Genomic DNA, 57,016 nt, shown 5'->3' on the forward strand with positions numbered 1-57,016 from the left:
CCGAAGCGACGGGCAGCAATCCCACCGACCGAGGCAAAGCAGGCTGTAAACGCACGCTGCTGACGGATGCCAAAGGGATTCCACTCGCCGTGGTGCTGTCTGGAGCGAACCGGCATGACAGCAAGATGCTGATGGACGTTCTGGATGCTGTCGTAGTCGCTGTTCCTCATCCGGAGGATGAGGAACAGCGTCATCTGCTTCTGGACCGTGGGTACGACACGCGGGCGTGTCGTGCATTGGCTGAGATGGAAGGGCTAGTCGCGCATATTCCGAAGAGAGCGACGAAACAGGAGCCCCTCCCTGCACCGAGCGATCCAGACCGTCATCCCCCTCGGCGGTGGGTCGTAGAGGTCGGGCATAGTTGGTTCAATCGGTTCCGTCGCATTCTGACGCGCTGGGACAAGCGGCAGGAGCTTTATCTGGGGTTCGTCGAACTGGCGTCCTGCCTCATCATCTGGCGCAAGTTAGCTCCTGTCGCTCCAATCCGCACATTTTCCGGATAGGCTCTGAATGGTCTTTGCAGCCCATTCAATCGGAGTCCGTATCAGTCAACCCTGAACGAGGCGGTCGGCAAGCTCGAGGCGCTGGCCGGGCAGCCGCTGCTCCGCCGGGGGCGGGGCGGCACGGTGCCCACCCCGGCGGGCGAGCGGATGCTCGTGCACGCGCGCGCGGCGGTGCAGGCGGCGGGCGACGCGCTGCTGGCCGCGCAGGAGGCCACGCAACTGCGCGGCACGCTGCGCGTGGCGTCGTTTCGTTCGACGGCCACGCACCTGCTGCCGCCGGCCCTGGCGGCGTTCCGGGCGCGGCATCCGGGCGTGACGGTGCATCTGCTTGACGGGGAGGCCGTGGGTGGTGGCGAGGTGCTCGTGCGGCGCGGGCAGGCGGACGTCGCGATCGTCATTGAGGAGGGCTGCCTGGACCTGCGCCTGACGCCGTTGCTGCTGGACGAGTATCTGTTCGTCGCGCCCGCACGGCGCGGCGCTCACCCCGTCACGCTGGAGGACCTGATGGGGCCGCTGCTGCTGACACTGGGCACCTGCACCCCGCGCGTGAGGAGCTACCTGCGGCGCTGCGGGGTGCAGCCGGAGAGCGTAACGGAGATCGCGGATGACAGCGTGATTCTGGGCATGGTGGCGCACGGGCTGGGTGTCAGCGTGATGCCCCGGCTGGCGCTGACTCCACTCCCTTCCGGGCTGGTGGCCCTCCCGATGCCCGAGCCGCTACTGCGGCCGCTGGCGCTGGCCACGCTGCCGCACCGCGCGAACCTGCCGGTCCTGCGCGCGTTTACGGACGCGCTGCTGGAAGCGCTGCGCGGGCCGGGGGCACCGGAGCGAGTGTCGGCCCTGCCGGGCAGACCTTCTCTGCTACATTGAAGCGCATGACGACCCTGTGTTGCCTTCCCTAGCGGCCCACGCAGCCCAGCGTCCGTGACCGCGCCCCTCTCCCGAGTGTGGCGTGGTCTTTTTTTGCTTTCCGCCCCTGCCCCGCAGTTTCACAGGAGACCTGATGACCAAGCGCCGCCTTCCCGATCCGAACATCGTGCTGTATGACACCCTGACCCGCCAGAAGGTGACGTTCGAGCCGACCACGCCTGGCCGGGTGGGCATGTACCTGTGCGGCCCGACCGTGTACAGCGACGCGCACCTGGGCCACGCGAAGAAGGAAGTGGCGTTCGACGTGATCCGCCGGGCGTTCACGCACTTCGGGTATCAGGTGCGGTACGTGGCGAACATCACGGACGTGGGGCACCTTCAGAACGACTCTGATGACGGCGAGGACAAGATGCTGGCCCGCGCCCGCCTGGAGCAACTGGAGCCCATGGAGGTCGCCGATAAGTACTTCTGGTCGTTCATGCGTGACATGGAGGCCCTGAACGTCCTGAAGCCCAGCATCAACCCGCGCGCGACCGGGCACATCACCGAGCAGATCGCGCTGATCGCGGAACTGATCGAGCGGGGCCACGCGTACGCCTCGGCGGGCAGCGTGTACTTCGACGTGCGGTCCTGGCCCCAGTACGGCAAGCTGTCGGGGCGGCGACTCGACGATCAGGAGGAAGGCACGCGCGAGGCGGTGCGCGACGAGAAACGCGACCCGCGTGACTTCGCACTGTGGAAACGGGCGGAAGCGGGGCACATCATGCGCTGGGAGTCGCCGTGGGGCGTGGGCTTTCCGGGGTGGCACATTGAATGCTCGGCCATGAGCCTCAAGTACCTGGGCGAAGGCTTCGACATTCACGGGGGCGGCCTGGACCTGCAATTCCCGCATCACGAGGCCGAGATCGCGCAGGCCGAGGCCGCCGGGCACGCCTTTGCGCGGTACTGGATGCACAACAACATGCTGACCATCGGCGGCGAGAAGATGAGCAAGAGCAAAGGCAACTTCCTGACCATTCAGGACGTGCTCGCCCAGCATGACCCGATGGTGGTGCGCTTCCTGCTCGTTGGCAGTCACTACCGCAGCGTCACGGAGTTCGGTGACGCGGCCTTCGAATCCGCCCGCAGCGGGTACCGCCGCCTGGAAGCGGCCCTGCACGAGACCGAGCGCCGCCTGCCCGGCGCCCCCGAAGGGCAGCACGCCGAGCTGGACGCGAAGATCGCCGCGCACGTGCAGACCTTCGAGGACGCCCTGCGCGACGATTTCAACACGCCCAGGGCGGTCGCGGCGCTGTTCGGCCTGACCACCGACCTGAACGCCGCGCTGGCCGCCGGCCCTGTCCCGCAGGGCACGCTGGAACGCGCCCGCGCCGCTTACCGCGACCTGGGCGGCGACGTGCTGGGCCTGTTCGCGGGCGGCGCGGCCCCCGCCCAGAGCGACGATTCGCAGGTGGTCGGCGCGCTGATGGACCTGGTCCTGAAGGCCCGTCAGAGCTACCGCCTGAACAAGCAGTACGCCGAGGCCGACGAACTGCGCGACACCCTGACCCGCGTGGGCGTGACCGTCGAGGACACCAAGGACGGCGTGCGCTGGAAACGCTGAGAGAAATCTGCGGCCCCGCCGCCCGCACCACTGGTACACCACTTGACGGAATGGTTGGGCCACACACGCGACCTCCCCCTACGCTTGCCCTTTTCCCTACCGTCACCCCGTCTGTGCGGGCGCAGGCTGAGCACGGCGGGGGCGTGCAGGGAAGGTGAAGGCAGGCTTCACGCGCTCACAGGTGCCGGCGTTACACTCGGGGCTATGCTGCCGCCGCTCGTGAAACAGGTGCTGGATAATTTTAATTTCGATGTGGACCCGGCCCTGAGCCGTGGGGAGAACGTCGAGGAAGTCATCAAGAGTGCCGCGCTGCTGTCTGGCGCGATTGCCGTGGAACCCATTCCCTTCGCGGACATGCTGCTGATCTCGCCGGTGCAGGCCAAGATGGTCCTGCACATCGGCAAGATCTACGGCTTCGATGTCAGTAGCGAACGTGCCCGCGAGATCGCGCAGGAACTCGGCGTGACCTTCGCGTACGGGTTCGCGGCGCGGCAGGTGATGCGCGGACTGGCGAAACTGGCGCTCCCTGTGATCGGCGGCCTGATCACCGCGCCCGCCGTGTATGGCTGGACGTTCGCGCTGGGCCGACTGGCACAGAATTACTTCGAGCGGCGCTCGCTGGGCCTACCATCCTCGCGCGAGCAGCAGGTGAGGGTCGTGCAGGAAGCCAAGCAGGATTCCCGCCGGATCCTCCCAGGCGCGCAGGATTTCACGGACCTGGCCGCCGAACTGCGCCGCCGCGCCGAGCAGAAGGCAGCGGATCAGAACGGCCCAGACCGGAATAAGCCGCAGTAAGCGGAAGGAGAGTCACCCCGCCCTGAGCGCCGGGCCACTGCGGCGGTTCCTACCAGTTTCGTTCACATCCCGGGACTGCGCCGGGATGTGAACGAAACTTTGTGGGTGAAGGCCTCCTTACTTTGGCGGATGTGCGCGTCAGACTCCCTGCGTATGCTGAGGGCATGAATGTTCCCCGTCATTTCAGCGATACGCGGCTGGACGCTGGCCGCGTGAGAATCCTCACCGCAGCCGGCCGCGTTCGTCTGGAAGCCGAGGGGCCGGGCTGGCAGCACCGCAGCCTGCACGAGACACTCAAGGATGCGGCGCTGGAACTGGCGCTGCTGCCCCGCGTGACCGGCGACCTGTACGACGCGACCCTGAACGACATAGAGCGGCAGGTGCGCGTGGACGCCGAGTGCCGTTACCCTGGCGCCGCCTGACCGGAGCGGCGCGCTCGGCATGCCCCGGGCCGTGTGAAGACGGCAGACAGGACCCAGCGACACCGCACAAAATGAGAAACGAGAGAGGCACGCACCCCGCTCCGGCAGGTGCGTGCCTCTGTTCGGAGGTCAGCGGGCGGCGGAGGCACCGACGGCCCGGCTGGCTTCCGGGTTGGTGTCGCCGCGCGCCAGGATGGCAGTTACGTCGGGGCGCTCGATGATCTCGAAGCGGCTGTTGCGGATGGCGGGATCGAATCCGGCGTCCACGGCAATACGGATCAGTTCGCGCACGGTCGCGTTGTGCCGCCCGTGCCCACCGGCCGCCGAGACGACGTTCTCCTCGAGCATGGTGCTGCCCAGGTCGTTCGCGCCGTAGTACAGCGCGGACTGGGCGACCTTGAAGCCCTGCGCGGGCCACGAGGCCTGAATGTTCGGCACGTTGTCGAGCGCGATGCGGGCAATGGCGAGTTGTTGCAGGTACTCGTGAGCGGTCGCGCCCGGCGCCTTGCCGTGCAGGCGGGTGTGTTCGGTCTGAAGGGTCCACATCGCAAAGCCTGAAAAGCCGTTTCCGCCGTACTCGCGCTTCGCCTTGTCCTGCTGGTCACGGATTTTCAGAAGGTGACTGGCGCGCTGCGCGTACGTCTCCCCGAAACCGATGACCATGGTGGCGATGGTGTACAGCCCCTTGCGCTGCGCGGCGTCTATGATCCGGAACCAGTCCTCGCTGCGGATGCGGGCGGGCGCGGCCCTGGCGCGCACCTCGTCTTCCAGAATCTCGCCGCCCGCGCCGGGCAGGCCGTCCAGTCCGGCCCCGATCAGGATGTCCAGCAGGGCCTCCAGGGTGTGCCCGAAGGTCCTTTCCATGAACAGCACCTCCTCGGGCGAGAAGGCGTCGATCCGGATGGTGGGGTGGTTGGCTTTCACGTGGCGTAGCAGACCCGTGTAGTAGTCCAGGCCCAGCGCAGGGTTCACGCCGCCCTGCAACAGGATGCGCGTGCCGCCCACCGCCTCGAGTTCCCGGATCTTGTGGCTGATCTGCTCGTAATCCAGGGTGTAACTGTCTTTCTGGCGGGGCGTGCGGTAGAAGGCGCAGAAGTTGCACCCGACGTTGCAGATGTTGGTGTAATTGATGTTCCGGTCAATCAGGAACGACACGGTGCGCGGGTCGCGGCGCGCCAGGCGCAGGTGGTGCGCGGCGGCGGCCACGTCGGGTAGCGGCAGGGCGTACAGCGCCTCGATTTCGGCATGGTGCAGGCGCTCACCCTGCGCGGCCCGGTCGAGCAGGGCTGTTCCGGTGGGGACGGTGGCGGTCATGAGGGTACGGTAGCACCGGGGGCGGCGGGCATTGGTCTCTCTTGGCACAGGGTCCGGGGGGCCGCCCGGATCAGTCGTAGGAGCACCCGGTGAAGTGCAGGTGCGCCGGCTGCCCCGATCCCACTGCCGTCCGCCCGGATTGAGGGGGGGGCACTCCGTTTCACCAGAGTCCCTTCCATGTGCCCAGTGCCTTTACCCGGTTCCAGATGGGTTCCTGGGTGACGGCCACCGGAATCCACGGCCTGATCGCCGTACCCGCGACCGGGTGGCGCGCGACCGGAAGACGGGCGGGGGGGTGCGGGCCCGGGTCGTATAGTGGCGTGCGGTGAAGCCGAACTGGAATCGGTTCCGGACGGCGGGAGGTCACGCAATGAAGATCGGCATGATTGGACTCGGCAAGATGGGCGGCAACATGGTCCTGCGACTCACGCGCGGCGGCATCGAGGTCACGGGATTTGACCGCAGCGAGGACAGCGTCGCGCACATCGAGGCGCAGGGCGCCCGGGGCGCTCGCAGCATGGACGAACTGATCGCGTCGCTGGGCGAGAGCGGGTCGCGCGCCGTGTGGCTGATGGTCCCTGCCGGGAAGATCACCCAGAGCGTCATCGACGACCTCGCGGGGCGCCTGGCACCGGGTGACATCATCATTGACGGCGGCAACAGCAACTACAAAGACAGCGTCAGCCGCGCCGAGACGCTCGCTGCGCTCGGCATTCACTTTGTAGATGTCGGCACTTCGGGTGGCGTGTGGGGCCTTCAGGAAGGGTACGCCATGATGATCGGCGGGACCGAGGAAGCCGTGGAGCGCCTGCGGCCCGTGTTCGAGGTGCTCGCGCCCGGCGCGGACCGAGGCTGGGGCCGCATGGGACCTGCTGGCAGCGGCCACTACGTGAAAATGGTGCACAACGGCATCGAGTACGGCATGATGCAGGCCTACGCCGAGGGCTTCGAGCTGATGAAAGCCCACCAGGGCTTTAACCTGGACATGGCGCAGATCGCTGAGTTGTGGCGTCACGGCAGCGTCGTGCGTTCGTGGCTGCTGGACCTGACGGCCGAGGCGTTGCAGAACAAGGCCGAGTTCGAGGCCCTGTCGGATTACGTGGCCGATAGCGGCGAGGGCCGCTGGACGATCATCGACTCGATCGAACTGGGCGTGCCCACGCCGGTCATCACGCTGGCCACGCAGATGCGTTTTCGCAGCCAGCAGGACGTCAGTTACGCCGGGCAGATGCTCTCGGCCATGCGCCGCGCTTTCGGCGGTCACGCGGTCAAGACCATCGAAACGCCCCGTCAGGAGGGGCTGGTGCCGGAAGTGCAGGCCGGTCAGGACCCCAGCGCCGCCGCGCCCGCCAACATCGGCCAGGGCGGCGGCAGCGGCAGCGTCGCCGAGCAGCTCGGTGAGACCGGTCAGCAGCGCGTGAAAGGCGACGAATGAGCGCCCCCAACAAACCTGCGGGCAACAAGGCCGCCAGCAAGAGCGGGGCCAAAAAAGCGGCGGGCAAGGCGGCGAAGACAGCGGGCAAGGCCAGTACCGTGAAGGCTGACGCGAAGACCAAGGAGAAGGGCAACGTTCAGGCGAACGTGGAGACCGACCTCGCGGCGCGCACGGTGGGCGTGGCGCAGGCCGCTCCCGCCAAGCGCCGGGCCAGCGTGAAGACCGCGCAGACCTCCACGCCCCGCAAGGGCAAGCGGAGCGCGGCGCCCGGTCACGACGGTCAGAATCCCTTCCGGGCGCTGATGCGCCGCAACCGCGCGCCGGAACCCGCCACGCTGGTGATTTTCGGCGCGACGGGCGACCTGTCGCGCCGCAAGCTGCTGCCCGCCGTGTTCGGCCTGTGGCAAGACGGCCTGCTGGGAAGTGCTTTCAATATCGTGGGCGTGGGCCGTCAGGAGATGACGGACGAGGCTTTCAAGGACTACGCGGTCGCGGCGCTCAGGGAAAGCAAGGAGACCGACACCATTCAGCCCGGCAGCCTGGAGAAATTCCGGGATCTGCTGTACTACGAGTACGGCGATTTCGGCGGGGATGAGGTGTACGATCTGGTCGGCAAGGAACTCGACCGGGCCGAGGAAGCGCACGGCGGCCGCAAGAACGCGCTGTTCTACCTGAGCACCCCTCCCAGCCTGTTCGAGCCGATCAGTAACGGCCTGGGCCGCCTGGGACTGGCGGATCAGAGCGAGGGCTGGCGGCGGCTGGTGATCGAGAAACCCTTCGGACGGGACCTGACGAGCGCCCGCGCGCTGAACGACGCCATCCACAGGGTCTGGGACGAGTCGCAGGTGTACCGCATCGACCATTACCTGGGCAAGGAAACCGTGCAGAACCTGATGGCGATCCGCTTCGGGAACGCCATCTTCGAGCCGCTCTGGAACCGTGGCTACGTGGATCACGTGCAGATCACCGCCAGCGAGGACCTGGGCCTGGAAGGGCGCGCCGGGTACTACGAGGAGGCGGGCGTGGTGCGCGACATGCTTCAGAATCACCTGATGCAGCTGTTCGCGCTGACGGCCATGGAACCCCCGGCCGCTTTCGACGCGGACGCCATCCGCGACGAGAAGGTTAAGGTGCTGCGCGCCGTCAAGGAGATCCCCTCGGGCCGCGTGAAGTCGGTCGCGGTGCGCGGGCAGTACGGGCCGGGCACCATGTACGGCGAGAAGGTGCCGGGTTACCGTGAGGAACCGAACGTGAAAGCACGCAGCGTCACGCCCACCTACGTGGCCGTGAAACTGGAAGTGGATAACTGGCGCTGGCAGGGCGTGCCGTTCTTCCTGCGGACCGGGAAGCGGCTGCCGAAGAAGGTCACGGAGATCGCCGTGGTGTTCAAGCGCCCGCCGCTGGGAATCTTCCCCGGCGGTCTGGAACGCAACGTGCTGGCCTTCCGCATCCAGCCGGACGAGGGCGTGAGCCTCAAGTTCAGCTCCAAGACGCCGGGGCAGGAGATGGTGCTGCGCGAGGTGGTCATGGACTTCCGCTACGACGCGTTCGGCGCGCAACTCGAAAGCCCGTACTCGCGCCTGCTGCTCGACGCCATGCTGGGCGACGCGACCCTGTTCCCCCGCGAGGACGAGGTGGACCTGGCGTGGCAGATCGTGAGCGGTATCCTGAACGTGTGGGAGGCCGAACCGGGTCGCCGCGAGAAGGGGCCGGACTTCCCGAACTACCCGTCCGGCACCTGGGGTCCCGACGAGGCCGACGAACTGATGGGCGCAGACCGCCGCTGGCGGCGCCTGTGAACAGCCCATACCCCGCACAGCAGGTGACGGCCTTCCAGAGCTCCAACTACCCGACGACCGGCCGCCCGGCCGGAGACCAGCCATGACGGACGGCACGGACCTGAAACCGCTGGGCCCGGTGGACACCACCGTCCGCAAGGCCCAGGTCACGCTGGACGAATTGTGGGTGCAGACGAGCGTCGAGACCCGCGCGTACACCGGCAACATCATCGCCCTGACCGTCAAAAAGCATCTGCGGCGTGTGCAGGAAGCCCTGGCGGGCCTCGAGGGCCGGTACGCGGGGCGGCAGATCATCGGCGTGATGGACGGCACGGACGACCTGACCGTGCACGCCAGCCTCGTTCCTCAGCGCGGCGGGCTGTACGTGGAGCGCCTGACGCTGGAAGCCAGCGCCGAGCAGCTTCAGGGCGCGATCCTGCCGCTGATCCGCCCGGCCACCGTGAACCACGTGTGGTGGGGCGCGGACAGCCGTCCCGGCGGGACACTGCTGGCCGAACTGACGGACCTGGCCGATCAGGTGATCGTGGACAGCCTGACGCTGGACATGCCGCCCTCCCGGCACTACGCGCTGGCGGACCTGGGCTGGAGCCGCTCGGCCCCGTGGCGTGAGGCGCTGGCGCAGGTGTTCGACAGCCCCGACGCCGCGCGGCAACTGCCGAACATCGACCGGCTGGTCGTGCGGCACGCCGGGAAGAAGGACCTGCCAGCGCGGCTGTACGCGGGGTTCGTTGCCAGCACACTGGGCTGGACGAACCTGAAGAACGTGGAGTTCCGTTCGGGCCGTTGCGGGCGCGAGAACGGCGACCTGTGCGGCGTGGAACTGCTGGGCGACGGCGTGCGCTTCGCCCTGAGTGCCAGCGGCAGCGCCCACAGCGACGTGGTCAGTCTGGAGTGCCGCTGGGACGGCGTGAACCGCGAGTCGGAAGTCCCGGTTCCCGCCATGACGCTGGCCGACGGACTGGCGCGCGTGATGGCCCGGCCGGAACGCGGCGAGGTCTTCGAGCACGCCTGGGCACTCGCCAAGGAAACCCTGTGAGTGGGCCGCTGACGGACCGCCGCGTCTCCCCCACCCCGCAGGCGACGGCCCAGGAGGCCGCGCACGCGCTGATGCACGCGGCGCGCGAGGCGGTCGCGGCGCGGGGCGCCTTTCACGTGGCGCTGTCGGGCGGCAGCACCCCGAAGCTGATGTACGCCGAACTGCGTGGCCTGCCCGGCGTGCCCTGGGAAGCCACGCACGTGTACTTCAGCGACGAGCGCGCGGTCGGGCCGGACAGCCCGGACAGCAACTACCGGCTGGCGCACGAGGAACTGCTGCGGCACGTGCCGGTGCCCCGCGAGCAGGTGCACCGCCTGCAGGGCGAGGTCCGGCCGCTTGAGCAGGCCGCCCGGGCCTACGCGCAGGCGCTGCCCGCCCAACTGGACGTGGTTCTGCTGGGCATGGGCGACGACGGGCATACCGCCAGTCTGTTCCCCGGCACGGACGCCCTGAACGCCGCGGGCCGCGTCGCCGCGAACCGCGTGCCGAAACTCGGCACCGAGCGCCTGACCTTCACGTTTCCCGAGATCAACGCGGCGCGTCAGCGCTGGCTGCTCGTTACGGGCGCGGGCAAGGCCGGCGTGATGGCCGAGGTGCAGCGCGGCCAGGGCAACCACCCGGTCGGCCGCGTGACCAGCCCAGTCTGGTTTCTGGACGAGGCGGCCGCCGCTCAGCTCAGCTAATCTGCTCCAGTCACCTGCCACGATTGGCCGGGCTGCTTTCGGGGCATACTGCGCCCCGTGATACGGATTCCGCCTGTTCCGGTCGTGGCCCGGAATCCAGCTGCGCGCCTGCTCATATTCGTCCGTGTTCATACAATCGCCCAGGTTCATACAGCCGCCCGGATTGAACGGTTCTTGCGCAGCGTTCAATCGGAGTCCACGTGAGCCGCGCGGCCGACCAGCTGTCCGAACTGGCCCTGTCACTGGGTGCCGACGCGGTCGGCTGGGCGGCCGCCACAGTGCCCGCCGCCGCCGTCGGGGAATACCAGTCGTGGCTGGATGCCGGACGGCACGCGGGCATGACCTACCTGGAACGCCAGTTGCCGGTGCGGGCCGACCCTGCCCAGCGGCTGCCGGGCGTGGGCAGCGTGCTGGTGCTGGGTGTGTCGCACGCTTTCGGGCCGCCGCTCGTGCCGCCCGGGGGCGTGCGGGCCGGGCGCGTGGCACGCTACGCCTGGACGCCGGACTACCATGATCAGTTGCAGCCGGTCCTGTCCCGGCTGGAGCAGGAGGCGGCCGCGCTGGGTGTGCGGGCGCGCGGGTACGTGGATCACGGGCCGGTCATGGAGCGGCTGTTCGCCGCCGGTGCGGGGCTGGGCTGGCGTGGCCGGTCCGGCATGACCATCAACACGGGCCTGGGGGCGTTCGTGACCCTGGCGGTCGTCCTGACCGACCTGCCTGCCGCAGAGAGCGGCGCGGCGCACCCGGACCGCTGTGGCCGCTGCCTGCGCTGCGTGAGCGCCTGCCCGACCGGCGCCATTGGCCCGGACCGGGCCATCGACGCGCGCCGCTGCGTGTCGTACCTGACCATCGAACACCGTGGGCCCGTGCCCCGCGACCTGCGGCGGGGGGTGGGCGACTGGCTGTTCGGCTGCGACGTGTGCAGCGAGGTCTGCCCGTGGACCGTGAAGGCCGGGCCGCTGGCGAGGCTGCTGCGCCCCGACCCACAACTGGCACACCCGGACCTGAGCCGGTTTTTCGGAGTCAGCGAGCGTGAATTCGAGCGGCAGTGGGCGGGCACAGCGTTCCTGCGCCCCCGCCGCAAGGGCATGGCCCGCAACGCCCTGACCGTCCTGGGCAACACCCGCGCGCCGCAGGGCTGGCCGCTGCTGCTGGACGGCGCGCAGGACCCCGCCTGGGAGGTGCGCGAGGCGGCCGCCTGGGCGCTGGGCCAGTGGGGCGAGGTGGCCCGCGTGCGCCCACTGCTGAACGACCCCCACCAGACCGTGCGTGAGGGCGCGGCGGCCGTCCTGGGAGAAACCTGAACCGAGCCCGCAGAGCGGCGCCGCCCAGCGAGTACGACCAACGCGGGTGCCGGGCGTGGAGTGGGCAGTCCAGCGCAGGGGCGGGATGCGAACAAGCCAGACAACCATCGGTACCAAGCGACGAGGACACGCTCCCGACCGATGACAGTCCAGAGGCGCCTGCTCGCGGCAGCGTCCCGGAGGGCGCCCAGCGACGCCCGGCGGGTCCTGTGCAGAAAGCATGAAGTTCTGCGGGCCGCCACGGTCTACCATGAGTGCGTGCGCGCCCGTCCCCTTCTCCTGTGTTCCTGCTTGCTGCTGGCTGCGGGGGGCCCGGCCGTAGCCCAGAGCGCGCTGACCCCGGCGACCCAGACGGTCACGCCGGTCACCGTACCAGTCATCGCGCCGGTCGTCACGGCCCGCTACCCGCACGACCGCGCGGCCTTCACCGAGGGGTTGCAGTACCTGGGCGGCGGACGGTACATGGAAAGCACCGGAGAGACCGGGCGTTCCGGCGTGCGGCGCACCGACCTGAAAACCGGGAAGCCGGAGCTCCAGGTCGCCACTCCGCTCGCCACGGCGTTCGGTGAGGGCGTGACCGTGCTGGGCTCGACCGCGTACCACCTGACCTGGCAGGCAGGCCTGGCCTTCGCGTTCGACGCGGCCACCCTGAAGGAAACGGGCCGCTTCCGGTACGGCGGGGAGGGCTGGGGCCTCACGCACGACGGAAAGAACCTGATCATGAGTAACGGCACGTCCGCGCTGGTCTGGCGCGACCCGAAAACCTTCCGGAGCGTCCGGACCGTGCGCGTCACGGATCAGGCGCAGGCCGTGAAGAACCTGAACGAACTGGAGTACGTGCAGGGCAGCGTGTACGCGAACGTGTGGCTGACCGACCGGATCGCGCGGATCGACGCGCAGACCGGGAAGGTCACCGCCTGGATCGACGTGTCCGCCCTCACCCGCGAGGTCAGCCGGGAAGCGGCGCAGGCCGGGCGTCCCCTCACCTTCGACGACGTGCCAAACGGGATCGCGTTCGTCCCGGAGCGCGGCACGCTGCTGCTGACCGGCAAACGCTGGGGCACCCTGTTCGAGGTGAAGGTGCCGGGCGTGAAAGTCGACCCCGGCGTGGGTGGCCGCGCCGCCCCCCGCCCCTGAACGCGACGGACCCACACACCTCTGCCGCTGACCATCCCACCTGAGGGGCGCCGCCACCGCACTGCAAGCCGGTGGTGGCGCGTGAGTTTAGGCGGGGTGGTGTCATCCGGACCCAGATGGGACGGTTCCGGTCACCTGTCAGACGGACTACGGCTCCATACCGCGAAGGGGCGCCTGGTGTTCCTCCTCGCGTCCGCTCGGATTAATTCGGGACTGCAGCGAATCAATCGGAATCCGTATCAACCCACACTCCGGGTCAGGGGAGGCGGGCCTGGGCGGCCTGCCAGATCAGGTCTGCCAGGGTGTCCTCGTCCTGCGTGGCGTCCAGGATCAGGAAGCGGGCCGGTTCGCTGGCTGCCAGGGTCAGGAACGCCTGCCGGACCCGGCGGTGAAAGTTCAGGTCAGCCTGTTCCAGCCGGTCGGGTTGACCCCGGCGGGCGGCGCGTTCCAGGCCCACGGCCGGGTCCAGGTCAAGCAGGACCGTCAGGTGCGGCGTGAGGCCGCCGGTCGCCTCGCGCGTGATCTGCCCCAGCAGATCGGTATTCAGGCCGCGCCCGCCGCCCTGGTACGCGAGGCTGGAGTCGGCATAGCGGTCGCAGATGACGACCTCGCCGCGCTCCAGGGCCGGACGGACCGTGCTGCGGACCAGCTGGGCGCGGCTGGCCGAGTACAGCAGGAATTCCGGCAGGGGATCGATGGTCAGGGACGGGTCGAGCAGCACCTCGCGCACCCGCTGACCCAGTGGGGTGCCGCCGGGTTCGCGGGTCACCGTGTGCGCCCGTCCGTGGGCTTGCAGCTGCGCAGCCAGGCGGGCCAGTTGTGTACTTTTCCCGGCCCCTTCCGGCCCTTCCAGCGAGATGAACAGTCCGGGGGTGGGCGCGGCGCTCCGGGGGTGGTGGGTCACAGGCCGGTGGGGTGGTGCAGGAACTGCCACGCCAGCCCGAACTCGTCTTCCAGTCGCGCGGCCAGGGCGCGCACGCCGAACACCTCTGTCTCGTAGTGTCCGGCGTACACGACGTTCACGCCGTACTCGAAGGCGTCATGGAAGTGCTTGTGTTCGGGTTCACCGGTCAGTAGGGTGTCCAGGCCCATCTCGGCCGCCTCGGCGACACTGCCGGCGCCGCCACCACTCAGCACGCCCAGACGATGGACGGTGGGAGACAGGCCGCCGCCGTGCACGAGGCAGATCTCGCCGGTAAGTTTCTGCACGCGGTCCGCGAAGTCCTGCAAGGTCTGCTCGATGGGCAGTTCGCCGGCCAGCCCGATCTTGTGCCCCTGCCAGTCCCCGAAAGGGCGCAGGTGTTGCAGGGTCAGGGCCCGGGCGATCATGGCGTTATTCCCGACTTCCGGGTGGGCGTCGAGCGGAATGTGGGACACGTACAGGTTCAGGTCGGCCATGATCGCCGTGCGCAGGCGGTCGCGGTGCGGGCCGGTCACGGGGAGCGGCTGCCCCCAGAACAGGCCATGATGGGCGATCAGCAGGTCCGCGCCGCTATCAGCTGCGTGCTGCAGTGTTTTCAGGCTGGTGTCCACGCTGACGGCCACGCGGCGGATCACGTCGGTCCCGCTGATCTGCAGGCCATTCAGGCTGGGGTCCGGGTACACGCCCACGTTCAGGTACCGGTCAAGCCACGCCACGAGCACGTCACGCGGAACCTCGCCGCGCGTCAGAGGGGTGGGGGGGATGCTGGGGGAAACGTCCGTCATGAGCGTCATTCTAGGCGTGAAGGCCGTGCCTGGATGCCAGCCAGAGTTGCTGTTGCCGCCAGGCGGATGGGGTAAACCATTCCATTGGAGCTCGTCTGATACGGATTCCGCTCCACCGCGGCACAGTCGGAAAAGTGCTGCCTGCGGCTCCATACCGCCCAATCCGTATCTTGTTCCCACTCGCATCCGCTCGGATTGATTCAGAACAGCACCGAATCACTCGGAATCCGTCTGACTGGTAACACCCGCCCGACGCACCCGACCACTGTTCATTGAACCGCGTAAAAACGACGAATCCCCGTCCAGGACGAGGATTCTTGTGTTTGGTGGCGATGCCCGGACTTGAACCGGGGACCTAACGATTATGAGTCGTTCGCTCTAACCAGCTGAGCTACATCGCCTTGAAAAAACCCCGCCCTGGGGCGGGGACGTTCTCTGGTGGAGCTGAGGGGATTCGAACCCCTGACCTTCTGAATGCCATTCAGACGCGCTCCCAACTGCGCCACAGCCCCGCTTTTTCCCACTGGCCCCTTTTGAGGCTCAGATAGATTAACAGTGGCCTTCTGGCCTGTCAACAGGCGCGGGGGGTCAGGGGGTGCCCGCGCCGCCCGGGTTGGCGGGCTGGCCGGGGTGATGCGCGGCGAGCTGCACGTACCCTTCGATCAGGTGAATGATGACGGGGTTGTGCGTGTGCACGCCGTGCGCCTCGCCCACGCCGTCGTCTTCTATAAAGTGGGCGATCAGGGCGGCCTCGCCGTCGCGGGCGAGCAGGAACGCCCGCTGGCCGTGCGCGGCGATGCCGGGCACGTGGTCGAGGGCAGTGCGGTGCAGTTCGACGCCGCGTGGGGTGAGGCGTTCGAGTCGCTCGGCGAAGCCCGTCTCGCCGGCCATGTGCAGGCTACGGCGGGCGTTGAGGGTCAGGTCCTCGCACAGACTGCGGATGGCGGCCTCGCCGTGCAGGTGGTACACGGCTTCCGGGGCGGGGTCCGGCGCGAGGCGGGACAGGTCACGGTCGAGCGCGCCGAGGCGGTCGTCGAAGGAGCGGCGGGCGCGGGCCAGGTACTCGCGGGCACTGAGCGGCGCGTACTCCAGTGGATTCTGCCCGACCTTGGCGGCCAGGCCGCGCCCTTCGAGGCGTTCGAGCGTCTCGTAGATCTTGGGCCGGGGAATGCCGGCCTGCCGGGCCACGCGTGCGGGCACGGCGCGCCCGAGGGCCAGGAGGGCGGTGTAGGCCCGGGCTTCGTACTCCGTCAGCCCGAGCGCTTGCAGGTGGATCACGGCGCTCATCGCTGCTCAGCATACGGGATGCGGGGAGCGGGGCAGGCGCGCCTGAGAGCAGTCAGCTGAGCGGGCCAGATGAAGGTCACGCAGAGACCCGTTTCACCTGGGGGGTGGCGGCGCGGCGCTACGGTAGGGTCATGATCATCAGCCACTCAATGAGTCTGGAACCGATTCTGGAACGCCTGGGCCGTCAGGGCGCCAGCCTGCTGGAGGCCGAGGCCATGCGCGGCGTGCTGGCCGAGCGTTTTGATGGGCAGCCGCTGGACAGCGTGAACGAGGCCGACTGGCTGGAGGCGCTGGGCCGCATGGAGGCCGTCAAGCAGACTTGGAATGCCGGGATGAAATGAGATCAGTGGTGCGCCCCTTCTCCGCTGCCCCGGTAGAAACAGAGGGTGCGCTTAACATGAAAAAGCCCCGCCTGAGCGGGGTGTTTTTCTGTTCTGGTGGGCGGTATAGGATTTGAACCTACGACCCTTCGCGTGTGAAGCGAATGCTCTACCACTGAGCTAACCGCCCGGAGTGCTGGTGGGCCCTGCCGGATTTGAACCGGCAACCAATCGGTTATGAGCCGACTGCTCTGACCGTTGAGCTAAGAGCCCTCAGGCACCTGCGCCGTGCCCGTCGTTCAGGCGAGGGGAAGTGTAGCAACGGGGGTGTGCATTGTCAAACTGTGGGGATCGGGTGGGTCTGGCAGGTACAGTGCGGGGTATGCAAGTCGTGCACGTGGCGTCCGAGGTGTTCCCGTTCTCGCGGTCCGGTGGGCTGGGTGATGTGCTGGGGGCGCTGCCCGTGGTGCAGGCCCGCCTGGGGGCGGAGGTGACGGTCGTGTCGCCCTGGTACGCGGACGTGCCGGATGAGGTGACCGAGGTGTGGAGTGGCACGCTACCGGACATGTCGGGGCCGGACACGTCGGGGCCGGACACGTCGGGGCCGGACTTGTCTGGGCCGGGCGTGCCCGTGCTGCCACCGGTGCGGGTGGGTCAGGTTCGGCGCGGCGGGGTGCGCTTCGTGTTTGTGGGCCTGCCGTGCTTTGACCGGCCGGGCCTGTATCACCCGGACGACGTGTGGCGCTTCAGTCAGTTCGGGCGGGCGGTCCTCCCAGTCCTGGCGAAGCTGGGGGTCGTGCCGGACGTCCTGCACGGGCATGACTGGCAGGCGGGGCTGGTCGTGGCGCGCGCACGGTTGGCGGGCGTGAGGGGGGTGTTCAGCGTGCATAACCTTCAGTACCAGGGCCGCTGGAACCTGGCGGACGGCGCGCCCTGGACGGGCCTGCCCGACTGGGCCCTGACCTCCGAGGGACTGGAATTTCACGGGGACGTGAACCTGATGAAAGCGGGGCTGGTGTTCGCGTCGCAGGTGACGACCGTCAGTCCCACGTACGCCCGCGAGATCACCACGCAGGCCTTCGGGGAGGGACTGGAGGGCCTGATGTCCCGCCTGAAGACCCAGGGTCGCCTGAGCGGGATTCTGAACGGACTGGATCAGGAGCGCTGGGACCCGCGCACCGATCAGGACGTGCCGTCGTTCTCGGAGGCGGCCGGGAAGGGGGCGGCAGTGGCGGCGCTGCGCGCGGAGTTCGGGCTGGACGGCGCGCCGATCCTGGCGAGTGTCAGCCGACTGGCCGAGCAAAAGGGTATGGACCTGCTGATCGGGGCGCTGCCGCAACTCGTGCAGGACTGGAACGTGGTTGTGCTGGGCGGCGGTGACCCGGCGCTGGAGGCGGCCCTGCAGGAGTGGGCGGCGCACCCGCGGGTGGTGTTCGCGCAGGGCATGAACGAGCCTCTGGCGCACCGCATCTACGCCGGGGCCGATGCCTTTGCCATGCCCAGCCGCTTTGAACCGTGCGGCCTGTCGCAGATGATCGCCATGCGCTACGGCACGCTGCCGGTCGTACGCCTGACCGGGGGGCTGGTGGATACCGTGCCGGGCGACGTGGGCTTCACGTTCGAGCAGGCGACGGCGGCGGACCTGAGCACCGCGTGCCGGGAGGCGTTCGTGGCCTTCGGGGAACGGGCGGACTGGGCGGCGCGCGTGGAGCGGGCCATGGCCCTGAGCTTCAGCTGGGACGCCCCGGCCCGCTCGTACCTGGGCCTGTACGCCCGGGTCATGAGCACCCCCCTGGCCCGCCTGACTGGTCTGAACGTCCCGCCCGAGCAGACCGGAGCCCCGGCGTGAGCGGCGAAGTCCTGGACTTTCCCGGCAGTCCCGTGCAGGTGGAACCCATGGCCAGTGAGCAACTGGAGCTGATCCTGGCGGCGCTGTACGGGGTTCCCCGCGAGGCGGTCGCGTGGATGGCGCAGGCCTGCACGCAAGCCTGGGTGGCGTTCGAGGAGCAGGTCACGCCCGACGACACCCTGTCGGCCGGGCTGGTCCCCCAACCGGACTCGGAGCCCGCAGAGGCCGGGAAACGGGAGGTGGTGCTGGGCGCGGTCGGTACCCGCCCCAGCCCGGCGCACGGGTCCGAACTGGTCGGCGGCGTGTTCGCCGGGCCGCGCCGCGCGGAGGTGGCGGCCGCCCTGGCCCGCGCCGCGTGGCAGGAGGTGGGCCGCGTGTACGCCTTCGCCGAGGGGCACCTGTTCCCGCCGGAGGCGCTCGTGCAGGCGGGGTTCCGTGAGGTGGGCGCGTACCGCCGCCTGGAAGGCCGGGTACCGTACCGGCACGTGGACCCCCCAGACGGCGTGACCCTGCGCCCCCTGGCCGAGATCAGCGAGGCCGCGCGGCTGGAAGCCCTGCACACCGTCGAGGACCGCGTGGGGCACCACGCGGCCCTGCCGGAAGCGGCGCAGGACGGCGCTGGGGGCTTCGACTCGCACCTGAGTCACGTGGCCCTGGACGACCAGGGGCGCGCAATCGGCATCTGCCGGGCCGCCATCGAGGAGGGTCTGGGCCGCCTGGACTCGCCGGGCGTGGCGGTCGCGTGGCGGCACACCAACCTGCGCGCCGCGCTCCTGAACAGCGTGAACGCGCGCCTGCGGGCCGCCGGAATCACGCGCCTGAGCGTGGACTCGTGGGGAGACACGGCCGAGGAACTCGCGCACGATCTGCGCCTGGGCCTGCACGTGGCCGACGAGACACCCATTCTCGCCTCGCCGTAGGAGCCGCCTCGCCGTAGGAGCCGCCGGGCCGTGAGAGGAGCGGTAAGAGGCGTTGTCGGCGGGCACAGTGACGCTCCGGCTGATGCGCTAACATCCCCGCTGTGAATCTGGCCGTTGTTCTCGTCTCCCCCAAAACTCCTGGCAATATCGGTTCGGCGGCGCGCGCCATGCTGAACATGGGGGCGCAGGACCTTCGGCTGGTCGCGCCGCGCTGCGATCACCTGGATTCGCAGGCGGTCGCGATGGCCGTACATGCCGCCGACCTGCTGCGCGGCGCGCGCGTCTACCCCACGCTGCGCGAGGCGCTGGCCGACCGGGACCTGAGCGTGGGCACGAGCGCCCGCATCCGCGCGGACCTGCCGGCCCCGCAGCACCCGGCGCAGGCGCGGCCCCTGGTGCGCGCCGCCGCCGCGCCCGCCCTGGTCTTCGGACCGGAGGAAACCGGGCTGATCAACAGCGACCTAGAGCAGTGTCAGGTAACGGTGCGCGTTCCCACCGGGGATTACGCCAGCCTGAATCTCGCGCAGGCGGTCTTGCTGGTCTGCTACGAGTTTCTTCAGGGGGTCGAGGAGCAGCCGGAACGCACCCGCAAGACCGCCACGCGCGAGGAGATGGAATCCATGTACGGGCACCTGCATGAGACCATGTACCTGATCGGGTACACGGACGCCGTGCGCGCGCGGCACACCCTGCGTCTGTGGCGCGCCATGCTGGACCGCGCGCTCATGAGCAGCGCCGAGAGCCGACTGTTCCGGGGCCTGCTGCGGCAGGTGCAGTGGAAGGTCGAGGACGCCGCCACACGCGGCACGGCCGCACCCCACCGCGCCGATCAGACCGCGCCGCAGGTCGGCGGGCCGGAAGCGGCCGAGCTGGCGCAGGTTGCCGCAGACCAGCATCAGGCCGGGTGGGATCAGGCCGGGTGGGATCAGGCTGACCAGGATCAGGTGGGTCAGGGCGGCGCGGCGGGTTCTCTCCCCTGACCGCGTAGGTCCGCAGCTTTCGTTGCGGTCAGGGGCGGCGCGCGTGATCTAGACTGCCGGGTATGTCGGACGCTTCCCACCCGTCCGGACCGGACGCTGCCCAGAACCCTCCCCCGCCCTCCGGGGCTTCAGCGGCGTCGGCGTCCACGTCTGCTGGGGCGCGTCCGCTGTTTCCCGGTGATCCGCCCGTGAACGGGTGGCCGGAAGACCCGGAAGCCCAACTACAGGAACCCGACGCGGGAGTGGACGGCCCCCTGCCGCGCACATTCCAGCTGTCCGACCGCGTGAAACTGGTGCGGAACGTGCTGCCGCCCCTGATCGTGCTGGTGGTGGGCACGGTGGAGTTCCTGATCTCGCTGCTGCCGACCTCTCAGGAGTTGTGGGCGCACCTGCTGTTCTACGGGCTGGTGGGGCCGGCGGTCACGTACTTCAGTGTCGAGTGGATCGCGGAAGGCACGCGCGCCCGCGAACGGGCCGAGCGGGAACTGCGCGGCCTGTACGGTCAGCTGCGGGCCTCTCACGCGCAGATGGGCGCGGTGCAGGCGCTCATGCGGGACCTGACAGACGCCGCCGACATGGGCGCGGTGCTGGACGTCGCGGCGCGCGGCGCGGTCCGCGTGACCGGCGCGACCCACGCGACCCTGACCGTGCCCGGCGGCCTGAGCGGCTCGGCGCGGGGCAGCACGCTGTTCTCACCGAGCAGCGCGGCGCTGTACCCGCTGCGGGTCTCCATTCCCGGTGGGGGGGCGCTGGCGCTGCACTTCGACGCGCCCCCCACCCCGGAATCCGAGTCGCTGGCGCAGGCGCTGGCGGCCGAGGTCGCGCGCGGCGTGGAGGCCGTGCGGCAACGGACGCTGGACCTGATGACGCTGTACTCGGTGGATCAGAGCATCCGCGCCGAGCGCAACATGCGCCGCCTGCTGTCGCGCGTGACCCGCACCATGGCAGACCGCGTGGGGGCCGAGGCGCGCGCGGTGTTCCTGACCGATCAGGACAGCGTGCTGCGCCTGGAGTACGCGCAGGACCGGCAGGGCGAGAGGCGCGGCGGCGGGGTCGCGCCGCCCTTCGCGCTGCGGGTCGCACGGGCAGACGGGCCGCTGATCACGACTGCCGCCGACGCCGGAGAGGTCTTCCCGGACGCTCGCAGCGTGCTGGGCATCCCCATGCGCGACGACGAGGGACTGGTGGGCGTGCTGATGCTGGGGGACGCCCGCCCGAACGCCTTCGACGACGCGCGGGTGTCCCTGCTGGCTCTCATGGCCGGGCAGGCGACGCTGGCCGTCCGGAACGCGCGCGCCTACCTGTACTCGGAGGAACTGGCGATCAGTGACGAGCGCGCCCGCATTGCCCGCGAGATTCATGACGGGGTGGCGCAGTCCCTGGCGTTCGCGGCCCTGAAACTGGACGTGGTGGCCCGGCAGGTGCACAGCGACCCCGCCCGCGCCGAGAGCGAGGTGCGCGCGGCGACCACGCTGCTGCGCGAGCAGATCCGCGAGGTGCGCCGCTCGATCTTCGCGCTGCGGCCCATCGACCTGGAACGCTACGGGCTGCTGGAAACCGTGCGGCGCTACGTGCTGGATTTCGGCGAGCAGAACGGGGTGCGCGCCACGCTGGACATCAACGGCGACGTGCACCTCTCGCCCGGCGATGAGGCCGTGGTGTTCCGCATCCTGCAAGAAAGCCTGAACAACGTCGCCAAGCACGCCCGCGCGCAGGAGGTCCGCGTGACCCTGCACGGCGGCGAGCGCGTCACGCTGCGCGTGCAGGATGACGGCGCGGGCTTCGACCCGGAGCAGATGACGGGCCGGGTCAGCAGCGCCGGGGGGCTGGGCCTGCTCCAGATGCGCGAGCGGGTCGAGGCGCGCGGCGGTCTGTACCGCGTGCTGTCCAGCCCCGGCCACGGCACGCTCGTCGAGGCTGAGATGCCGCAGGCCTGAACCGGACCTGCCGTCCCTTGCGGTGACTCGCCAGCGCGGCGGGTGGCCCACTCCACGCCCGGCACCCGCTTCGGCTCCCACCCGCTTCGCTCGGATGGAAGGGTGTTTGCAGCCCATTCAGCCAGAGTCCGCATAATACGGATTCCGCTCCACTGCGCCACAGTCGGAAAAGCGCCGCCTGCGGCTCCATACCGCGAAACCCGTAGGCTATTCCTACTCGCGTCCGCTCGGATTGATTCAGAACTACACCGAATCAATCGGAATCCGTATATCCCCCCGGACGTCGTGAATCTCACACTGACCGCCTGTCCTATGACGCCCCGGACAGACACCCGCTGAGAACATGCGGTTATGAGCGATCACAGGCACGCGGAAACGCGGTTCGAGGCGGACACCTGGGCCGTCATGGGTCTGGTCTCCCGCGAGGACCGCACGCCCGTGACCCTGGCGGATGACGAGGTGCTGTGGGAGGGATTGATGCAGAGCTGCGAGGCCCACGGGCTGCGCTTTTCCGGGCGGGCCGTGCCGGTGGACTTCAACGCCCTGACGCCGGACGCTGTGGCGCAACTGCTCGATCCGCGCCACAACGGAGTTGAAGACCTGCTGCGCTAGCGGCGCTCACGTCCGGATCAGTTCAGGGTGCGCCCCGGCAGGATCAGTGCGAAGGTCGGGATGGGCACGTGCACCTGGAGGCCCCAGGCGTCCTGCATCAGGTAGTGGCCGCCCATGTGGCCGGGCGCGGCTTCCAGCGTCACGAACGAGTCGTACAGGAACGTGCCGCCGGGTGCCAGGACGGGCTGCTCGCCGACGACGCCCTCGCCGTCCACGTGGGTCACGCGGCCCGTGGCGGCCATGATGTCCCAGTGGCGGGCCAGCAGTTGCCAGGTCAGGTCGCTGCGGTTCTCGATGTGAATCACGTACATGAACAGGTGCCGTTCCGGGGTGCTGTGGTCCGCCACGTACTGCACGTTCACCTGAACGCGGATGTCCGGGCCGGTGCCGTCCGGCCCGTCCGAGCGGATGGGGGCATTCATGCGGCCCAGCATAGCGGGCGCGGCGTACACTCGCAGGCGTGAGTGTCATCAACCGTGAATTCCTGTTCCGTCTCCTTGAAGTCGCCGCGCCCAGCGGCCTGGAACGCCGCGCGGCCGACGTGTGGCTGCAAGAGGCCGCCACCTTCGCCCGCACCAGCGAGGACCACTACGGCAACGCCTACGCCGAGATCGGCCCGGAAGGTGCGCCCGTCATCGCGCTGATGGGTCACCTCGACGAGATCGGCCTGATCGTGTCGCACGTGGACAGCGAGGGCTTCCTGGCCGTGCTGTCGGTCGGCGGCTGGGACCCGCAGGTGCTGGTCGGGCAGCGCATCCGCCTGCTCGCTCCTGGTGGGGACGTGATCGGCGTGATCGGCAAGAAAGCCATTCACGTCATGGACGCCGACGAGCGCAGCAAGGCCAGCAAACTCGAAGACCTCTGGATCGACGTGGGCCTTCCCAAGGAAGAGGTGCAGGCCCTGATTCCGGTCGGGACGTACGGCGTGATCGAGCAGGGCCCCATCATGGTCGGCACGCGTGTCGTGAGCCGCGCGCTGGACAACCGCGTGGGCGCGTTCATCGTCCTGGAGGCCCTGCGCGCCCTGAAGGGCCACGACCTGCGGTACCGCGTGGTCGCCATCGGCACCAGCCAGGAAGAGATCGGCTGTTTCGGCGCGCAACTTGGCGGGTACCGGCTCGACCCCATCGCCGGGGTGGCCGTGGACGTCACGCACGAGACCAAGCAGCCGGGCGTGAGTGAAAAGAAATATGGCGTGGCGCCGTTCGGGTCCGGCGCGAACCTGACGGTCGGGCCGATGGTCAGCCCCGTCATCACGCGCCAGATGACCGACGCGGCGCGCGAGGCCGGGATTCCCTTCACGCTGGGCGCGACCGGCCGTTACTCCGGCACGGACGCCGACGCGCTGACCCTGGTGCGCGCCGGAGTGCCCAGCGCCGTCGTCAGCATCCCCAACCGCTACATGCACTCGCCCAGCGAGATGGTCGACGAGCACGACGTGAAAGCCTGCACGGACATCATCGCCGCGTGGATCAGGGCGCTGCCCGAAACGCCGGATTTCACGCGCCGGGGGTAAGGGGGAGGAAACAGCGGGGTGTGGGCAGCAGGAACGGCCCGGCAGCCCACTGAACAGGGCACCACCGGACCTCCCCGCGTGCCGCCCCGCTGTCAGGCGGTTGCGGTCATACGGAGTCCGTGTCATACGGACTGCCGTTTGTTTCGTTGACAACCCGGGAGGGCGCCGGGTTGTCAACTCCACGTCCGGAACCCGCTTTTCTCCTACTCGCATACGCTCGGATTGAATGGTCTTTGCAGCCCATTCAATCGCAGTCCGTATCAGGTGGGCTGGGGTTCCACGGCGCCTGGGCGGGCGTCGAGAACCTCGGCCGGGACGCCTTCCAGGGCCGCTTGCACGACTTCCAGTCCGGCGCCGGGTTTGTACCCCTGCTCGCTCAGGGTGCGTTTCCAGTGGCGGGCGCCGGGCTGACCGGCGAACAGGCCCAGGGTGTGTTTCATCATGCGCGGCAGCGGCTGGCCCGCCTCCAGTTGCGCGGCCACGTACGGCATGAAGGCCTCGATGGCCTCGCGGCGCGTGACGGGCGGCGCGCTCTCGCCGAACACGTCCTGGTCAGCGCGGGCCAGGATGAACGGGTCGTGGTACGCGGCGCGGCCGATCATCACGCCGTCTGCCCAGGTCAGGGCGTCCTGCGCGGCGTCCAGGGTCAGCACACCACCGTTCAGCACGACCGTCAGGTGCGGGAAGTCCGCCTTCAACTGCCGCACCACGTCGTAGCGCAGCGGCGGAATCTCGCGGTTCTCCCTGGGCGACAGGCCCGAGAGCCACGCCTTGCGGGCGTGCACGATGAACGTGTCGCACCCGGCGGCCTCCACCGTCCGCACGAAGTTCGTCAGGTGCTCGTACCTGTCGAGGTCGTCGATACCGATGCGGTGCTTGACCGTGACCGGCAGGCGGGTCGCGGCGCGCATGGCTTCCACGGCGCGGGCCACAGTGTCCGGCGTACCCATCAGGGACGCGCCAAACGAACCGCTGCTCACGCGGTCGCTGGGGCAGCCGCAGTTCAGGTTGATCTCGTCGTACCCGTAGTCCTCGCCCAGGCGGGCGCATTCGGCCAGCGCCAGCGCGTCACTGCCGCCCAGTTGCAGCGCCACCGGATGCTCGGCCGCGTCGAAAGCCAGGTGCCGGTCACGGTCCCCGTGAATGATCGCGCCGGTCGTGACCATCTCGGTGTACAGCAGCGTCCGGCGGGTCAGGGCGCGGTGAAAGACCCGGCAGTGCCGGTCCGTCCAGTCCATCATGGGCGCGACAGACAGCGTCAGGGGCGGGCGGGCAGGAGCGCTCATCAGCCGATCAGTGTACGGGAAAGGCCCCCGCTCCAAAGGTGGCGGAGGCCCGCAAGGAAGGATGGGAGCCGGGTCATACGGACTGCATTTGGTAACTGCTCAGCACGATAAACACGGCAAAAAACGCTTGTTCCCGTTTTGTATGAGCATAATATTTACTGCAAATCTGCCTTGGACGAACCAATTCGCCCATATCGGCAATTTCAGTCATTTGAAAGCAGCTTCTTAGCAATTTATAGGGCTGAATTCAGATTCTGAGCAATTTACCCTGCTGAGCAGTTACTGCATTTGTTTCACTGACAGGTCCGGAATCCATTCTCCTCGCACTCACCTCGCTCGGACCGAACGGTCTGTGCAGCCCATTCAACCGGAGTCCGGATCAGAGGCGCTGGTCGTCGTTCGGGTCTACGCCGAAGGTCGTGCCGGTCCCGGACGCCTGATCTTCCGGCACCGCGCTGGGCACGGCGGGCGCTCCCCCGCCCAGGGCCGTATCCTGTGCGCCCGTGCCCGACTCGTCGTAGAAACCGCTGCGTTCGCTCATGCCGTTTCCGGTGTCGTCTGGCAGGCCACCCTGGCCGCCGGGAGTGGTCTTCTGATGGTCGCTCATGACTTCACTTTGCCCTGCCTGACGGGGAGCAGGATGAGGGGCGGGCGGCAGAAATCTTGAGCTTCTGCCCTCCCCCATCGCCGCCCCAATCCGGAATCCCACTCATACGGACTGCCGCTTCATTCCACCACAGTCGGAACAGCGCCGCCCGTGGCTCCACACCGTGGACTCCATCTGCTGTTCCTACTCGCGTCCGCTCGGATTGATTCAGAAGTGCGCCGAATCAATCGGAATCCGTATTAGGCGATCAGGGGGTGCAGCTCGCCAGCGCTGACCAGCCCCAGCCAGTGCAGGGCGCGGCTGGCCGAGACGTACAGCAGGCGGCGTTCGTACTCGGTGCTCTCGTCGTACGTCTGGGCGTTGGCGCTGGCGACGATGGCGGCGCTGAATTCCAGGCCCTTGGCGAGGTTCACGGGCAGGATGACCAGTCCGCCCCGGAAGCGGTGCTCCTGGGTGGTGATGGGCTGGGCGTCCGTGTCGAATTCCCGCAGGGCCTCGGCGAGGCGGTCGGCGTCCACGCCGCGCCGCGTGACGATGGCGATGTTCTTGTGCCCGGCGGCCTGCGCGTCCTTGACGGCCTGCGCGATCAGGGGCAGTTCTCCGTGTGGAGCGTCGGCGGGGGCGGTGTAGCGCTGCACGTCGGCCCCGTCGCGGTCCACGCCCTGCACGGCGGCGGCGCGGTTGTACGTGGCGGCGATCCGCGCTCCGAGTTCCGTGATCTGCCGGGTCGAGCGGTACGTGCGGCCCAGCGTGAGCACCTGCGCGCCCAGTAGTTGCGCCTGCACGGCCTCCCAGGAACTGGGGCCCTTGTAGCCGTGCATGCCCTGATTCAGGTCGCCCAGCGCGGTGATGTGGCCGGGGCGGGTGGCGCGGGCCAGCAGCGCGTACAGCAGCGGCGAGTAATCCTGCGCTTCGTCCAGGACCACGTGATCGAAGGGTTCCAGGGTGCGGCCGTCCAGTCTGCCGATGCCGCCCGTGAAGGCCTGCACGGCCAGCATGACGGGAATCTCGGTCACGTCCGCGTGGGCGCGGCGCGGCGTGGGAATGCCGCTCAGGGGGTCGGTCAGCAGCAGTTGAATCTCGCGGTCGGTCAGCAGGCCGCTGGCGGCCAGGGCGTCCGCGCTGCCCAGCAGGCGGCGGGCCTCGGTGATGGGCGTGGTCGAGGCGAACACGCGCCCCAGGAAGGTCGTGAGCGTCGCGGACAGTTGCCGCAGCACGCCTGTCTCCTCGCCTTCCGGGACGTTCAGGCGCGACAGGGCCTCGGTTTCGATGGCGCGGCGCATCCCGGCGCGGTACCCGGCGAGTGGGTCGGCGGCGAACACGTCGCGGAGCATGGCGGCCAGTTCCGTTTCCGGGAAGTGCAGCGTGACCGGTTCGCGCCCGCGCACCTCGATGCTCTCGCGGATGCTCTGCCCGGCGAGGCCCGCGTTGAACTTACCCCACAGGTGCGTGCGGACCACGTCCAGCATGCGGGCGTCGCCCAGCAGTTTCGCCCGGCGCCACGCCAGCGCCCGGCGGGTGTTGTCGCGGTCGGTCAGCAGCAGGCTCAGGGTGCGGTCCGTGACTTCCAGTTTCTCCAGGCCCAGCAGGCCCGTCGCCCACGTTTCCGGGGTGGTCACCACGACCCGCTCGATGCCCAGTTCCGGCAGGATGCGCGCGGCGTACGCGGCCAGCACGCGGTTGGGCATCAGGACCATGCAGGCTTCCGGGCGGGCGCGGTGCACGCCCCGGTCGGGGTTGGTCATCCAGGTCAGGCGGTGAAAGCCGATGGTGGTCTTCCCGGAGCCCGCCGCGCCCTGAATGATGACGGGCGTCCCGGCGGGGGCGCGCATGGCGGCGTTCTGCTCGGGTTGCAGCGTCTCGACCACGTCCCGCATCCCGGCGGTGCTGTCCTCCTGAAGGCGGCGCAGCAGCACCTCCTCGCGGCCGCCGGTGTCGCCGCCGTGCTCGTCGTCGTACAGGTCGGTCACGCGCAGCAGTTTCTTGCTGTGCACGTCGAGCTGACGGCGGCGTTTGATGACCCCGGCGCTGCCCCGGCGGGGCGTCCAGCCCAGCGCGTCCGAGTAGAACAGGCTGCCCACCTCGCTGTCCCAGCTGACCACCGAGTACGGTCCCTTCACGTCCCGGAAGCCGTGCTTGCCGACGTACAGCGTCTGCTCACGGCCCGCCACGCGCACCTTCAGGCTCCCGAAGTACGGTTGGTGCACGTGCGGCGAGAGCATCGCGGCGAACTCCTCGGCCTGATCGCCCAGGATGATGCTGGTTTCCAGGTCCGCGCCCATCTGCCGGTCCCGGTCCTCCCAGAACTCGATCTGACGGATCATGGCCGAGACCGTCTGGGACAGGTGCTCACGTTCAAGTTCAAAATCCGGGTGTGTTTCCGGACGGGATTCCGCAACAGGCATAACGCACAGAATACGGCCTGCCGGGCCACCCTGACCCGACAAGGCTGACACTCGCAGCAGACAGGCACAGTGGGGGTGAGCGGCACGAATCGCCCCTGATCCGGCCGGACCTTGACCCTGCGGGGCGGACGGGCGCACACTAGACGGGCGTTGATCCGCAGGAGTAGCGCGAGTGCCCCCACGGAGCGAGTCTGAGACGGTGAGAGTCAGGCAGGGCGAGGCGCGCGTGAAGGGCGGCGGGGAGCAAGGCCAGTACACAAAGGCCAACACATGAAAGTGCCAGTCTGCCGGGGATTCCGGGGCTGGAACTGGGGTGGAACCGCGCGTGTCTTCATGCGTCCCCAGACGAGCGAGTGCCGGAAAGAGGCCGCCGTCTGGGGCGTTTTCCTGCACCTGCCCGCAAAGGAGTCCGTATGCCCGCAACTTCGATGGAAGAACTCGTCAGCCTGTGTAAACGCCGTGGATTCATCTTCCAGGGCAGCGAGATCTACGGGGGCCTTCAGGGCTTCTACGATTACGGTCCCCTGGGCGTGGAACTGAAGAACAACATCAAGGCCGCGTGGTGGCGCGCCAACGTGTACGAGCGTGACGACATGGAGGGCCTGGACGCCAGCATCATCATGCACCGGCAGGTGCTGCGGCACAGCGGTCACGAGGCGACCTTCAGCGACCCCATGATCGACAACAAGAAGAACAACAAACGCTACCGCCTCGATCACCTCGTGAAGGACCAGAAGGCCGACGTGATCGCCAGGGTGGCCGCGGCCATGGGTGAGAGCGCCGAGAACTTCCCGGCGGTCGTGGCGGCCCTGAACGCCAGTCCCGCGCAGGCGTCGCAGGCCCTGAAAGACGCGGGCGTGCGCGACCCGTTCAGCGGCGAGGTCGGCGACTGGACCGAACCCAAGCCCTTTAACATGATGTTCAAGACGACCATCGGCCCGGTCGCGGATGACGAGAGTTACGGTTACCTGCGGCCCGAGACGGCGCAGGGCATCTTCACGAACTTCAAGAACGTCGTGGACAGCACCAGCCGCCGCCTGCCGTTCGGCATCGCGCAGATCGGGAAGGCCTTCCGGAACGAGATCACGCCCCGGAACTTCATCTTCCGCGTGAGGGAACTCGAGCAGATGGAAATCGAGTTCTTCGTGGTGCCCGGCACGGACGAGCACTGGCACGAGCACTGGCTGGAGCGGCGCCTGAGCTGGTGGGAGGCGCAGGGCGTGCCGCGCAGCAAGATCGAGATCCTGGACGTGCCGAAAGAGGACCTAGCGCACTATTCCAAGCGCACGTACGACCTGATGTACGACTACCCCACCCTGGGCCACGAGGAGATCGAGGGCATCGCCAACCGCAGCGACTACGACCTCGGATCCCACACCAAGAACCAGAGCGAACTGGGCCTGGTCGCGACCGTCGAGGAGAACCTGGACTCCATCGCCAAGCTGACCATCGCGCACCCGGAGACGAACAAGCCGGTCGTGCCGTTCGTGATCGAACCGTCCGCCGGCGTGGACCGCGCCCTGCTGGCCGTGCTGAGCGAGGCGTTCACGAAGGAGACGCTGGAGAACGGAAGCGAGCGCATCGTCCTGAAGCTCAGGCCGCACCTCGCGCCGATCAAGGTGGCCGTGATTCCACTGGCACGCAACAAGGCGGAACTGGTCGAACTGGCCCGGAGCATCAAGAACGACCTGCAGAAACTCGGCCTGGGCCGCATCCTGCTGGAAGACAGCGGGAACATCGGCAAGGCGTACCGCCGCCACGACGAGGTCGGCACACCGTACTGCGTGACCGTGGACTTCGACACCATCGGCCAGAGCGAGGCGGACCGGGGCGAGGCGGACCGGGGCGAGGCGGACCGGGGCGAGAACGGCAGCCTGACCGGCACGGTGACCGTCCGTGACCGCGACACGCTGGCGCAGGAACGCGTGAAGATCAGCGAACTGACCGCGTACCTGCAGGCGAAACTGAAATGAAACGGGTTCCCGATGACCACCTGCTGCCGTACCTGATGACCGTGGAACTCGCGGTTCTCGGCGTGTACGGCGAGCACCCGGACCTGACGGACGCGCAGGTGGACAGCGCCTTCGAGGAACTGACGCGCCGCTACCGGGCCGAGGCCACGAACCATCCGTTCAAGCCCGGCAAGCTGGACGGCCTGCGCGCCGAGGTGCACGACGCCGCGCTGCGCAACCTGACCACGCTGCTGGCGCAACCCGGCGAGCACCCCAGCGCCGAGGAGCTCCGGCTGGGCCTGGGCCGCCTGCGCAGCAGCGTGAAAACCTGGACGCGCGAGGCCGGACGGCAGGGCTACCTGAAATACATCGAGCAGTACGTGAACGCCGGGGACGGCGACTTCCTGGAACTCGACTGACACGGGTTCCGGAAGTGAAGCTGACAACCCGGTGATGTTCCAGGTGGCCGGCGAAACAGACGGAACCCGTTTTGCTCCTACTCGCTCCGCTCGGATTGAACGGGTTTTGCAACCCATTCAATCGGAGTCCGTATCAATCGTCTGTTGCGTCGCCTGGGGTGTACTTGTCGCGCAGGTAGCGCGCGCGGGCCTGCGCTTCCCGGTGCTGCCCGGCCGCCTGTGCCTGCGTGACCTGCCGCATGCGGGCCTCGATGACCTGCAGTTCGCGGGTCAGGTCCTCGGGGCGGCGCGGGCCGCTCTGCCACGCCATGAGCAGTTCGGGCAGGTCCTCGCGGGCGGCCTGCCGGGCGTCGAAGGCGTCGCGGGTCAGGGTGCCGCCGGCCGTGACGCGCAGGGCCTCGCGGGTGGCCTGCACGGCGGATTGAAGGGCGGGGCGCGCCGGGGTGGGCAGGCGGCGCTCGTGCTGCCGGAACGTTTCGAGTAGCGTCCACTCCTCGGGGGGCGCGGCGGCGTCCAGCGTGAGGGGCGCGGGGCGGGTCAGGGTCCGGGCGCGGCCGAGCGCCCACACTCCGAAGGCCGCGAGCAGCAGCAGCACCAGCGCCAGCAACCAGCCCGCCACGTCGCTGCCGCTGGCTACGCCGATGCCCAGCAGGATCGCCAGCGGGAGCAGCACCCCCATGACCAGAAAACCGATCACGGTCAGGGCCAGCAGACTCCCGGCACGCCGCACCGTGGGTTGCAGGGACGTTCCGGTGCTCCAGGGGTCGGCCGCTGTGGCCGGGTCGCGCCGGGCCGCGCGGACCAGGGTGCGGGCCGCCCGCGCCGCGCCGGTCGCCACGGTGCGGGAACGGTCAAACGGTGCTCTGGTGGGACGGGACGCCATACGCTTCACGGTACGTCGTCCCGGTGAGATTCGTTCCCGGCGCGGCCGCCCGCGCGCAGGTGCGCGACCCGCGCCGAGAGCGCCTGCCACGGTTGCAGCTGAAAGTGAGAGTGCGCCAGCGGGCTGGTACTGGGCAGCACCCAGAGTTCCGCGCCTTCCAGCGGCTCCGGTTGCGGGCCGTAGGGAAGGCGGGCGGTCGGCACGCCGAGCGTCTCGGCCGCGCCGCGTTTGCTGGTGAACGCCACGATTCGCGGACTGTACTGACGGAGCTTGCCGCGTAACTCGTCAGGCGCGAACGCGTGGGCGGGCAGGGCGGCGTCCACGCCACTGTGCCGTTTGGCCACGTCGGTCAGTCCGATCCCGAAGTCCGGCAGCCGCGTGTACTCCTGCGGGTCCAGCAGCGTGGGCGTCAGGCCCACGGCGTGCAGGGTACGCCAGAACCGGTTGCCGGGGTTGGCGTAGTAGGCGCGCGCGGCGGCGCTGATGCGGCTGGGGGCTGTTCCGACCAGCACCAGCGTCAGCCCCGGGCGCAGCACGTCCGGCACGAGGTACTCGCCCGCGCCGGTCAGGTCGGCCGTAGCTCCCCCCGCCCGAGGCTCAGTCGTCGTAGCGTTCCTCGGTGAACGGGTCTCCGCGCATGTGGTAGCCGTTCTTCTCCCAGAAGCCGGGCCGGTCAGCGGCCATGAATTCCAGGCCGGTCAGCCACTTGGCACTCTTCCAGAAGTACAGGTGCGGCACGACCAGCCGCAGCGGGCCGCCGTGCTCGGCGTCCAGTGGCTGCCCGTCGAAGGTGTGGGCCAGCAGGTTCTCAGGCCGCGTGAAGTCCTCGAGGCTCAGGTTGGTGGTGTAGCCCCCCACCGAGTGCTGCATCACGTGGGTCGCGCCGGGCTTCAGTTGCAGGTGCTCCATCAGGTCCACGACACGCACGCCGGTCCAGGTGGTGTCCAGTTTGCTCCAGTGCGTCACGCAGTGGATATCGTACGTCAGGGTGGTCTGCGGCAGGGCCATCAGGTCCGCCCAGGTCAGGGTGCGCTCGGCGGCCAGTCCGGTCACGCGGATCACGACATCCTGCGGCGCGTAATGCTGCGTGGGGCCGTACGTGAGCACCGGAAAGCGGGTCGTGAGCGTCTGACCGGGCGGCACGCGGCCCCCCATGTCGTCGGCCGGTTTCTTGAAGAAATTCCCGAGCATGCCCGCATTCAACACGCCCGGCCCCCCCGCCGCACAGGGCGCAGCACACCATCAGCGCCGTGCATGAAGTGTTTCGATAGGCCCGCGACCCGTGTCGGCAAGGCGACGCGTGGACCCTGACAGCCTCTGCCGGGAAGCTCCTTTCGTCCCACCGCCTGGCTGCATGACCGGGCGCAACGAGCGAATGTGACCGCGGCGGACCTCGGCGCCTCCGGGAATGTGGGCGCGCAGGGTGGTCAGGGCGCCCAGCACAGCGGCGGCGTGGTCAGTCGCGGCGACCCACACGCTGGCGGCGCGCACCTCGCCGGGCTTCAGGGCGCGGGTCACGCGGTCGGCGTCGCCCGGTCCGACGAAGGTGAGGGTCAGGTCGGGGCGCTCCAGCGTATGAGCAGGGGGCGTGGGCGCCGTACAGCGCGGCCCAACCCCGGCGAGTTCCGGCACGCGGGACAGCGCGGCGGGCCGGGCACGCAGTTACGGGCCGGGCGGTATACTGCCCTTTACTGTGACTGGCTCTATTCAAATCACCGAGGCGGCCCTCGCCTCGCTTATCGGGCTGACCGCCCACGAGATTCCGGGCGTGGTGGGCATGGCGCCGGCGAACCTGAAAGAAGGCATCAGCCGCGTGCTGGGGCGCGCGAACGTCAGTGACGGCGTCGTGATTGGCCGGGACGGGGGGCGCTACAGCGCCGACATGTACGTGGTCGTCGCGTACGGGGTCAGCATTCCGACGGTCGCGCGCAATATCGTGGAGCGCGTTGAGCACACCCTGAAAACCCAGGCGGGCACCGAACTGACCGCCATTCGCGTGCATGCCGTGGGAGTCCAGCGTGTCTAAGCTGGCCCCCCAACCCGCCGGTGGGCACGCCACCCTGACCCCGTCTACCCTGGCGCACATGCTGCGCTTCGCCACCGACTGGCTCGGCGTGTACCGCGAACAGGTGAACGCCCTGAACGTCTACCCCGTCCCGGACGGCGACACCGGCACGAACATGCACCTGACCATGCAGTCCGTGCGGCGCGAACTCGATACCTGCGACGAGAATTCCATGCCGGGCGTGGCGCGCGCCATCAGTTACGGCGCGTTGTTGGGCGCGCGCGGCAACAGCGGCGTGATCCTCTCGCAGCTGCTCAAGGGCTTTGCGGAGACCATCAAGGACACGCGGGAAGTCGATACGGCCACGCTGACGCGCGCGTTCCAGGCGGCGCAGAAGACCGGCTACGGCGCGGTCATGAAACCCGTCGAGGGCACCATCCTGACCGTCGCGCGCGGCGTGGCCGAGGGCGCCGCACTGCCCCGCGAGTCCGACACCGCCGAGAGCGTCCTGGAACACGCGCTGCTGCGCGGTCAGGAACTGCTGGACCAGACGCCCGACATGCTGCCCGCGCTCAAGCAGGCAGGCGTGATCGACAGCGGCGGCCAGGGCTACCTGTACCTCGTGCAGGGCATGCTGGCCGCGCTGCGCGGCGAGGCGCTCCCCCCCGCGCCCGAGATCACCAGTTACGCGCAGCAGCAGTTCGAGAACGAGGAATTCGGGTTCTGCACCGAGTTCCTGATGAGCCACGCCACCGCGCCCATCGAGGAAATCCGTGAACTGGTCAGTCCGTTCGGGGACAGCCTGCTGGTCGTGGGCGCCGAAGGGTACGTCAAGGGGCACATTCACACCAATCAGCCCGACGAACTGCTCGCCACGGTCGGCCGTCACGGCAAGATGCTCAAAACCAAGGTCGAGGACATGAGCGAGCAGCACACGGAAATCCTCGGCATGGCCGGCGCCTCCGCCCGCGCCGAAGAGGAAATCCCGCCCAGCGGACTCGTAGCCGTGGCGAACGGGTACGGACTCGTGAAACTGTTCCGGTCGTTCGGCGCGCGCATCGTGTCCGGCGGTCAGACCGCCAACCCCAGCGTGCAGGACATCGTGGACGCCGTGCGCTCCGTCAGCGCCGAGCAGGTCATCATCCTCCCGAACAACAAGAACGTCCTGATGGCCGCCGAGAAAGCCATGGAACTCATGGAAGGCCGCGCCGTCGTGATTCCCACCCGCACGCTCGGGCAGGGCATCGGGGCCGCCCTGAACTTCAGCGCGGACGTGCCCGCCACCGACCTCGTGGACCCCATGACCGAGGCCGCGCGCGCCGTCACGACCTTCGAGGTCACGCGCGCCAGCCGCACCACCAACGTCACCGTGAAAGACGGCCGCACCCTGGATATCGCCGAGGGCGACGTGATCGGCCTGATGGACGACGAACTGGTGCAGAGCGGCGGCACACCTGAACAGAGCGTCCTGGAGATGCTCAGCCGCCATTTCAGCGGCCAGGAGATCGTCACGGTCTTCAGCGGCCCGCAAAAAACCCAGGAGGACCTCGACGCCCTGAGCGCCAGCATCCGCGCCGCCTTCCCCATGGTCGAGGTCGAAGCGCACGCGGGTGGCCCCGACCTGTACGACTACCTCGTCACGCTGGAGTAAGCGCCCTGGATTGAACAGGACGGCCAATGGCATCAGCGAGTCGCTACGCGGACCGGGGGGATCGGTCAGGGAACGTCAGCGCCCGCCCTTCACGGTGGAAGGGCGGGCGCCGGGCAGTCAGGATGGAATGGTGTGTATCCAGCGTTCCACCTGAGTCCGTGTCATACGGACTGCCGCTCCACTGCGCCACAGTCGGAAGGGCGCCGCCTGCGGCTCCATACCGCGAAGGGGCGTCTGCCCTTCCTCCTCGCGTCCGCTCGGATGGATTCAGAACTGCAGCGAATCAATCGGAGTCCGTATCAGAGCTTGGTGATGCGGCCCTTGACCACGTTCTTCAGGCTGGGGCCGCTGGCCTTGAGGTACTGGCTCAGGACGTCCGTGTCGCTCAGGCCGGGCAGCTCCACGACGTTCGTGGCGGCCTTGAACACCGTGAAGTTGTCGCCGCCGCTCGCCAGGAAGTTGTTGGTGGCGACGCGGTAGGTGGCGGTGGCGCTGATGGGCGTGCCGTTCAGGGTGATGTCGGCGATGTTCACGCGCTTGCCGTCGGCGTTGCTCAGGGTGTACTTGTACTTGAAACCTTCGGAGACCTGCAGGAGTTTCACGGCCGTCGCGTTCGCGCCGCTCCACTGCTGCTCCAGCAGGTCCTTGATCTGCTGGCCCGTGAGGCTCAGGACGGTGGTGTAGTTGCCGAAGGGGTGCACGGAGAACACGTCACCGAAGTTCACGGCGTTGCCGGGTTTGATCTGGGTGGCGTCGGGCAGGTCGGCGCGGATGCCGCCGGGGTTCATCAGGGCGATCTGCGTGCCCTGGTTCCTGGTGGCCGCGAGCAGGGCGTCGGCGATCACGTCGCCCAGCGGGGACTCGGTGTTACGGGCGTTGCTAACGCCGCGCTGAATCTGCGGGTCACCCAGCGTGGCGACCTGCACGTTCTTGATCGTGGCGACCTTCGCGTCGGCAGTGGTGCGGATCTGGGTCATGCCGAAGTCGAGGGTGCCGGCCTTTTCGCGGGCGGTGTAGTCCACGACGAGGTTGGCGGCCTTGACGCTCATGACCTGGTGGTTGGCCTTGTCGACGGTCAGGTCGAGGCGCTGCAGCAGGTGGCCGTAGAAGTCCCCCTGGATGACGATGCGGTCCTTGCCGGTCGGGTCGGGCACGAGGCAGTTGTAACCCTGGTGGCTGTGGCCACTGATGATGGCGCTCACGGCCGGGTCGACGCGTTTGGCGATGTCCACGATGGGGCTGTCGGTTTTGAGGGTCTTGCAGCCGACGGTGCTGTAGTTGTCGGCGCTGCCGGTCGACAGTTCGCCGCCCTCGTGGATCAGCATGATGATCGCGTCGGGGCGCTGCGCCTTGATTTCCGGGATGTACTTGTTGACGGCGGCGGCCTCGTCGGTGAAGGTCAGGGCCTTGACGCCTTCAGGGGACACGATGCCGGGCGTGGTTTTGGTCACGGCGCCCACGAAGGCGATCCGGATGCCGTTGATGTCCTGAATGATGTACGGCGAAAAGGGCGTGCCGGTCTTGCCGGAGGTCGCGTTGTACTCGACGTTCGCGCCGATCCACTTGAAGGTCGCGCCCCTGTAGTTCGGGTCGAACTTGCAGGCCTTGGCCATGTCGTTGCTGGCGCAGCCGCCGTTCTGCATGCGGAACAGTTCGTCCAGACCCTGGTCGAACTCGTGGTTCCCCAGGGCGCTGACCTTCATGCCCATGCCGTTCAGGGCGTACACGGCGGGCTCGTCGCGCAGCAGGCCGCTGCTGAGGGGACTCGCGCCGATCAGGTCGCCGCCGCCCACCAGGATGGTGTTGGGGTTGGCCTTGCGCGCGTCGTTGACTTCCGCGGCGATGGCCTCGATGCCGCCGGCACTGATGGCGGTCTTGTCGGCCCGGGTGAACGAGGTGGGCGCCAGGTTCCCGTGGAAGTCGTTCAGGCCCAGGATGGTCACGTCGGCCGCCTCGGGGGAGATGGAGTTGTTGCAGGCACTCAGGCCGAGCGCCGAGGTGAGCAGCAGGATAGCAGTGGATTTGTTCATGTCAGGATTGTACGCATTGAAACGTCAGCTTTTTGAAAGGTCAGCTTCTTGAAGGCTCAGCGGAAGGGCCAGCGTTTGGACAGCCCATCCGGACTGCCACTCCATACCGCACAATCCGTATGGTGTTCCTCCTCGCGTCCGCTCGGATTGGTTCAGAACTGCACTGAATCAATCGGAACATCCCGGTGGTCCCGGACGAGGCGCCTGGCCCGTGGGGGTGTGGTCAGGGCCGGTATGCTGGTGCGTCATGATTGATCCTCTGCTGACCCTGCCGTTTGCCGCTGCTGTTCATCCGGGAGCCCGTCCGGCGCGGCGGCTGACCTGGGATTCGCGTGAGGTGTCGCCCGAGGTAGCGTTCGTGGCCCTGCCCGGCGAGTCGCTGCACGGGAACCGGTTCGTGGAGGCGGCGCTGGCGGCCGGCGCCCCCTTCGTCCTGACGGACCGCGACGTGCCGCGCGCCGTGCGCGTGCCGGACGCGCGCTCGGCGTTGCTGGCGTGGGCGCGGGCGCAGCGGGCGCTCAGTCCGCTGGTGGTGGGCGTGACGGGCAGCGCCGGGAAGACCACGGCGAAGAGTTTCGTGGCGGCGGCGCTGGACGCGCACTTCATGCCGGTGTTCAACACCATGCCCGCGATTGCCTGCTTTCTGACCGAACTGGGCGCTTCCGGGCGGCCGCTGGTGGTCGAGATGGGCATCGACCGCCTCGGCGAGATGGCCGAGCTGGTGGACCTGGTGCGCCCGGATGTGGGCGTGATCACCAGCATCGGCCCGGCGCACCTGGAGCAGCTGGGCAGCGTCGAGGGCATCGTGCGCGAGAAGGGCGTGATCCTGCGCGGCGTGAACGGACAGCCGGTGCGGGCGCTGGTGGGCGCGCAGGCGGCGGCCTACTACCCGGGCGTGGACAGTTACGGGTTCGGGGACGTCACACATGCAGGCCAGGACCTGACGGTGAGCCCGCAGGGCGCGTCATTCCGGTTCGCGGGCGTGCCTGTCACGTTGCCGCTGGCAGCGCGGGTGCAGGCCGAGGCGGCGGTGCTGGCCCTGACGCTGGCGCAGGAGAAGGGCGTGCCAGTGCCAGAGGCGGCGGCGCGGCTGGCGGCGGTCAGTGTGCCCGGCGGCCGGTACCGGGTGCATCCGGGACGGTTCACGGTCATCGACGACGCGTACAACGCCTCGCCCGTGGCGGTGCGGGCGGCGCTGGACGCCCTGAGCGGCTGGCAGGGACGGCGGATCAGTGTGCTGGGGCGCATGCTGGAACTCGGGCCGACCGAGCGCGGCCTGCACGCCGAGGTGGGCGCGTACGCCCGCACGCACGCGGACCTGACGTTCGGGGTGGGGGCCTTCGCGGCCGAGCTGGGCGAGCGGGCCTTCGCGAGCGTGCCGCAGCTGCTGGGCGCCCTGCTGGACGAGGTGAGGGACGGGGACGTGCTGCTGGTCAAGGCCAGCCGGGGCATCAGCTGGACGCCCGAACAGCGCGCGCAGGAGGGCGTGGGGCTCGACGTGATCGTGAACGCCCTGCTGGCCGCGCGGGACGGGTTGGAGTAACCGACCCCGGGGCAGGATGAGCAGGAGGAGCCTGGGTTCCGGACGCGGAGGTGGCAAGCCGGCGCAGGGACAGGGCGTGATACGGACTGCGCTCCATTGCGCCACAGTCGGAAAAGCGCCGTCTGCGACTCCATACCGCGAAGGGGCGTATGCTCTTCCCACACGCTTCCCTTGGATTGATCGGTCTCACAGCCCATTCAACCGCAGTCCGTATGGGCGCAACAGCCGTCCGTCCGTCGCACCTCCAGCCGGGCATCCCTGGTCGGGGTGGTCCTCACGGGACGCCGGGCTGGGCGCGGCAGAATGCGGGTATGCTTTCCCGCGCCTCCCGCTTTGGCCGCCTGCGTTCCGTGGCGTTCCTGCTGTCCCTGCCGGGCTGGGTGGCGGGCTGCGCCCCGGCCGCGCTGACGGAGCTTCCGGCAGCGGCGGCGTTCCGGGCGGCGTTCAGTGAGCAGGGCGTGGCGTGGGTAAGCGCTGGGCGGGCCTGTGTGGCGCGCGCCCCGGCGTTCCGCACGGAGTGCCCGCGCCTGCCGGCCGTGGTGGATGTCGGCTGGAACGGCGCTGACGCCTGGGCCGCAGTTCCAGACCTGGGGGTGATCGTCACGCTGGACCGCGCGGCGCGCACGGTGGCGGTCGGTCAGGCCGCGGCCCTGAGTGGCGCGCAGGTGTACCGGCGGGACGGTAGCGCCGTGAATTACGCGGGCACCCCCACGGCTGGCCCCCTCACCGGTTTCCCTTCGTCCGCCGTGACCGGAGGGGACGGCCGCGAGTACGTCCTGGTGGACGGCGCGGTCAAGCGCGTCTCTGACGGGGCCACGTTGTCGCGGGGGGCGGCGTTCCTGAGCGTCACGCAAGGCGGTGTGGTGGGCAGCGCGGTCCCGCAGGTGGGGACGCCGTGGGGCACGTACCGCCTGACCGGGCAGCAACTGGAACGCATCGACGCGGCGGGAGGGGTGGTGACGGCCGCCGCGCACGGGCCGGGCCGGGTCGGGCGGGTGGGCGCGCAGATCGTCACGGTGTCCATGTCTGGGGCCGTGCGGACCTTCAGCCCCGACCTGGGTGGCCCCTGACGGGAGTGGCTCACCACGCAAAGCAGGGGTGGCGGTGCGGTGTGCACGTCCAGGGGCTGTGTCGGTGTTCTGCGCCTGCATGCGCGGGCCCGGGTGAGCAATATGATACGGATTCCGATTGATTCGGTGCAGTTCTGAATCAATCCGAGCGGACGCGAGTGGGAACAGCATACGGATTGGGCAGTATGGAGCCACAGGCGGCGCTTTTCCGACTGTGGCGGAATGGAGCGGCAGTCCGCATGAAGGGTACTGTACGGTGCACTACGATTGTGGACTGCGATGGCCGCAGGCCGGGACGCCTTCATGTTCGGGGTGGATTCAGCGGCAGGCGCACCGGGTGGACGCCCCCGTATCACTGGAGCTGCCCAGATAGCTTCGCTGCCCTGCTACACGCGTTTCCGGGCTACCTGCGGGGGTGTCAGAGTTCCGTAAGCGTGAAGGTGATTGCATGGTTCTGACTGACCTGTCCATCTCCCCCCACCTCCGTCTTCCCATCCCTGCTCCCTCTGGACCCGCACGATGCCAGATGAGTGAATGCTAAAATCCGCATGATCCTGGAGGGAAAATGTCGAGTTTCCTACAACGCCTACTGAACCCACGCCCGAATGCCCTTGGCGTGGAAATCGGCACGAGTGCCATCAAGGTCGTGGCCCTGCGCCCCGGCTCCCCGCCTTCCCTCCAGCACGCCGTGATGGTGCCCACGCCCATCGGCAGCATGCGCGACGGGCTGGTGGTCGAACCGCAGGCCGTCGCGACCGAGCTGAAGAACCTGCTCGCCCAGCACCGCATCACGACCAGATACGCCGTGACCGCCGTTCCGAACCAGGTGGCGGTCACGCGCAACATCATGGTGCCGCGCATGGAACGCAAGGACCTGCAAGAGGCCATCAAGTGGGAAGCCGAGCGCTACATTCCCTACCCCATCGACGACGTCAGCCTGGACTTCGACCTCCTGGACGACCTGAGCACCATCCCCGAGGACAGTCAGATGGAAGTCGTGATCGCCGCCGCGCCCTCCGAGGCGATCGCGCGGCAGATCGAGGTGCTGCGCCTGGCAGGCCTGGAACCGACCGTGGTGGACCTCAAGAGCTTCGCGTCGCTGCGCGCCCTGCGCGGCAACCTGCTGGGCGAGCACCTGACCAAGAGCACCCTGACCGGCACGAACTACACCGAGGCCGGCGAGGTGGCGCTGGTCCTGGAGATCGGGGCGAGCAGCAGCGTCATCAACCTCGTGCGGGGCGACCGGGTACTGATGGCCCGGAATATCAACGTGTCCGCCGACGATTTCACGACCGCGCTGCAGAAGGCCTTCGATCTGGATTTCAGTGCCGCCGAGGACGTGAAACTCGGGTACGCGACCGCCACCACCCCCACCGAGGATGAGGAAGACCTGCTGAACTTCGACATGGCCCGCGAGCAGTACAGCCCGGCGCGCGTGTTCGAGGTGATCCGCCCGGTCCTGGGCGACCTGATCACCGAGATTCGCCGCAGCCTGGAGTTCTACCGCGTGCAGAGCGGCGACGTGGTCATTGACCGGACCTTACTGGCAGGCGGCGGCGCGAAACTGCGCGGGCTGGCCGCTGCGATCAGCGACGCGCTGGGCTTCCGGGTAGAGGTCGCCAGCCCGTGGCTGACCGTGCAGACCGACCAGGCAAACGTGGACACCGGGTACCTGCAAGCCAACGCGCCCGAATTCACCGTGCCGCTGGGGCTGGCGTTGCGGGGGGTGACCAGCCGTGGTTGAAATCAACCTGCTGCCGCAGCAATACCGCAAGCAGTCGGAACCCAGCGCCTGGCGCTTTGCCACGTACGCCCTGATTCCGCTCACGGTCGCGGCCCTCCTCATTCCGGAAGTCATGACCGCCACGCGCGCTGGGGAACTGCGCAGGCAGATCGACAGCCTGAACGGCGAGGCCACCGCGCTGACCCCCGTCAACCGGGAGTTCGGGCAGTTGACGGCCGAGAAAACCCGGCTGGAGCAGATCACCGCGATTGCCAACCAGCTGCGCGAAGGCAAAACCTACTGGACGAACGACCTGGCGGCCTTCACGGCGCAGCTGCCGACCGGCAGTGGCGTGGCCGTCAAGAGCATGACCATCAAGGCGCTCGACGCCAACGCCCTGAGCAGCCTGCAACAGACCGGCGTGTACAGCGGCAAGAACGTTGGCCGGGAGATCGACCTGACCGGCTCGGCGTCCAGTCAGCAGGCAGTGGTGACGTTCCTGCGGACATTCGAGACCAACCCGAAGTTCGGCGTGAACTTCCGGTCCATGCAGACGGACGCTGCGACCGGACAGTACTCCTTTAGCGCCAGCGTGGGCGTCGTTCAGGTAGCCACGGCCGCGACCGCGACCGATCCGGCCACGCCGGGCAACGCGCCGGCCGCTCCAGCCGCCCCGGCTGGAACCACGCAGGGGGGCGGCAGTGTTAACTAAACTCTCTCCCAGAAACCTGTTCTTCATAGCGCTGGGCGTGTGCCTGATCATTCTGGCGCTGTACTTCACGATGCGCTTCACGCCCCGGCAGACCGAGATCAGTACCCTGCAAGGCGAACTGGACACCGTCACGGCCCGCGTGACCACGCTGCGCTCGAACGCCCAGCAGGTCCCGGCCCTGCGTGAAGAGGTCGCGAAACTCAAGGTGCAGCAGGACGAGTTCCTGGCCGCGCTGCCGCAGACCGCGAACTTCGGCGGGGTGCTCGACGAACTGCGACTGACGACCAGCGCCGCCGGGGCCACCATGAACAGCTTCAACGTGCAGAGCGGCAACGCGGCCGGACTGCCGGCCGGCGTGCGGCCCATCGGGCTGAACGTGTCGGTCAGCGGGCGTTTCGCTCAGCTGTTCCAGATGCTGCGCTCGGTGGAAACCATGAGCCGTTTCACGACCGTGAACAACGTGGGCCTGCAACTGCCGGCCGCGACGACCTTCGACCCGACGCTGGAAGGAACGCTGGCCCTGACCGTGTACACCTTCGACCCAGCCCAGGCGGCTCCCGCGGCCGGTGGGACGCCGCAGGCCCCGAACGCCGCCCCCGCCGGAGGCACCCAGTGACGAGGGCGCCCGTGAACCTCTCCCGTGAGATGAAGCTGCTGCTGCTGCTGCTGCTCATGGTCGCCCTGATCGGCCTGTGGTACCTGCTGACCAACCGCAGCGCCAGCGATGAACTGGCCAACCAGCCGCAACCCCCCCCGCTGACAGGCGCCGGACCGGGTGACGACACCATTCCCGTCACGCCCGGCCCCCCGGAAAGCGGAACGCAAACGCCCGGCAAGGCGCCCGGCGCGGCCGCCCAACCTGGAGTGGACGTGCAGTCTGGCGTGGCCGTGCAGCCCGACGCGCCCATGCAGGTCGAGGTCATCCCGCCCTTCCCCACGGGCGAAAGCGCCACCGATCCCACGGCCACCGACGTACCCCCCAGTCCCTCCGGCATCAACCCCGGCGCCGCGCTGGCGTCCGTGCCCGGCAACAACCCCTTCCGGCCCCTGCAACTCGACGCCTCCGCCTCTGCGGGCGGCGGGTCCGGCACACCAGCCACCGTGGACACCACACCGGTCTCTCCGCCGGTTTCCACGTCCAGCGCGGCGCTTCCAGTCACGGTTCCCACGAACCCCGACTCGTTCGGTTCGGCGGACGGTCCCCTGGCGATTACGCCCCTGCCCGGCACGAGTGGCGGCTCCGTCTCGGGCGCCGGGCCGCTGCCCGTGTCCCCCATTCCTGGCGGCGACGGCAGCACGGGCAGCGCCGCTTCCCCCGTGGTCGTGACGCCCATCTCAGGCGCGACCCGGCCGGTCGTGATCACACCGGGCACCGGGAACGGCACCGCTGGACGTAACGGCACGGGGAGGAGTGGCAGTGGCGGTGCAGACAGTGGCGGTGCAGACAGTGGCAGCGCTGGAAGCGGTAGCGGTAGTGGGGATTCTGGCAGCGGTGGCTCTGGCAGCGGCGGGACAGGCAGCGGCGGGACAGGCAGTGGTCGCTCTGGCAGTGGCGGGACAGGCACCGAGCCGACCCCCGCTCCCATCAGGCCCCCGGTGGTGGGCGTCAGCGTGCCCAGCGTGACCCGCGTACCCACCCTGACCCCCAACCACCTAAACTCCAGCACCCTGAACCCCATCACCCCGGCTTCCGGCACCGGCAGCTCTTCCGGCGCTGCGGGCGCAGGCGGCGGCACCTCCGCGCCCGTGACGGGCACGCCACGCCCCGGCACGCCGCAGGTCATCACGGACCTGGGCAGCGGGAACGCCAGCGTCCCGACCGTGAATGAACTCGACTCCTTCGTGCAGGCGCAGGACCTGGCCTTCAATGCCGTGGTGCTGGGGCCCGTGAACACCGCCATCTTCCGCAGCAGGGACGGGTTCGTGGTTGTGTCGGTCGGTCAGACGCTGCCCGATACCAAGGTCACCGTCAAGGAAGTCACGGCGACCAGCGCCACCCTGAGCCTGGGCAACAACTCCAAGACACTCGAACTGGATAAAAGGTGAGCCATGACTAAACGCTTCGCATTCCTCCTGCTGACTGCCGCGCTGGGCATGGCCGCCGCGCAGACCTCTCCCACCACCCCGGCACAGACCAGTGCCGTGGCCGACGGCGCGCTGTCCGGCGCGAACGTCACCATCGAGATCGGCCGCTACGCCGGGCCACTGTCGAGCCTGCTGTCCGCGCTGGCCAAATCGGCCGGGTACGGGCTGATCCTGGACACCAACGTGGACGCGCTGCCCTCGGCGGCCGGTACGGCGGCCCCCACGACCGAGGCAGGCAGCGGCACCGCCGGTACGGCCGCCGCGACGGGCCCGGCCCGCCCGGTCGCGTACTCCTTCCAGAACAAACCCTTCAATGAGGTCTGGCCGCTGCTGATGGACGTGTACGGCCTGAGCTACGACGTGGTGCGCCTGAGCGGCGAACCGGTCCTGCGCGTCAGCAACACGCCCATCCAGCGCATCATCAAACTTAATAACACAGAAGCCAATCAAGCGGCACTCCAAGTCAAACTATCATTTGGCATGCCGGTGTATACAGAGACGCCGCGCCTCAATGAAGCAGGGCAAACCATAGGGATTACGCGGACACTGATTGATGTAAAACTTGACTCATCCACTCTACGCATAGTGCCAGACCCAAGAACCAATAGCCTCATTGTACGAGGAACTAATAAAGAAGTTGCGGAAGTCATCCGGGCTATTCAGCAAGCAGATGTCAATGGAACTGACGCGACGGATGAGTCATCCAGAAAAATATACAATGTCAGAGGAATCTCCGCAGAGATTATTGCCCTTTTAAACTCTCAATATCCTCTTTTGAAAGCAATTAGAGTTGGAACTACTGATCAGATCATCCTGAGTGGAGATCAACGGTCTGTCAATTCCGCCATTGCGTTATTGCAGCAAGTGGACAAACCCATAGCACCTGCACCAACTATTCCCATCGCGCAGCGGGTCTTCCAGCTGGTGAACGCCAGCGTCGAGGAAGTCAAGGCGACCCTGGAAGGCGCGCTGGCCCGTACCCTGACGGGCAGCTCGATTGTGCCGAACGCCACGCTGATCGACCCGACGACCGGGCAGCCGTACACCACGGGGGCGCTGGCGAACGCAGCGCTGAACCCGGTCGTCAGCACGGCAAGCGCGGGCATCACAGGCGCAGGCACGGCAGGCGCAGGCACGGGCGCGACCGACACCAAGGCCGCGACCGCGTCGATCATCGCGGACAAGCGGACGAACACCCTGATCGTGCGCGGCACGGCAGATCAGGTGGCGCAGGTGGCCGAACTGATCCCGAGCCTGGATCAGCGGGTGCCGCAGATCAACGTGCAGGTGCGCATTCAGGAGGTCACGGAGACCGCCAGCCGCAGCCTGGGCATGGACTGGAAGGCCGGTTTCGGGGGCTTCACGGTCAGCGCGGGCAGCGGCGGGCTGGGCGCGGCCTTCGATCCGACGCGCAGCCTGGTGGGCTTCAACCTGGGCGCGACGCTGAACACGTTGCAGGGCCAGGGCCTGAGCAAGAGCGTGTACGACGGCGCGATCACCATGCAGAGCGGCCAGCGTTCGCTGGGCAGCGGCACGGGCACCCAGAACGCGTCGGGGACGGCGGCGGCGACCATCAAGAGCGGCGGGCGACTGGAACTGAACATTCCCTCGACGGCGGCGAACGTGGCGCCCATTCAGAAGCAGATCGATTACGGCGTGAACCTGGACTTCTTCGATCCGCAGGTCGCGCCGGACGGTACGATCACCATGCGGGTGCGCGGTCAGATCAACGATCTGCGCACGACCATCACGGCCGATACCTTGCCGAACGTGTTGCAGTTCGTGAACAGCGAGGCACAGACGACCCTGACCTTCAAGAGTGGCGAGACGCTGCTGCTCAGCGGGCTGCTGAAGAACACCGAGTCGACCAACCGCGACGGTGTGCCGTTCCTGTCCACCATTCCGGTGATCGGCGGCCTGTTCGGCAAGGAAGCCATCAGGAAGGAGACGACGCAGCTGCTCGTGGTCATCACCGGGAACGTCGTCAAGTAAGACGGCTTCCGGTTGATTCGCTGCAGTTCTGAATCAATCCGAGCGGACGCGAGGAGGAAGGGCAGACGGGTTTCGCTCCATACCGCGAAACCCGTATCAGCCAGAATTCGCAGACCTTCTCGTGTTCATTCCGCCCCCCACCGCACGCTGCGGCCCGGGGGGTGTGTTTGTTTGGTCATGGGCGGCTGCGCGGGGCGCGGGGGGCGCTACAGTCCGGTGGTATGAGGTACTTGACCGCCGGGGAGTCGCACGGGCCGCAATTGACGGCCATCATCGAGGGGCTGCCTGCGCAGTTGGATCTGGGTAAAGGGGATATCGACCCGTGGCTGCGCAAGCGGCAGGGCGGGTACGGCCGGGGCCGGCGCATGGTCATCGAGACGGACGAGGCCGAGATCCTGAGTGGCGTCCGGGCGGGCCGCACGACGGGCGCGCCGGTCACGCTGGCCATTGCGAACAAGGATCACCGGAACTGGACCGAGATCATGTCGCCCGAGCCGGGCGGCGAGCCTCGCAAGAAGTCACTGACGGACGCGCGGCCCGGCCACGCGGACCTGACGGGCGGGATCAAGTACCGGCACCGGGACCTGCGGGACGTGCTGGAGCGCGCCAGTGCGCGTGAAACGGCGGCGCGCGTGGCGGTGGGCAGCGTGGCCCTGAAACTGCTCGGCGAGCTGGGTGTGCAGGGCGCGAACTACGTAGCGAACCTGGCGGGCATCGAGACGCGGCAGGCCTTCTCGTGGGACGCCCTGGACGCCATCGAGGACAGTGACCTGCGCACGCCGGACGCCGACGCTGCCGGGCAGATGCGCGAGCGGATCGATCAGGCGAAGAGGGACGGCGATACGCTGGGCGGCATTCTGGAGGTCCGGTTCCGGGGCCTGCCGGTGGGGCTGGGGTCGTTCGTGCATTACGACCGCAAGCTGGACGGGCGGATCGCGCAGGCGTGCCTGAGCGTGCAGGCCATGAAGGGCGTGGAGATCGGACGGGCCTTCGAGAACGCCACTCGCCCCGGCAGTGGCGTGCATGACGCGGTGTACTACCGCGAAGGAACGTACGCGCGCGACACGAACGGCGCCGGTGGCCTGGAGGCCGGGATGACGAACGGCGAGGAGTTGATCGTGCGGGTCGCCATGAAACCCATTGCCACGCTCATGAAGCCGCTGCCCACCGTGAACGTGGTGTCGCACGAACCGTCCGACGCGGCCCGTGAGCGCAGTGACACGACGGCCGTTCCGGCGGCGGGCGTGGTGCTGCAGTGCGCGGTGGGCTGGGTGCTGGCCGAGGCGATGCTGGAGAAGTTCGGCGGGGATACCCTGCCGGAGTTGCAGGAGCGCGTGGCGGCGGCCCGCGCCTACGCCCGGGCGTACTGAGGCGGGCGCGTGAGCGACACCCATCGGGAGGACGCGGGGGCCCTGGCGGCCTTCCTGCGGGGCCTGGAGGACGGCCTGAACGCGCACCTGCGGGAGCTGCCGCCAGAGGTGGCGTCCGGTGAGGGTGCATCCGTCACGCCGCTCCCCGGGGATTCCCTTACACTGTCCCCCATGTTCAGTTCCGGCCTCATCGAGCGCCCCGTGTCGTGGGTGGCTCTGGCCGGTTTCATGGGGACCGGGAAAAGCCGCATCGGCTGGGAGCTGTCGCGGGCGCTGGCGCTGCACTTCGTGGATACCGACAAACTGATCACCCGCGTGGTGGGCAAGACCATCCCCGAGGTGTTCGAGCAGGAGGGCGAGGGGTACTTCCGGGCATGCGAGCACGAGGTCGTGCACCGCGTCACGCGCTTGGAGCACGCGGTGATCAGCCTGGGCGGCGGGACCTTCATTCAGGAGGAGAACCGCCGTCAACTGCTGGAGCGTGGCCCGGTCGTGGTGTTGTGGGCCACCCCGGAAACGGTGTACCAGCGCACCAAGCACAGTGACCGGCCGCTGCTGCGCGTCGAGGATCCCCTCTCGACCATCCGCTCGATGATGGATGAACGCGAGCCGGTGTACCGGCAGGGCACCATTCACGTGCACAGCGACGGGCGCCCCAGCGAGGAGATCGTCGAGGAAATCATCGAGCGGCTGTGGGACTGGGCGGACGTGCAGCACGCCTGGGCGGCCGCGCCCGAGGGTGGCGCCGGGGGGGATCACCGTGCGGCGGATTGAGGTCGGCCACGCCGGAGAGCCCGGAGCCTACACGGTCACGGTCGGCGCGGATCTGCTGGCGGGCCTGAGCGTCCCGGAGCGGCACGTGGCACTCATTCACCCGGTGGACCTGCCACGCGAGTTCGTGGCGCAGGTGCAGGCGGCGCTGAACCCGGCCGTGACGGTCGAGGTGCCTGCCCGAGACGACTGCAAGACCCTGGATGTGCTCGGCGGCGTGCTGTCACGGCTGGCCGGGGCGAACATTCCCCGTGACGGCGCGGTCGTGGGCCTGGGCGGCGGGGCTGCGACCGACCTGGCGGGCTTCGCGGCCGCGAGTTACCTGCGCGGCGTGGCGTTCTATACCCTGCCGACCACGCTGCTGGGCATGGTGGACGCCGCCGTGGGCGGCAAGACCGGCGTGAACCTACCGGAAGGCAAGAATCTGGTGGGGGCGTTCTGGCCGCCGCGCGCCGTGTGGTGCGACACCGGCACCCTGGCCTCGCTGCCGCAGGCGGTGTTCCGCGAGGGCGCCGCCGAGGCCTTCAAGCACGGCCTGATCAGCGACCCCAGCCTGCTGCCGCGCGTACTGGATCCCGAATTCCGGCCCGGCGGCGCCCTGCTCGAAGGCACCGTGGCCGACGCAATTACCGTGAAGGCCGGTGTGGTGACCCGCGACCCGACCGAGCGGGGCGAGCGGGCCTACCTGAACTTCGGGCACACGCTGGCGCACGCGCTGGAAGCTGTCACGCATCACGGCGTCTCGCACGGCGACGCGGTCGGGTACGGCCTGCACTACGCCGCGCGGCTCTCACGGGCGCTGGGCGGCTCGGACCTGACCGATCACACGCGGGCGTTTCTGCGCTGGCAGCGGCCCCCTCCCCTGCCCGCCCTGACCTATGAGGACGTGGCCCCGTTCATGGCGCGCGACAAGAAAGCCGACGCAGACGGCGTGCGCTTCGTGCTGCTGCGCGCCCTGGCCGACCCGTATCTGACCCGCGTGCCCGAAAGCGTCCTGAGAGCCGAATTCACGGGCTGGCAGGCGGACCTCGAGGAGCTGGGCCTGGGCGGCGCAGGCTTGCCCGCCGCCCCGCTGCACAACCCCGCGCCCACCTGACCCGCCGGGGCGGTAGGCTGGGGGCATGCTGCTCGTGCTGAACGGCCCCAACCTGAACCGCCTCGGCCTGCGTGAACCCGGCGTGTACGGCTCCCAGACCCTCGAAGACCTCGAGCGGCAGTGCGAAAGCTGGGGCGCGGAACTCGGCACCTCTGTCACCTGCCGCCAGAGCAACTACGAGGGTCAACTCATCGAATGGATTCACGAGGCGCAGGAGCAGGGGTTCAGCGGCGTGGTCATCAACCCCGGCGCGCTCACCCACTCCAGTTACGCGCTGCGCGACGCCATCGCCGGGCAACCCCTGCCGGTCGTCGAGGTGCACATCAGCAACGTGGACGCCCGCGAAGCCTTCCGGCATAAGAGCGTCACGGCCGCCGTGTGCCGCGGCAAGATCAGCGGCCTGGGCTTCCTGGGCTACCGCCTGGGCATGGAAGCGCTGATAGAGGCGTGACCAGAGAGGTCGCCTGCCTCTGATACGGACTCCGATTGAAGGGACTGCGAAGACCCTTCAATCCGGGCGAAGCGAGTGGGAGAAAAGCGGGTTCCGGGCGTGGAGTTGGCAATCCGGTGAAGTTCCGGATTGTCATCGAAACAAACGGAATCCGTATGACGGCGGCCTGCTGCCCCTCGCCGCCGTCAGTGGGTGCTGTGCGTCCAGTCTGGGCACACGAGACAGGCGCGCCATTGCCTTCTAGATCAGCGACGCCAGAAGAGAGAAATGACGCCAGTGGAGGCAAGAGAAAACCAAACCCCCACCACTGGATTGCGCCCCGGCACTTGCCCCCAGACCCCGGAATCTGATAGCCTTGCCTTTAGTGTCTCGTGCTTGGTAGGGCCGAGGCGACCGGGAGGCACCCGGACACACACGTTTTCGTCTCCCCGTCGGACCGGGGTGTGTCGCAGCCAAATCCCATCTTCCTGGAGTTTCACGGTGAAAACCTACATCCCCAAAAATGACGAGCAGAACTGGGTCGTTGTGGACGCAACGAACGTGCCCCTGGGCCGCCTGGCGACGCTGATCGCGAGCCGCATCCGTGGCAAGCACCGCACCGACTTCACGCCGAACATGATTCAGGGCGACTTCGTGGTCGTGCTGAACGCCGAGAAGGTTGCCCTGACCGGCAACAAGCTCGACGGCAAGGTCTACACCCGTTACAGCGGCTACCAGGGCGGCCTGAAGACCGAAACCGCCCGCGAGGCGCTGAAGAAGCACCCCGAGCGCGTCATCGAGCACGCCGTGTTCGGCATGCTGCCCAAGGGCCGTCAGGGCCGCGCCATGCACCCCCGCCTGAAGGTGTACGCCGGCGAGACGCACCCCCACGCCGCCCAGAAACCCCAGACGCTCGAGGTCAAATAATCATGGCGATTCAGCAACCTGAACAGTTCTACGGTACCGGCCGCCGCAAGACCGCCGTGGCCCGCGTGTTCCTCCGCCCCGGCGAAGGCAAGATCATCGTGAACGGCAAAGAGTTCCAGACCTACTTCCGTGGTCTGCTGCGCGCCGTGCACGCCCTCCAGGCGTTCCGTGAGACCGGCACTGCCGGCCGTTACGACGCCGTGATCACCGTTGTCGGCGGCGGCCCTACCGGTCAGGCCGACGCCATCAAGCTGGGCATCGCCCGCGCGCTGCTGAAGGTCAACCCTGACTTCCGCACCCAGCTGAAGCCCAAGGGCCTCCTGACCCGCGACCCCCGCGAAGTCGAGCGCAAGAAGTACGGCCTGAAGAAGGCTCGCCGCGCTCCTCAGTTCAGCAAGCGCTAACCCCGCACCCGCTGCACCTGGCCCCCTCCCTCTGCGAAGGGGGTTTTTGCGTCCCTGTCCCCTCCTATCCGGACTGCGGTTCATTCGGTGCGGCTCCTAATCAATCCGGGTGGATGCAAGGCGGAACAACAGACCTCCAGTGGGTGGAGTGAAGCGAAAGCTGTAGCGCCCAGGTTCAGCTGCCGCCCACCTCGCGGACATGCAGGGTCGCGCCGTCGGCCTCTACGATCAGCACGCGGGACCCGGCGGGCAGGTCGGGGCCGGTGGCTCGCCACTCGCCATCCGCGACGCGCACGCGGCCCACGCCGTTCTCGATGGCCTGGGTAACGGTCACGGTCTGCCCCACAAGGCGGCCACTGCCCAGGTTCAGCCCGGCCGATTCGGGTGAGCTGGGCAGCAGGCGGCCCAGGTAGCGGCGGCCCAGCAGGACGCTGGCAACGCTCAGGGCGGCAAACAGCAGCAGTTGCACGGCCACCGGAACGGGCAGGACGAACACGATCAGGCCCAGCGCAAAGGCGGCCAGGGCCAGCCACACGAAGAACACGCCGGGCGCGGCGATTTCCAGGATCAGCAGCAGCGCGCCCAGGACCCACCAGTGCCAGGGTTGCACGCGCTCCAGGGTGGGCAGCCAGTCCACGGGCCTAGTCCTTGCGGCCGCCGAAGGCCTCGCGCGCCACTTCCGCGATGCCTTGCAGGCTGCCGAGCACGCTGACGGCCTCGACCGGCAGGATCAGCGTCTTCTGGTTGGGGGCGGTGGCGATCTCCTTCAGGGCGTCCACGTAGCGCTGCGCGACGAAGTAGTTGATCGCCTGGACGTTCCCGGCGGCGATGGCCTCGCTGACCATGCGGGTCGCCTCGGCCTCGGCCTGCGCCTGACGTTCGCGGGCCTCGGCTTCCAGGAAGGCGGCCTGGCGGCGGCCCTCGGCGTTCAGGATCTCGGCCTGTTTCTCGCCCTCGGCTTTCAGGATGGCGGCCTGCCGGAAGCCCTCGGCGTCGAGGATGTTGGCGCGTTTCTCGCGCTCAGCTTTCATCTGGCGGGCCATGCTGGCGACCAGATCGGCGGGCGGCTTGATGTCCTTGACTTCTATTCGCGTGACCTTGACGCCCCAGGGGGCGGTGGCCTCGTCGACCACGCTGAGCAGGCGGGCGTTGATCTGGTCGCGGTTGCTCAGGAGTTCGTCGAGGTCCATGCTGCCCATCACGGTGCGGATGTTGGTCATGGTGAGGTTCAGACTGGCCTGTTGCAGATTCCCGACCTCGTAACTGGCCTTGGCGGCGTCGAGCACCTGGTAGAACACGACGGCGTCCACGGTGACGAGCGCGTTGTCGCGGGTGATGATTTCCTGGCTGGGCACGTCGAGCACCTGTTCCATCATGTTGACCTTGCGGCCGATCCGGTCGATGTACGGAATGATCAGGTTCAGGCCGGGGTGCAGGGACCGCTGGAACTTGCCGAAACGTTCCTGGGTCCACTGGTACCCCTGGGGCACGCTCTTGACCCCGGCGAGCAGCGTAATGATGACCAGCAGCAGCAGAACGCAGACGAAAACAGTGAATCCCATGGTGCCTCCTGTGTACCGCTCCTTACGCGCCGGGCCGCGCGAAGGTTCCCTGCGCAGGCTGGTACGGCCATGGCACGGGAACGCTGCCCAGCAGCGGCAGCGCCCGCCTGCTGTCCAGGGGTCACGGCCGGTCAGGTGCGCGGCGAGCAGGCTGATGCCAGCGGCACGCCCAGCCGCGGCGGCCAGTGCCTGTGCTGTGGCGTCCTGTGCTGTGGCGTCCCGTGCGGTGGCGTGCGCCCTGGGCTCCACGCTGAGCCGTGCACGGTGTGCCGTCTGCGCTGCGCCGGGGCCGCTAGACTCGCGGACATGACGGCGCTGGTGACCTTGAAGGACGTGACGGTGGTGGCCGGGGGCCGCACCCTGCTGGAGAACGTGACGCTGGAGGTCGCGCGGGGCGAGGCGCTGCTGCTGCGCGGCCCGAACGGGGGCGGCAAGACCTCGCTGCTGAGGCTGCTGTCGGGCGAGGTCGCCCCGCTGCGCGGCGAGCGCGTCTACCGGCTGGGCGGGCAGGAGCAACGGTCGGCGGTGCGGGCGCGGCGGTCCCTGGCGGTGGTGGGCCCGGACGCCGAAGCGTTCTACCTGACGCGCGACTGGGCGGTGACGGTGCGGGACCTGCTGCTGGGCGCGGCGCGCGGCGAACGCCTGAACCTGTGGCAGGCCACCCCCACCGAGGAGCGGCGCGTGGCCGACGTGGCGGCCCTGACCGGGCTGGGGCCGCTGCTAGGGCGGGACGTGCGGACCCTCAGTCACGGGCAGCGGCGGCGGGCGGTGCTGGGCGCGGCGCTGATGCCCGCGCCGGAACTGCTGCTGCTCGACGAGTTCACGGACGGCCTGAGCGGCGAGGCCCGCGCGGAACTGGGGGCCGTGATTGCCGCCGTGCACGCCTCGGGGGTGGCGGTCGTGCTGGCCTCGCACCGGCCAGAGGAAGCGCCGGAGCTGCCGTGGCGGACCCTGAGCGTGCAGGGCGGGCGCGTCGTGAGTGCCGCCGGGCAGGGCGCGCCCACGGCAGACTGGCCTGCGCCCTGGCCTGCCCTGCGCGTTCCGCCCACGGACGGTCTGCCGCGCGACCTCGTGACCGTCCGCAGTGCCGAGGTGTACCGCAACGGGCACCGCGCGCTGGGGCCACTGACCTGGACGTGGCGCGCGGGGCAGCACTGGCTGGTGACCGGCGAGAACGGCAGCGGCAAGAGCACCCTGGCCCGCCTGATCGCCGGGGAACTGCACGCTGCCCTGGGCGGGCAGGTCACGCGGCCCTTCCTGACGCGCGACCTGCTGAGCGAACGGCGGCGCGGCGTGGGGCTGGTCAGCGCAGAACTGGGCATCCGGCAGCGGCGCGAGTGGACGGGCCGGGACGTGATCGGCAGCGCCTGGGACGGCACCGAGGGCTTCGCGCACACCCTGGACGCCGCGCAGCACGCCGAGGTCGCCCGCCTGGCCGCCGTCCTGAACGCCGCTGACCTGCTGGACCGCCCGGCCGACACGCTCTCGCAGGGGCAGTTGCGGCGGCTGCTGCTGGCCCGCGCCGCCGCGCACCGTCCGCGCCTGCTGCTGCTCGACGAGGGACTGGACTTCCTGGACGCCGGGTCACGCGCCGCGTTCCTGGGCCTGCTGCCGGGCCTCGTGCGCGGCGGCACGCACCTGCTGATCGTCGCGCACCGGGCGTCCGACGCTCCGGCCGGGCTGACCCACCACCTGCACCTGTCGGGAGGCCAGGCCGCCTACCAGGGACCGCGCACACCCGGCGCGGCGTCAGATTCGGCTCACCTTCAGGCACTACCCTGAACCGCATGAAGCGCGCCCTCCTGACCCTCGCCCTGCTCGCCGCGCCCGCCCTGACCGGCGCGGCAGCCCAGACCGCTCCTGCCGCCGCGCCCACCACGGCGGAACAGAGAACCATCGAGGCCATCACGGCCCGGAGTGACCGGGGCTTCAGTCTCCGCGTGCCGGCCGGCTGGACGCCTCTGAAGAACGTTCCGGATACCGACGTGGCCTTCGCGTTCAAGACGGTCGGGGCGCTCCGGCCCACCGTGACCGTCCGCACGCAGGATGTCGAACCGTCCATCAAGGCGACGCTGGCCGACTTCCGGGACCTGTTCGCCGGGCAGCTCGTCAAGGAAGTACCGAAACTGAAGATGCTGGGCGAGAAGACCATCCGCGTCAGCGGCACGCCCGCCATTCTCTGGACCTACACCGGCGACGGCGAAGGCGGCGGCGTCCGCTGGTCACAGGTGTTCACGGTGAAAAACAACCGGCTGTACACCGTCACGCTGATGATCCCCAACGGCGCACCGGCCGAGCTGATCGAGTCGGGCCGTGAAATCCTGAATTCCTTCGCCCTGACCGGCAAGTAACCCGGATTCCGATTGACTCGCTGCAGTCCCAAATCAATCCGATCGGACGCCAGTAGGAACAGCAGACGCCCCTTCACGGTCTGGAGCCGCAGGCGACGCTTTTCCGACTGTGGCGCAGTGGAGCGCAATCCGTATCACCCGGGCCCTGACTGCGCAGGCGGTCCAGTCGGTCGTCGCTGTCGGTCATGTCCGGCAGCGCCTTCTCGGCAGGCAAGGTCATACCGCAGAGAACAGGGCAGGGCATTGATCGCTCTGCCCTGTTCTCTAACCTGCGGCGCCGCTCAGCGGGCCGTGGTCAGTCGGTCAGCCCAGGCGTGCAGGAACGCGCCTAAGTGTTCCTGTTCGGGCACGCGGGCGTCGGCGTGGGGGGTCAGGAGGGGCAGTGATCCGACCTGCACGGCGTACGCGGCGACGTCCAGCATGGCTTCGTCGTTGTCGCTGTCTCCGAAGGCCACGGTCCGCGTGTGCGGCACCTTCAGGGCGTCTGCGATCAGGGTCAGGGCCGCGCCCTTGTGCGCCCCCTGCGGCGTAACGGTCAGGAAGTGCGGGTACGGGTCCTGCGCGCCGGTCAGGACCAGGTGCGGGTGCGTGGTCCGCAGCCGCCCCGCGAACGCCGCGACCTGCAGGTGGTAGTAACCGACTTTCAGGATGCCTTCGCGCGGCGCGTCGGCCAGCGGGCGGAACTGGCGCACAACCATCCAAGGTTCGGGTTCCACTCCGGGCGGCAGGTCCACGAACAGGCCATCGGCGGTGAACAGGACCACGCGCGCGCCGTTCAGTTCATGGGCCAGCGTGGCTTCCAGGTCCGCGTCACTGAAGCGTACCTCGGTGTGCAGATCATCGCCGATCAGGACGCGGCCTCCGTTGTTCGTGGCGACCGCGTGGGGCTGCATGACCTGAAGCACCTGCGACGGCGGCGTGTCCCGTCCAGTAATGATGGCCAGTTGCACGCCCAGCGCCCGCAGCCGCGCCAGGGCCTGCGCCGCGTCAGGCTGCACCTCGCGCCCCGCGTCGGGGATCAGCGTGCCGTCCAGGTCAAAGGCCATCAGGAGCGGCAGGGTCACGGGCAGGTCGGCGGGCAGGGTCACGGTCACGCGCGGCAGCCTAGCGCGTCCGACCGGCAGCGCGCGAGGACACGCGGCACATCCGCCGGGCCGCATGCACTCATACGGACTGCCGTTTGTTTCGCCGACAATCCGGAATTTCACCGGATGGCCAGCTCCACGTCCGGAGGGCCGTTTCTCTCCCACTCGCATCCGCTCGGACCCGGCGGCTTTGCAGGCCATTCAATCGGAGTCCGTATGACAGGGGCGCGCCGCCTCCAGTCACGGGGCGGCGCGTTGAAACAGGTGGGCCTGAGCCCGGCTGGGGCTTACTCGCCCTGGGTTTCGGGAGCAGCGGTTTCGGTGGCCGGTTCGGCCTGGGCGGGCGCGGCGGCCTTGGCGGCCTTCTCGGCCTGGGCGCGCGCGGCGTCCTTCATCACGCGGCTGCGGTCGTTCTTGATGCGGGCTGCCTTGCCGCGCAGGTCGCGCAGGTAGTACAGCTTGGCGCGGCGGACCTTGCCACGTTCCAGCACGGTGATCTTGGCCAGCAGGGGGCTGCTGAAGGGGAACACGCGCTCGACGCCTTCACCGAAGGAGATCTTGCGAACGGTGAAGCTCTTGCGGCTGCCCGAACCGTTGATGGCGATGACCACGCCTTCAAAGGCCTGGT

Annotated in this window: 54 protein-coding genes, 4 tRNA genes and 1 pseudogene (1 of these 59 cut by a window edge); 37 read left to right on the forward strand and 22 right to left on the reverse strand. The window is 68.7% G+C overall.

The window, feature by feature from the left end; translation table 11 throughout:
- From QZ271_RS00610 to QZ271_RS00630, 5 genes are all read left to right on the forward strand, one after another.
- Positions 1-503 (forward strand): IS5 family transposase (locus tag QZ271_RS00610; protein WP_291428009.1); only part of this gene is annotated, 503 nt, incomplete at its 5' end.
- A 123-nt stretch (positions 504-626) separates the two neighbouring features.
- Complete coding sequence (locus QZ271_RS00615; RefSeq protein WP_291428011.1) at positions 627-1,373, forward strand: LysR family transcriptional regulator substrate-binding protein; 747 nt, start codon at positions 627-629, stop codon at positions 1,371-1,373.
- A 133-nt stretch (positions 1,374-1,506) separates the two neighbouring features.
- Entirely contained in the window at positions 1,507-2,976 is a 1,470-nt protein-coding gene (gene cysS / locus QZ271_RS00620) for a cysteine--tRNA ligase (RefSeq protein ID WP_291428013.1), read from the forward strand.
- A gap of 204 nt (positions 2,977-3,180) precedes the next feature.
- A complete protein-coding gene (locus QZ271_RS00625) occupies positions 3,181-3,771 on the forward strand; it encodes a YcjF family protein (protein ID WP_291428015.1) in 591 nt (196 codons plus the stop codon).
- 164 nt (positions 3,772-3,935) lie between these two features.
- Positions 3,936-4,193, forward strand: coding sequence for a hypothetical protein (locus tag QZ271_RS00630; RefSeq protein ID WP_291428016.1), 258 nt, complete (start codon positions 3,936-3,938; stop codon positions 4,191-4,193).
- Between the two features lie 129 nt (positions 4,194-4,322).
- Here the strand turns inward: QZ271_RS00630 and mqnC are convergent, their stop codons facing one another.
- Positions 4,323-5,507, reverse strand: a complete 1,185-nt coding sequence (gene mqnC, locus QZ271_RS00635; protein ID WP_291428017.1) for a cyclic dehypoxanthinyl futalosine synthase — start codon at positions 5,505-5,507, stop codon at positions 4,323-4,325.
- A 325-nt stretch (positions 5,508-5,832) separates the two neighbouring features.
- Between mqnC and gnd the strand changes: the two genes are divergently transcribed.
- From gnd to QZ271_RS00665, 6 genes are all read left to right on the forward strand, one after another.
- A complete protein-coding gene (gnd, locus tag QZ271_RS00640; RefSeq protein ID WP_291428019.1) occupies positions 5,833-6,942 on the forward strand; it encodes a phosphogluconate dehydrogenase (NAD(+)-dependent, decarboxylating) in 1,110 nt (369 codons plus the stop codon).
- A complete protein-coding gene (gene zwf / locus QZ271_RS00645; protein ID WP_291428022.1) occupies positions 6,939-8,741 on the forward strand; it encodes a glucose-6-phosphate dehydrogenase in 1,803 nt (600 codons plus the stop codon). The genes gnd and zwf overlap by 4 nt, the downstream gene beginning before the upstream one ends.
- Positions 8,742-8,823: 82 nt before the next feature.
- Positions 8,824-9,777 (forward strand): glucose-6-phosphate dehydrogenase assembly protein OpcA, encoded by a 954-nt coding sequence (locus QZ271_RS00650; RefSeq protein WP_291428024.1) that lies wholly within the window; start codon positions 8,824-8,826, stop codon positions 9,775-9,777.
- Positions 9,774-10,460 carry a 6-phosphogluconolactonase gene (pgl, locus tag QZ271_RS00655; RefSeq protein ID WP_291428026.1) on the forward strand — a complete coding sequence of 229 codons (687 nt, stop codon included), beginning with the start codon at positions 9,774-9,776 and terminating at the stop codon, positions 10,458-10,460. The genes QZ271_RS00650 and pgl overlap by 4 nt, the downstream gene beginning before the upstream one ends.
- A 200-nt stretch (positions 10,461-10,660) precedes the next feature.
- Entirely contained in the window at positions 10,661-11,764 is a 1,104-nt protein-coding gene (gene queG / locus QZ271_RS00660) for a tRNA epoxyqueuosine(34) reductase QueG (protein ID WP_291428027.1), read from the forward strand.
- Positions 11,765-12,022: 258 nt separating this feature from the next.
- Entirely contained in the window at positions 12,023-12,901 is an 879-nt protein-coding gene (locus tag QZ271_RS00665) for a glutaminyl-peptide cyclotransferase (RefSeq protein ID WP_291428028.1), read from the forward strand.
- A gap of 256 nt (positions 12,902-13,157) precedes the next feature.
- Here QZ271_RS00665 and tmk read toward each other — a convergent pair whose 3' ends face one another.
- The 5 genes from tmk to QZ271_RS00690 form a co-directional block, all read right to left on the reverse strand.
- Positions 13,158-13,805: a dTMP kinase gene (gene tmk, locus QZ271_RS00670; protein ID WP_291428029.1), complete on the reverse strand. Its 648-nt coding sequence runs from the start codon at positions 13,803-13,805 to the stop codon at positions 13,158-13,160.
- Positions 13,802-14,608 (reverse strand): Nif3-like dinuclear metal center hexameric protein, encoded by an 807-nt coding sequence (locus tag QZ271_RS00675; RefSeq protein WP_291428030.1) that lies wholly within the window; start codon positions 14,606-14,608, stop codon positions 13,802-13,804. Before QZ271_RS00675 ends, tmk begins: the two co-directional genes overlap by 4 nt.
- Before the next feature lie 324 nt (positions 14,609-14,932).
- Positions 14,933-15,009, reverse strand: a tRNA-Met gene (locus QZ271_RS00680).
- A 35-nt stretch (positions 15,010-15,044) separates the two neighbouring features.
- A tRNA-Ala gene (locus QZ271_RS00685) sits at positions 15,045-15,120 on the reverse strand.
- A 76-nt stretch (positions 15,121-15,196) separates the two neighbouring features.
- A complete protein-coding gene (locus QZ271_RS00690) occupies positions 15,197-15,895 on the reverse strand; it encodes a TrmB family transcriptional regulator (protein ID WP_291428032.1) in 699 nt (232 codons plus the stop codon).
- A gap of 131 nt (positions 15,896-16,026) precedes the next feature.
- Here QZ271_RS00690 and QZ271_RS00695 point away from each other — a divergent pair, with 131 nt between their 5' ends.
- Positions 16,027-16,236: a hypothetical protein gene (locus QZ271_RS00695; RefSeq protein WP_291428034.1), complete on the forward strand. Its 210-nt coding sequence runs from the start codon at positions 16,027-16,029 to the stop codon at positions 16,234-16,236.
- A 94-nt stretch (positions 16,237-16,330) separates the two neighbouring features.
- Here the strand turns inward: QZ271_RS00695 and QZ271_RS00700 are convergent.
- Positions 16,331-16,405 (reverse strand) — tRNA-Val (locus tag QZ271_RS00700).
- Positions 16,406-16,412: 7 nt separating this feature from the next.
- Positions 16,413-16,488, reverse strand: a tRNA-Ile gene (locus tag QZ271_RS00705).
- 109 nt (positions 16,489-16,597) lie between these two features.
- On the opposite strand from QZ271_RS00705, the gene QZ271_RS00710 reads away from it, so the two are divergent.
- The 5 genes and pseudogenes from QZ271_RS00710 to QZ271_RS00730 all read left to right on the forward strand — a co-directional run bounded on the left by QZ271_RS00710 (position 16,598) and on the right by QZ271_RS00730 (position 22,513).
- The gene (locus QZ271_RS00710) at positions 16,598-18,064 is read left to right on the forward strand and encodes a glycogen synthase (RefSeq protein WP_291428035.1); all 1,467 of its coding nucleotides are present in this window, start codon (positions 16,598-16,600) and stop codon (positions 18,062-18,064) included.
- Positions 18,061-18,984, forward strand: coding sequence for a hypothetical protein (locus QZ271_RS00715; protein WP_291428037.1), 924 nt, complete (start codon positions 18,061-18,063; stop codon positions 18,982-18,984). Before QZ271_RS00710 ends, QZ271_RS00715 begins: the two co-directional genes overlap by 4 nt.
- Before the next feature lie 101 nt (positions 18,985-19,085).
- A pseudogene (locus QZ271_RS00720) lies at positions 19,086-19,778 on the forward strand (RNA methyltransferase); the annotation flags it as partial.
- A 470-nt stretch (positions 19,779-20,248) separates the two neighbouring features.
- Entirely contained in the window at positions 20,249-21,901 is a 1,653-nt protein-coding gene (locus QZ271_RS00725) for a GAF domain-containing sensor histidine kinase (protein WP_291428150.1), read from the forward strand.
- Positions 21,902-22,252: 351 nt separating this feature from the next.
- Positions 22,253-22,513: a hypothetical protein gene (locus QZ271_RS00730; RefSeq protein ID WP_291428039.1), complete on the forward strand. Its 261-nt coding sequence runs from the start codon at positions 22,253-22,255 to the stop codon at positions 22,511-22,513.
- Positions 22,514-22,530: 17 nt separating this feature from the next.
- Here the strand turns inward: QZ271_RS00730 and apaG are convergent, their stop codons facing one another.
- A complete protein-coding gene (gene apaG / locus QZ271_RS00735) occupies positions 22,531-22,935 on the reverse strand; it encodes a Co2+/Mg2+ efflux protein ApaG (RefSeq protein ID WP_291428040.1) in 405 nt (134 codons plus the stop codon).
- Positions 22,936-22,973: 38 nt separating this feature from the next.
- On the opposite strand from apaG, the gene QZ271_RS00740 reads away from it, so the two are divergent.
- Positions 22,974-24,029 carry a M20/M25/M40 family metallo-hydrolase gene (locus QZ271_RS00740; RefSeq protein ID WP_291428041.1) on the forward strand — a complete coding sequence of 352 codons (1,056 nt, stop codon included), beginning with the start codon at positions 22,974-22,976 and terminating at the stop codon, positions 24,027-24,029.
- A gap of 260 nt (positions 24,030-24,289) precedes the next feature.
- Here the strand turns inward: QZ271_RS00740 and dusA are convergent, their stop codons facing one another.
- The 4 genes from dusA to QZ271_RS00760 form a co-directional block, all read right to left on the reverse strand.
- Entirely contained in the window at positions 24,290-25,315 is a 1,026-nt protein-coding gene (gene dusA, locus QZ271_RS00745) for a tRNA dihydrouridine(20/20a) synthase DusA (protein ID WP_291428043.1), read from the reverse strand.
- Positions 25,316-25,388: 73 nt separating this feature from the next.
- A complete protein-coding gene (locus QZ271_RS00750; protein WP_291428044.1) occupies positions 25,389-25,526 on the reverse strand; it encodes a hypothetical protein in 138 nt (45 codons plus the stop codon).
- 168 nt (positions 25,527-25,694) lie between these two features.
- Positions 25,695-25,922: a hypothetical protein gene (locus QZ271_RS00755; RefSeq protein ID WP_291428045.1), complete on the reverse strand. Its 228-nt coding sequence runs from the start codon at positions 25,920-25,922 to the stop codon at positions 25,695-25,697.
- 239 nt (positions 25,923-26,161) lie between these two features.
- Complete coding sequence (locus QZ271_RS00760; protein WP_291428046.1) at positions 26,162-28,327, reverse strand: ATP-binding domain-containing protein; 2,166 nt, start codon at positions 28,325-28,327, stop codon at positions 26,162-26,164.
- Between the two features lie 413 nt (positions 28,328-28,740).
- On the opposite strand from QZ271_RS00760, the gene QZ271_RS00765 reads away from it, so the two are divergent.
- A complete protein-coding gene (locus QZ271_RS00765) occupies positions 28,741-30,300 on the forward strand; it encodes a glycine--tRNA ligase (RefSeq protein WP_291428047.1) in 1,560 nt (519 codons plus the stop codon).
- Positions 30,297-30,698 carry a hypothetical protein gene (locus tag QZ271_RS00770; RefSeq protein ID WP_291428048.1) on the forward strand — a complete coding sequence of 134 codons (402 nt, stop codon included), beginning with the start codon at positions 30,297-30,299 and terminating at the stop codon, positions 30,696-30,698. Before QZ271_RS00765 ends, QZ271_RS00770 begins: the two co-directional genes overlap by 4 nt.
- A gap of 133 nt (positions 30,699-30,831) precedes the next feature.
- Here QZ271_RS00770 and QZ271_RS00775 read toward each other — a convergent pair whose 3' ends face one another.
- Genes QZ271_RS00775 through QZ271_RS00790 form a run of 4 tightly spaced genes read right to left on the reverse strand, consistent with a single transcriptional unit; the run spans position 30,832 to position 33,213 of the window.
- Complete coding sequence (locus QZ271_RS00775) at positions 30,832-31,581, reverse strand: hypothetical protein (RefSeq protein ID WP_291428049.1); 750 nt, start codon at positions 31,579-31,581, stop codon at positions 30,832-30,834.
- Positions 31,582-31,586: 5 nt separating this feature from the next.
- Positions 31,587-32,126 (reverse strand): mismatch-specific DNA-glycosylase, encoded by a 540-nt coding sequence (locus tag QZ271_RS00780; protein WP_291428050.1) that lies wholly within the window; start codon positions 32,124-32,126, stop codon positions 31,587-31,589.
- A 52-nt stretch (positions 32,127-32,178) separates the two neighbouring features.
- The gene (locus QZ271_RS00785) at positions 32,179-32,772 is read right to left on the reverse strand and encodes a sulfite oxidase-like oxidoreductase (protein ID WP_291428152.1); all 594 of its coding nucleotides are present in this window, start codon (positions 32,770-32,772) and stop codon (positions 32,179-32,181) included.
- Between the two features lie 51 nt (positions 32,773-32,823).
- Positions 32,824-33,213: a hypothetical protein gene (locus tag QZ271_RS00790; RefSeq protein ID WP_291428051.1), complete on the reverse strand. Its 390-nt coding sequence runs from the start codon at positions 33,211-33,213 to the stop codon at positions 32,824-32,826.
- Positions 33,214-33,274: 61 nt separating this feature from the next.
- Between QZ271_RS00790 and QZ271_RS00795 the strand changes: the two genes are divergently transcribed.
- Positions 33,275-33,607, forward strand: a complete 333-nt coding sequence (locus QZ271_RS00795) for an Asp23/Gls24 family envelope stress response protein (RefSeq protein ID WP_291428052.1) — start codon at positions 33,275-33,277, stop codon at positions 33,605-33,607.
- Positions 33,608-33,665: 58 nt separating this feature from the next.
- Positions 33,666-35,237 (forward strand): DAK2 domain-containing protein, encoded by a 1,572-nt coding sequence (locus QZ271_RS00800; protein WP_291428154.1) that lies wholly within the window; start codon positions 33,666-33,668, stop codon positions 35,235-35,237.
- A 299-nt stretch (positions 35,238-35,536) separates the two neighbouring features.
- On the opposite strand, the gene QZ271_RS00805 is transcribed toward QZ271_RS00800, so the two are convergent.
- Positions 35,537-37,267, reverse strand: a complete 1,731-nt coding sequence (locus tag QZ271_RS00805) for a bifunctional metallophosphatase/5'-nucleotidase (protein ID WP_291428054.1) — start codon at positions 37,265-37,267, stop codon at positions 35,537-35,539.
- A 247-nt stretch (positions 37,268-37,514) separates the two neighbouring features.
- Between QZ271_RS00805 and murF the strand changes: the two genes are divergently transcribed.
- From murF to rpsI, 13 genes are all read left to right on the forward strand, one after another.
- Positions 37,515-38,810 carry a UDP-N-acetylmuramoyl-tripeptide--D-alanyl-D-alanine ligase gene (gene murF / locus QZ271_RS00810; RefSeq protein WP_291428055.1) on the forward strand — a complete coding sequence of 432 codons (1,296 nt, stop codon included), beginning with the start codon at positions 37,515-37,517 and terminating at the stop codon, positions 38,808-38,810.
- Between the two features lie 311 nt (positions 38,811-39,121).
- Positions 39,122-39,880 carry a hypothetical protein gene (locus QZ271_RS00815; RefSeq protein WP_291428057.1) on the forward strand — a complete coding sequence of 253 codons (759 nt, stop codon included), beginning with the start codon at positions 39,122-39,124 and terminating at the stop codon, positions 39,878-39,880.
- Between the two features lie 565 nt (positions 39,881-40,445).
- Complete coding sequence (gene pilM, locus QZ271_RS00820; RefSeq protein WP_291428059.1) at positions 40,446-41,624, forward strand: type IV pilus assembly protein PilM; 1,179 nt, start codon at positions 40,446-40,448, stop codon at positions 41,622-41,624.
- On the forward strand, positions 41,617-42,315 hold the full coding sequence (locus QZ271_RS00825; RefSeq protein ID WP_291428060.1) for a fimbrial assembly protein: 699 nt from the start codon (positions 41,617-41,619) through the stop codon (positions 42,313-42,315). Before pilM ends, QZ271_RS00825 begins: the two co-directional genes overlap by 8 nt.
- Entirely contained in the window at positions 42,305-42,931 is a 627-nt protein-coding gene (locus QZ271_RS00830; RefSeq protein ID WP_291428061.1) for a type 4a pilus biogenesis protein PilO, read from the forward strand. Before QZ271_RS00825 ends, QZ271_RS00830 begins: the two co-directional genes overlap by 11 nt.
- Positions 42,928-44,361, forward strand: a complete 1,434-nt coding sequence (locus tag QZ271_RS00835) for a hypothetical protein (protein WP_291428062.1) — start codon at positions 42,928-42,930, stop codon at positions 44,359-44,361. The genes QZ271_RS00830 and QZ271_RS00835 overlap by 4 nt, the downstream gene beginning before the upstream one ends.
- Positions 44,362-44,364: 3 nt before the next feature.
- The gene (locus QZ271_RS00840; RefSeq protein WP_291428064.1) at positions 44,365-46,392 is read left to right on the forward strand and encodes a secretin N-terminal domain-containing protein; all 2,028 of its coding nucleotides are present in this window, start codon (positions 44,365-44,367) and stop codon (positions 46,390-46,392) included.
- 221 nt (positions 46,393-46,613) lie between these two features.
- A complete protein-coding gene (gene aroC / locus QZ271_RS00845; RefSeq protein WP_291428065.1) occupies positions 46,614-47,762 on the forward strand; it encodes a chorismate synthase in 1,149 nt (382 codons plus the stop codon).
- Positions 47,763-47,771: 9 nt separating this feature from the next.
- The gene (locus QZ271_RS00850) at positions 47,772-48,536 is read left to right on the forward strand and encodes a shikimate kinase (RefSeq protein WP_367114283.1); all 765 of its coding nucleotides are present in this window, start codon (positions 47,772-47,774) and stop codon (positions 48,534-48,536) included.
- Positions 48,523-49,629: a 3-dehydroquinate synthase gene (aroB, locus tag QZ271_RS00855; RefSeq protein WP_291428066.1), complete on the forward strand. Its 1,107-nt coding sequence runs from the start codon at positions 48,523-48,525 to the stop codon at positions 49,627-49,629. Before QZ271_RS00850 ends, aroB begins: the two co-directional genes overlap by 14 nt.
- 25 nt (positions 49,630-49,654) lie before the next feature.
- A complete protein-coding gene (gene aroQ, locus QZ271_RS00860; RefSeq protein WP_291428068.1) occupies positions 49,655-50,080 on the forward strand; it encodes a type II 3-dehydroquinate dehydratase in 426 nt (141 codons plus the stop codon).
- A 480-nt stretch (positions 50,081-50,560) separates the two neighbouring features.
- Complete coding sequence (gene rplM, locus QZ271_RS00865) at positions 50,561-50,986, forward strand: 50S ribosomal protein L13 (protein WP_291428070.1); 426 nt, start codon at positions 50,561-50,563, stop codon at positions 50,984-50,986.
- A 2-nt stretch (positions 50,987-50,988) separates the two neighbouring features.
- Positions 50,989-51,390, forward strand: coding sequence for a 30S ribosomal protein S9 (gene rpsI, locus QZ271_RS00870; protein WP_189063470.1), 402 nt, complete (start codon positions 50,989-50,991; stop codon positions 51,388-51,390).
- 175 nt (positions 51,391-51,565) lie between these two features.
- On the opposite strand, the gene QZ271_RS00875 is transcribed toward rpsI, so the two are convergent.
- Together QZ271_RS00875 and QZ271_RS00880 are read right to left on the reverse strand one after the other, a co-directional pair.
- Positions 51,566-52,027, reverse strand: coding sequence for an NfeD family protein (locus QZ271_RS00875; protein WP_291428074.1), 462 nt, complete (start codon positions 52,025-52,027; stop codon positions 51,566-51,568).
- 4 nt (positions 52,028-52,031) lie between these two features.
- A complete protein-coding gene (locus QZ271_RS00880) occupies positions 52,032-52,952 on the reverse strand; it encodes an SPFH domain-containing protein (RefSeq protein ID WP_291428077.1) in 921 nt (306 codons plus the stop codon).
- A 306-nt stretch (positions 52,953-53,258) separates the two neighbouring features.
- On the opposite strand from QZ271_RS00880, the gene QZ271_RS00885 reads away from it, so the two are divergent.
- Together QZ271_RS00885 and QZ271_RS00890 are read left to right on the forward strand one after the other, a co-directional pair.
- Positions 53,259-54,734 (forward strand): ATP-binding cassette domain-containing protein, encoded by a 1,476-nt coding sequence (locus QZ271_RS00885; RefSeq protein WP_291428079.1) that lies wholly within the window; start codon positions 53,259-53,261, stop codon positions 54,732-54,734.
- A 5-nt stretch (positions 54,735-54,739) separates the two neighbouring features.
- Positions 54,740-55,303, forward strand: coding sequence for a PsbP-related protein (locus QZ271_RS00890; RefSeq protein ID WP_291428081.1), 564 nt, complete (start codon positions 54,740-54,742; stop codon positions 55,301-55,303).
- A 281-nt stretch (positions 55,304-55,584) separates the two neighbouring features.
- On the opposite strand, the gene QZ271_RS00895 is transcribed toward QZ271_RS00890, so the two are convergent.
- Together QZ271_RS00895 and rplS are read right to left on the reverse strand one after the other, a co-directional pair.
- Entirely contained in the window at positions 55,585-56,397 is an 813-nt protein-coding gene (locus QZ271_RS00895; protein ID WP_291428082.1) for an HAD family hydrolase, read from the reverse strand.
- Between the two features lie 278 nt (positions 56,398-56,675).
- A protein-coding gene (gene rplS, locus QZ271_RS00900; RefSeq protein WP_291428084.1) for a 50S ribosomal protein L19 crosses the window boundary here: on the reverse strand, positions 56,676-57,016 show its 3' portion. It continues 142 nt past the right edge of the window; the window shows 341 of its 483 coding nt (coding positions 143-483); its start codon lies off the right edge, out of view; its stop codon occupies positions 56,676-56,678.

Source organism: Deinococcus sp., from assembly GCF_018260555.1.
In the GTDB taxonomy this organism is placed as follows: domain Bacteria; phylum Deinococcota; class Deinococci; order Deinococcales; family Deinococcaceae; genus Deinococcus.

Coding starts and splice junctions, on each gene's coding strand:
- cysS (WP_291428013.1), top strand. CDS start 1,507: ATGACCAAGCGCCGCCTTCCCGATCCGAACATCGTGCTGTATGACACC.
- QZ271_RS00625 (WP_291428015.1), top strand. CDS start 3,181: ATGCTGCCGCCGCTCGTGAAACAGGTGCTGGATAATTTTAATTTCGAT.
- QZ271_RS00630 (WP_291428016.1), top strand. CDS start 3,936: ATGAATGTTCCCCGTCATTTCAGCGATACGCGGCTGGACGCTGGCCGC.
- mqnC (WP_291428017.1), bottom strand. CDS start 5,507: ATGACCGCCACCGTCCCCACCGGAACAGCCCTGCTCGACCGGGCCGCG.
- zwf (WP_291428022.1), top strand. CDS start 6,939: ATGAGCGCCCCCAACAAACCTGCGGGCAACAAGGCCGCCAGCAAGAGC.
- QZ271_RS00650 (WP_291428024.1), top strand. CDS start 8,824: ATGACGGACGGCACGGACCTGAAACCGCTGGGCCCGGTGGACACCACC.
- QZ271_RS00675 (WP_291428030.1), bottom strand. CDS start 14,608: ATGACGGACGTTTCCCCCAGCATCCCCCCCACCCCTCTGACGCGCGGC.
- QZ271_RS00690 (WP_291428032.1), bottom strand. CDS start 15,895: ATGAGCGCCGTGATCCACCTGCAAGCGCTCGGGCTGACGGAGTACGAA.
- QZ271_RS00695 (WP_291428034.1), top strand. CDS start 16,027: ATGATCATCAGCCACTCAATGAGTCTGGAACCGATTCTGGAACGCCTG.
- QZ271_RS00710 (WP_291428035.1), top strand. CDS start 16,598: ATGCAAGTCGTGCACGTGGCGTCCGAGGTGTTCCCGTTCTCGCGGTCC.
- QZ271_RS00730 (WP_291428039.1), top strand. CDS start 22,253: ATGAGCGATCACAGGCACGCGGAAACGCGGTTCGAGGCGGACACCTGG.
- apaG (WP_291428040.1), bottom strand. CDS start 22,935: ATGAATGCCCCCATCCGCTCGGACGGGCCGGACGGCACCGGCCCGGAC.
- dusA (WP_291428043.1), bottom strand. CDS start 25,315: ATGAGCGCTCCTGCCCGCCCGCCCCTGACGCTGTCTGTCGCGCCCATG.
- QZ271_RS00750 (WP_291428044.1), bottom strand. CDS start 25,526: ATGACTGAAATTGCCGATATGGGCGAATTGGTTCGTCCAAGGCAGATT.
- QZ271_RS00755 (WP_291428045.1), bottom strand. CDS start 25,922: ATGAGCGACCATCAGAAGACCACTCCCGGCGGCCAGGGTGGCCTGCCA.
- QZ271_RS00760 (WP_291428046.1), bottom strand. CDS start 28,327: ATGCCTGTTGCGGAATCCCGTCCGGAAACACACCCGGATTTTGAACTT.
- QZ271_RS00765 (WP_291428047.1), top strand. CDS start 28,741: ATGCCCGCAACTTCGATGGAAGAACTCGTCAGCCTGTGTAAACGCCGT.
- QZ271_RS00770 (WP_291428048.1), top strand. CDS start 30,297: ATGAAACGGGTTCCCGATGACCACCTGCTGCCGTACCTGATGACCGTG.
- QZ271_RS00775 (WP_291428049.1), bottom strand. CDS start 31,581: ATGGCGTCCCGTCCCACCAGAGCACCGTTTGACCGTTCCCGCACCGTG.
- QZ271_RS00785 (WP_291428152.1), bottom strand. CDS start 32,772: ATGCTCGGGAATTTCTTCAAGAAACCGGCCGACGACATGGGGGGCCGC.
- QZ271_RS00800 (WP_291428154.1), top strand. CDS start 33,666: ATGCTGCGCTTCGCCACCGACTGGCTCGGCGTGTACCGCGAACAGGTG.
- QZ271_RS00805 (WP_291428054.1), bottom strand. CDS start 37,267: ATGAACAAATCCACTGCTATCCTGCTGCTCACCTCGGCGCTCGGCCTG.
- murF (WP_291428055.1), top strand. CDS start 37,515: ATGATTGATCCTCTGCTGACCCTGCCGTTTGCCGCTGCTGTTCATCCG.
- QZ271_RS00815 (WP_291428057.1), top strand. CDS start 39,122: ATGCTTTCCCGCGCCTCCCGCTTTGGCCGCCTGCGTTCCGTGGCGTTC.
- pilM (WP_291428059.1), top strand. CDS start 40,446: ATGTCGAGTTTCCTACAACGCCTACTGAACCCACGCCCGAATGCCCTT.
- QZ271_RS00840 (WP_291428064.1), top strand. CDS start 44,365: ATGACTAAACGCTTCGCATTCCTCCTGCTGACTGCCGCGCTGGGCATG.
- aroC (WP_291428065.1), top strand. CDS start 46,614: ATGAGGTACTTGACCGCCGGGGAGTCGCACGGGCCGCAATTGACGGCC.
- aroQ (WP_291428068.1), top strand. CDS start 49,655: ATGCTGCTCGTGCTGAACGGCCCCAACCTGAACCGCCTCGGCCTGCGT.
- rpsI (WP_189063470.1), top strand. CDS start 50,989: ATGGCGATTCAGCAACCTGAACAGTTCTACGGTACCGGCCGCCGCAAG.
- QZ271_RS00880 (WP_291428077.1), bottom strand. CDS start 52,952: ATGGGATTCACTGTTTTCGTCTGCGTTCTGCTGCTGCTGGTCATCATT.
- QZ271_RS00885 (WP_291428079.1), top strand. CDS start 53,259: ATGACGGCGCTGGTGACCTTGAAGGACGTGACGGTGGTGGCCGGGGGC.
- QZ271_RS00890 (WP_291428081.1), top strand. CDS start 54,740: ATGAAGCGCGCCCTCCTGACCCTCGCCCTGCTCGCCGCGCCCGCCCTG.